The 41,542-nt window shown below is 67.6% G+C and carries 43 protein-coding genes (1 of these 43 running past the window's edge); 17 read left to right on the forward strand and 26 right to left on the reverse strand.

Features of this window, described 5'->3' with window-relative positions:
• The 3 genes in view from AC3WTC_RS05800 to AC3WTC_RS05810 are tightly spaced (at most 6 nt apart) and all read left to right on the forward strand, a layout consistent with a single transcriptional unit that may run on beyond the window.
• Nucleotides 1-109: the final stretch of an ATP-binding cassette domain-containing protein gene (locus AC3WTC_RS05800; protein ID WP_025878348.1), read on the forward strand. Its footprint begins 227 nt before the window's first position; the window shows 109 of its 336 coding nt (coding positions 228-336); its start codon lies beyond the left edge, outside the window; it ends in the stop codon at nucleotides 107-109.
• Between the two features lie 6 nt (nucleotides 110-115).
• Entirely contained in the window at nucleotides 116-1,330 is a 1,215-nt protein-coding gene (locus AC3WTC_RS05805) for a sensor histidine kinase (protein ID WP_223483445.1), read from the forward strand.
• On the forward strand, nucleotides 1,327-1,929 hold the full coding sequence (locus AC3WTC_RS05810) for a response regulator transcription factor (RefSeq protein ID WP_025878350.1): 603 nt from the start codon (nucleotides 1,327-1,329) through the stop codon (nucleotides 1,927-1,929). The genes AC3WTC_RS05805 and AC3WTC_RS05810 overlap by 4 nt, the downstream gene beginning before the upstream one ends.
• Nucleotides 1,930-2,438: 509 nt before the next feature.
• Here AC3WTC_RS05810 and AC3WTC_RS05815 read toward each other — a convergent pair.
• From AC3WTC_RS05815 to AC3WTC_RS05860, 10 genes are all read right to left on the reverse strand, one after another.
• Entirely contained in the window at nucleotides 2,439-2,975 is a 537-nt protein-coding gene (locus AC3WTC_RS05815; RefSeq protein WP_025878352.1) for a cytochrome b, read from the reverse strand.
• Entirely contained in the window at nucleotides 2,972-4,078 is a 1,107-nt protein-coding gene (locus tag AC3WTC_RS05820; RefSeq protein ID WP_492710965.1) for a catalase family peroxidase, read from the reverse strand. Before AC3WTC_RS05820 ends, AC3WTC_RS05815 begins: the two co-directional genes overlap by 4 nt.
• A 168-nt stretch (nucleotides 4,079-4,246) precedes the next feature.
• Entirely contained in the window at nucleotides 4,247-5,614 is a 1,368-nt protein-coding gene (locus tag AC3WTC_RS05825) for a leucyl aminopeptidase family protein (protein WP_492710967.1), read from the reverse strand.
• A gap of 3 nt (nucleotides 5,615-5,617) precedes the next feature.
• Nucleotides 5,618-6,346, reverse strand: coding sequence for an HAD family hydrolase (locus AC3WTC_RS05830; RefSeq protein ID WP_025878355.1), 729 nt, complete (start codon nucleotides 6,344-6,346; stop codon nucleotides 5,618-5,620).
• Nucleotides 6,347-6,408: 62 nt separating this feature from the next.
• Complete coding sequence (locus tag AC3WTC_RS05835; protein WP_492710969.1) at nucleotides 6,409-6,879, reverse strand: hypothetical protein; 471 nt, start codon at nucleotides 6,877-6,879, stop codon at nucleotides 6,409-6,411.
• A 97-nt stretch (nucleotides 6,880-6,976) separates the two neighbouring features.
• Nucleotides 6,977-8,083 carry an AI-2E family transporter gene (locus AC3WTC_RS05840; RefSeq protein WP_492710971.1) on the reverse strand — a complete coding sequence of 369 codons (1,107 nt, stop codon included), beginning with the start codon at nucleotides 8,081-8,083 and terminating at the stop codon, nucleotides 6,977-6,979.
• Nucleotides 8,084-8,150: 67 nt separating this feature from the next.
• Nucleotides 8,151-8,588, reverse strand: coding sequence for a hypothetical protein (locus AC3WTC_RS05845; protein WP_025878357.1), 438 nt, complete (start codon nucleotides 8,586-8,588; stop codon nucleotides 8,151-8,153).
• Nucleotides 8,585-9,055, reverse strand: a complete 471-nt coding sequence (locus AC3WTC_RS05850) for a phage holin family protein (protein ID WP_025878358.1) — start codon at nucleotides 9,053-9,055, stop codon at nucleotides 8,585-8,587. The genes AC3WTC_RS05845 and AC3WTC_RS05850 overlap by 4 nt, the downstream gene beginning before the upstream one ends.
• Before the next feature lie 8 nt (nucleotides 9,056-9,063).
• Nucleotides 9,064-9,426, reverse strand: coding sequence for a hypothetical protein (locus tag AC3WTC_RS05855; protein ID WP_025878359.1), 363 nt, complete (start codon nucleotides 9,424-9,426; stop codon nucleotides 9,064-9,066).
• 104 nt (nucleotides 9,427-9,530) lie between these two features.
• Nucleotides 9,531-10,964, reverse strand: coding sequence for a Do family serine endopeptidase (locus tag AC3WTC_RS05860; RefSeq protein WP_025878360.1), 1,434 nt, complete (start codon nucleotides 10,962-10,964; stop codon nucleotides 9,531-9,533).
• 489 nt (nucleotides 10,965-11,453) lie between these two features.
• Between AC3WTC_RS05860 and AC3WTC_RS05865 the strand changes: the two genes are divergently transcribed.
• Nucleotides 11,454-12,368: a histone gene (locus AC3WTC_RS05865; RefSeq protein ID WP_180831784.1), complete on the forward strand. Its 915-nt coding sequence runs from the start codon at nucleotides 11,454-11,456 to the stop codon at nucleotides 12,366-12,368.
• A gap of 140 nt (nucleotides 12,369-12,508) precedes the next feature.
• Complete coding sequence (locus AC3WTC_RS05870) at nucleotides 12,509-13,213, forward strand: hypothetical protein (RefSeq protein ID WP_492710975.1); 705 nt, start codon at nucleotides 12,509-12,511, stop codon at nucleotides 13,211-13,213.
• A gap of 15 nt (nucleotides 13,214-13,228) precedes the next feature.
• On the opposite strand, the gene AC3WTC_RS05875 is transcribed toward AC3WTC_RS05870, so the two are convergent.
• A complete protein-coding gene (locus AC3WTC_RS05875) occupies nucleotides 13,229-13,588 on the reverse strand; it encodes a DUF1428 domain-containing protein (RefSeq protein ID WP_313283900.1) in 360 nt (119 codons plus the stop codon).
• A 278-nt stretch (nucleotides 13,589-13,866) separates the two neighbouring features.
• Between AC3WTC_RS05875 and AC3WTC_RS05880 the strand changes: the two genes are divergently transcribed.
• The gene (locus AC3WTC_RS05880) at nucleotides 13,867-14,439 is read left to right on the forward strand and encodes an OmpO family porin (RefSeq protein WP_492710978.1); all 573 of its coding nucleotides are present in this window, start codon (nucleotides 13,867-13,869) and stop codon (nucleotides 14,437-14,439) included.
• A 191-nt stretch (nucleotides 14,440-14,630) separates the two neighbouring features.
• Complete coding sequence (locus tag AC3WTC_RS05885; protein ID WP_033832821.1) at nucleotides 14,631-15,308, forward strand: response regulator; 678 nt, start codon at nucleotides 14,631-14,633, stop codon at nucleotides 15,306-15,308.
• 9 nt (nucleotides 15,309-15,317) lie between these two features.
• On the opposite strand, the gene AC3WTC_RS05890 is transcribed toward AC3WTC_RS05885, so the two are convergent.
• On the reverse strand, nucleotides 15,318-15,707 hold the full coding sequence (locus AC3WTC_RS05890; RefSeq protein WP_492710980.1) for a DUF6165 family protein: 390 nt from the start codon (nucleotides 15,705-15,707) through the stop codon (nucleotides 15,318-15,320).
• A 165-nt stretch (nucleotides 15,708-15,872) separates the two neighbouring features.
• Here AC3WTC_RS05890 and AC3WTC_RS05895 point away from each other — a divergent pair, with 165 nt between their 5' ends.
• The gene (locus AC3WTC_RS05895) at nucleotides 15,873-16,571 is read left to right on the forward strand and encodes a TorF family putative porin (RefSeq protein ID WP_080150464.1); all 699 of its coding nucleotides are present in this window, start codon (nucleotides 15,873-15,875) and stop codon (nucleotides 16,569-16,571) included.
• On the opposite strand, the gene AC3WTC_RS05900 is transcribed toward AC3WTC_RS05895, so the two are convergent.
• Nucleotides 16,568-17,716: an MFS transporter gene (locus AC3WTC_RS05900; RefSeq protein ID WP_481446396.1), complete on the reverse strand. Its 1,149-nt coding sequence runs from the start codon at nucleotides 17,714-17,716 to the stop codon at nucleotides 16,568-16,570. The genes AC3WTC_RS05895 and AC3WTC_RS05900 overlap by 4 nt on opposite strands.
• A gap of 144 nt (nucleotides 17,717-17,860) precedes the next feature.
• Here AC3WTC_RS05900 and AC3WTC_RS05905 point away from each other — a divergent pair, with 144 nt between their 5' ends.
• Entirely contained in the window at nucleotides 17,861-18,748 is an 888-nt protein-coding gene (locus AC3WTC_RS05905; RefSeq protein ID WP_492710982.1) for a LysR family transcriptional regulator, read from the forward strand.
• On the opposite strand, the gene AC3WTC_RS05910 is transcribed toward AC3WTC_RS05905, so the two are convergent.
• Nucleotides 18,717-19,184 (reverse strand): YehS family protein, encoded by a 468-nt coding sequence (locus tag AC3WTC_RS05910; protein ID WP_025878370.1) that lies wholly within the window; start codon nucleotides 19,182-19,184, stop codon nucleotides 18,717-18,719. The genes AC3WTC_RS05905 and AC3WTC_RS05910 overlap by 32 nt on opposite strands.
• 85 nt (nucleotides 19,185-19,269) lie before the next feature.
• Between AC3WTC_RS05910 and AC3WTC_RS05915 the strand changes: the two genes are divergently transcribed.
• Nucleotides 19,270-19,764 (forward strand): hypothetical protein, encoded by a 495-nt coding sequence (locus tag AC3WTC_RS05915; protein ID WP_099844680.1) that lies wholly within the window; start codon nucleotides 19,270-19,272, stop codon nucleotides 19,762-19,764.
• 88 nt (nucleotides 19,765-19,852) lie between these two features.
• The gene (locus AC3WTC_RS05920; protein ID WP_025878372.1) at nucleotides 19,853-20,605 is read left to right on the forward strand and encodes an SDR family NAD(P)-dependent oxidoreductase; all 753 of its coding nucleotides are present in this window, start codon (nucleotides 19,853-19,855) and stop codon (nucleotides 20,603-20,605) included.
• Between the two features lie 85 nt (nucleotides 20,606-20,690).
• On the opposite strand, the gene AC3WTC_RS05925 is transcribed toward AC3WTC_RS05920, so the two are convergent.
• From AC3WTC_RS05925 to AC3WTC_RS05940, 4 genes are all read right to left on the reverse strand, one after another.
• Nucleotides 20,691-21,584 (reverse strand): SPOR domain-containing protein, encoded by an 894-nt coding sequence (locus AC3WTC_RS05925; protein WP_492710986.1) that lies wholly within the window; start codon nucleotides 21,582-21,584, stop codon nucleotides 20,691-20,693.
• A 21-nt stretch (nucleotides 21,585-21,605) separates the two neighbouring features.
• A complete protein-coding gene (gene argS, locus AC3WTC_RS05930; RefSeq protein WP_025878374.1) occupies nucleotides 21,606-23,294 on the reverse strand; it encodes an arginine--tRNA ligase in 1,689 nt (562 codons plus the stop codon).
• A gap of 114 nt (nucleotides 23,295-23,408) precedes the next feature.
• Nucleotides 23,409-24,113, reverse strand: coding sequence for a RadC family protein (gene radC, locus AC3WTC_RS05935; RefSeq protein ID WP_025878375.1), 705 nt, complete (start codon nucleotides 24,111-24,113; stop codon nucleotides 23,409-23,411).
• 71 nt (nucleotides 24,114-24,184) lie between these two features.
• Complete coding sequence (locus tag AC3WTC_RS05940; protein ID WP_025878376.1) at nucleotides 24,185-24,811, reverse strand: response regulator; 627 nt, start codon at nucleotides 24,809-24,811, stop codon at nucleotides 24,185-24,187.
• 225 nt (nucleotides 24,812-25,036) lie between these two features.
• Here AC3WTC_RS05940 and coaBC point away from each other — a divergent pair, with 225 nt between their 5' ends.
• The 3 genes from coaBC to AC3WTC_RS05955 are packed head-to-tail and all read left to right on the forward strand — an operon-like array spanning nucleotide 25,037 to nucleotide 29,139.
• On the forward strand, nucleotides 25,037-26,293 hold the full coding sequence (gene coaBC / locus AC3WTC_RS05945) for a bifunctional phosphopantothenoylcysteine decarboxylase/phosphopantothenate--cysteine ligase CoaBC (protein WP_059064131.1): 1,257 nt from the start codon (nucleotides 25,037-25,039) through the stop codon (nucleotides 26,291-26,293).
• Nucleotides 26,290-26,778 (forward strand): dUTP diphosphatase, encoded by a 489-nt coding sequence (gene dut / locus AC3WTC_RS05950; RefSeq protein ID WP_025878378.1) that lies wholly within the window; start codon nucleotides 26,290-26,292, stop codon nucleotides 26,776-26,778. The genes coaBC and dut overlap by 4 nt, the downstream gene beginning before the upstream one ends.
• Before the next feature lie 12 nt (nucleotides 26,779-26,790).
• Nucleotides 26,791-29,139 (forward strand): phosphomannomutase/phosphoglucomutase, encoded by a 2,349-nt coding sequence (locus tag AC3WTC_RS05955; RefSeq protein WP_492710990.1) that lies wholly within the window; start codon nucleotides 26,791-26,793, stop codon nucleotides 29,137-29,139.
• A gap of 335 nt (nucleotides 29,140-29,474) precedes the next feature.
• Here AC3WTC_RS05955 and AC3WTC_RS05960 read toward each other — a convergent pair whose 3' ends face one another.
• From AC3WTC_RS05960 to pyrE, 8 genes are all read right to left on the reverse strand, one after another.
• On the reverse strand, nucleotides 29,475-30,188 hold the full coding sequence (locus AC3WTC_RS05960; protein ID WP_025879418.1) for a response regulator transcription factor: 714 nt from the start codon (nucleotides 30,186-30,188) through the stop codon (nucleotides 29,475-29,477).
• On the reverse strand, nucleotides 30,169-32,829 hold the full coding sequence (locus tag AC3WTC_RS05965) for an ATP-binding protein (RefSeq protein ID WP_492710992.1): 2,661 nt from the start codon (nucleotides 32,827-32,829) through the stop codon (nucleotides 30,169-30,171). Before AC3WTC_RS05965 ends, AC3WTC_RS05960 begins: the two co-directional genes overlap by 20 nt.
• 51 nt (nucleotides 32,830-32,880) lie before the next feature.
• On the reverse strand, nucleotides 32,881-33,525 hold the full coding sequence (kdpC, locus tag AC3WTC_RS05970; protein WP_025879420.1) for a potassium-transporting ATPase subunit KdpC: 645 nt from the start codon (nucleotides 33,523-33,525) through the stop codon (nucleotides 32,881-32,883).
• On the reverse strand, nucleotides 33,522-35,582 hold the full coding sequence (gene kdpB, locus AC3WTC_RS05975) for a potassium-transporting ATPase subunit KdpB (RefSeq protein ID WP_492710994.1): 2,061 nt from the start codon (nucleotides 35,580-35,582) through the stop codon (nucleotides 33,522-33,524). Before kdpB ends, kdpC begins: the two co-directional genes overlap by 4 nt.
• Before the next feature lie 9 nt (nucleotides 35,583-35,591).
• Nucleotides 35,592-37,301 (reverse strand): potassium-transporting ATPase subunit KdpA, encoded by a 1,710-nt coding sequence (gene kdpA, locus AC3WTC_RS05980; protein ID WP_032977028.1) that lies wholly within the window; start codon nucleotides 37,299-37,301, stop codon nucleotides 35,592-35,594.
• A 12-nt stretch (nucleotides 37,302-37,313) separates the two neighbouring features.
• Nucleotides 37,314-37,406 (reverse strand): potassium-transporting ATPase subunit F, encoded by a 93-nt coding sequence (locus AC3WTC_RS05985; protein ID WP_005407770.1) that lies wholly within the window; start codon nucleotides 37,404-37,406, stop codon nucleotides 37,314-37,316.
• A gap of 175 nt (nucleotides 37,407-37,581) precedes the next feature.
• On the reverse strand, nucleotides 37,582-38,256 hold the full coding sequence (locus AC3WTC_RS05990; protein ID WP_140227870.1) for a hypothetical protein: 675 nt from the start codon (nucleotides 38,254-38,256) through the stop codon (nucleotides 37,582-37,584).
• 19 nt (nucleotides 38,257-38,275) lie between these two features.
• Nucleotides 38,276-38,935, reverse strand: a complete 660-nt coding sequence (gene pyrE, locus AC3WTC_RS05995) for an orotate phosphoribosyltransferase (RefSeq protein ID WP_025879424.1) — start codon at nucleotides 38,933-38,935, stop codon at nucleotides 38,276-38,278.
• 163 nt (nucleotides 38,936-39,098) lie between these two features.
• On the opposite strand from pyrE, the gene AC3WTC_RS06000 reads away from it, so the two are divergent.
• The 3 genes from AC3WTC_RS06000 (at nucleotide 39,099) to AC3WTC_RS06010 (ending at nucleotide 41,508) form a co-directional block, all read left to right on the forward strand.
• A complete protein-coding gene (locus AC3WTC_RS06000; protein WP_032977024.1) occupies nucleotides 39,099-39,899 on the forward strand; it encodes an exodeoxyribonuclease III in 801 nt (266 codons plus the stop codon).
• Nucleotides 39,896-41,200, forward strand: coding sequence for an AmpG family muropeptide MFS transporter (locus AC3WTC_RS06005; RefSeq protein WP_059064137.1), 1,305 nt, complete (start codon nucleotides 39,896-39,898; stop codon nucleotides 41,198-41,200). Before AC3WTC_RS06000 ends, AC3WTC_RS06005 begins: the two co-directional genes overlap by 4 nt.
• Nucleotides 41,201-41,277: 77 nt before the next feature.
• On the forward strand, nucleotides 41,278-41,508 hold the full coding sequence (locus AC3WTC_RS06010) for a hypothetical protein (protein ID WP_025879428.1): 231 nt from the start codon (nucleotides 41,278-41,280) through the stop codon (nucleotides 41,506-41,508).
• Nucleotides 41,509-41,542 lie beyond the last annotated feature (34 nt).

Consider the following 41,542-nt stretch of genomic DNA (forward strand, 5'->3'; position numbering starts at 1 on the left):
TCAGCGGCTCGGCCTCGGCGTGATGCTGCAGAGCACCAGCCTGCCGCCGATGCTGCAGGTGGATGAACTGGTGGCGCAGGCGTGTCGGCGCCTGCGCCGGGTCGGCTGAACTGGCATGATCGGCAGCGATCGTCCCCGCCTGGAATCTTCCGTGCCACCGAGCTGGCTTGCGTCCCTGCTGCGCCCTGCCCCGGATTCGGCGGTGGCCGAACTGCTGCGGCGTGGCAAGTCGCCCTGGAGTGGTGCGATCCACCTGCTGTGGTCGGTCTGGATCTTCCTTACCCCGGTGCTCGGGAATGGCTTCACGCTGCGCTGGTTGTTGCTGACGCTGGCCAGCTATCCGTTGTTCCTGCTGTTCTATGCCAGGGTGATGCTGGCGCCACGGCACCACGCCTGGCGCTACGCCCTGGGCATGATTGCGATGGCCCTGGTGCTGCTGCCGTGGTATCCGTCGGGACTGAGCTACTTCGTGTTCGGCTGCGTGATGATCCGCATGAGCAGCCGCGGCGGCTGGTGGGTGTACCTGTTGCAGCTCACTGGCCTGAATCTCCTGTTCTGCAGCACCGCGCTCTACTTCGGTTATCCGTGGCAGGCCATGGTGTGGATGCCGGCGGTGTCGTTCATTGTCGGGCTGGTGGTCAACGTGGAGGCCTTGAGCCATCAGCGCGACGTTGCCCTGCAGCTGTCCCAGGACGAGGTGCGGCGCCTGGCGACCACCGCCGAGCGCGAGCGCATCGGCCGTGATCTGCATGACCTGCTGGGGCATACGCTGTCATTGATCACGCTGAAGCTGGAACTGGCGCGCAAGCTGTACGACCGCGATGACGCGCGTGCCCGGCAGGAAATCGGCGAGGCCGAGGACATTGCCCGCGAGGCGCTGGCGCAGGTACGCAGTGCGGTCACCGGCATCCGCGCCAGCGACCTGGCCGGCGAACTGGCCTCGGCACGCCTGCTGCTGGAATGCCAACAGGTACACCTGCAGTACATGCCGCCGCCACCGATGCCAGTGGAGGTAGAGCGTGGGCTGGCACTGGTGCTGCGCGAGGCGGCGACCAACATCGTGCGCCACGCGCAGGCGACCCGGGTGCAGGTGGATTTCATGCTTGAGGACCGACAGTTGGTGATGCAGATACGTGATGACGGCCGTGGTGGCGTGCAGGCCGAGGGCAACGGACTGTGTGGCATGCGTGAGCGCGCAGCGGCGCTGGGTGGCCAGTTGACGCTGCAGTCGCCGCGCGGGGAAGGCACGCTGCTGACCGTGCGCGTGCCCCTGGTGGCCGCGACTACGCCGCTGTCGCCGGCATCGCTGGCACAGGGAGACGCGGCATGATCCGCATATTGCTGGCCGAGGATCAGGCGATGGTGCGTGGCGCATTGTCGGCGTTGCTGGGCCTGGAACCGGATATCGAGGTACTGGGCAGTGCTGCCGACGGCGAAGCCGCCTGGCGCATGCTGCAGCAGCTGCAGCCGGACATCCTGGTCACCGACATTGAGATGCCGGGGCTGAGCGGGCTGGAACTGGCCCAGCGCATCGCCCGCCATGAACTGCCGATCAAGGTGGTGATCGTGACCACCTTCGCCCGTGCCGGTTTCCTGCGTCGCGCATTGGAAGCGGGCGTACTGGGCTATCTGCTGAAAGATGCACCGGCCGAGAACCTGGCCGAGGCACTGCGCAAGGTGAAGCAGGGCATCCGTGCGATCGATCCGCAGCTGGCGCTGGATGCGTGGTCGCAGGCCGACCCGCTGACCGATCGCGAGCGCCGGGTGCTGCGCCTGGCGGGCGAGGGCCGCACCGCCAGCGAGATCGCCGAGCAGCTGGGGCTGTCGCACGGCACGGTGCGCAATTACCTGTCCGAATGCATCGGCAAGCTGGGCGTGGCCAACCGGATCGAGGCGTACCGGCTGGCGCGGCAGAAGGGGTGGTTGTAGCGGGGCGTCACTTTTCTTTTCGCGTGAAAAGAAAAGTAACCAAAAGAAACACGCCGCCGGCCGCGAGCCGGTGCTGCGCACCGGTACCCTGCGCTTCTCGGTGAATCAGGGGACGGCGCCGAACTCGCTGCGCTCAGACATCGGCGCCTCTACGCCCCTGCTTCCCCTGCGATGCTCGGCTCGCTATAAGGCGGACCCAACGTCAAACGCCACACCTGCACCCAGTAGATCCACGCCATGCGTGGATGCTCTTCGCTTTGCTTTTCCAATCCGCCTTCAAGCGAGCCGAGCACCGCAGGTCCGGCGAGGGCGAAGAGGCGCGGGTGTCTGAGCGCAGCGAGTTCCGCGCCGTCCCCTGATTCACCGAGAAGCGCAGGGTACCGGTGCGCAGCACCGGCTCGCGGCCGGCGGCGTGTTTCTTTTGGTTACTTTTCTTTTCGCGCGAAAAGAAAAGTGACACCCCTCCGCAGTCGCGGAAAAGGGCAGCCGGGAACCCCCGGCGAACCCATTCAATCCTTCCCGCGTGCCATCGCCTGGAACACGCCATCGCGGCGCACCCACAGGTGGAACAGCGCCGCACCCACGTGCATCAGCACCGTGGCGAACAACACGTATGCCAGCAGGCTGTGCGCATTGCGCAGCGCGGCGTACAGCGCTGGCGTGTGCGGCACGATCGGCGGCAGGTGCAGGCCACCGCCCAGCACGATCGGGTAGCCGCCGGCCGACAGCATCGCCCAGCCGATCAGCGGCATCGCCAGCATCAACGCGTACAGCATCCAGTGCGAAGCCTTCGCCGCCAGCACCTGCCAGGCGGGAAGATCCGCTGGCAGCGGCGGTGGGCGATGGCGCAGGCGGTTGTACAGGCGCAGCACCGCCAGCAGCAGGATGGCGATACCCAGCGGCCGGTGCAAGTCGATCAGCATGGGGCGCAGGTGCAGCGAGGCGACCATGGTCACGCCGATGAACAGCATGGCGATGATCATCAGCGCCATGGACCAGTGCAGCACCCGGGCGAGCAGGTTGAAGTGGCCGTTGCCGGTACTCATCGTGCTTCCCCCTTCGTCTGTGCCGCCGCACCGCTGGCGCGCTCGCGCTCGCGGCGGTTGAACGACTGCGAATACACCGCCGAGCGCGCAGCCAGGATCGGGTCGTCGCTGCCGCGCACGCCGCTGGGCACGATCAGCGGATCGAAGTTGAGCTGGCCACAGGCGCCTTCTTCCTGCGACTGCATGCGGTCGAGGCTGAGCACGCCGGCCACCACCTGTTCGCGTGATTCCGGCCACGGCACCGAGGGATCATCAATGGCATCGCCCGGCGCGGCCAGGCTGACCACCAGGTTCCAGCGCACCGGGCCGGTGGCCAGGCGCTGCTGCAGTTCCTGGCTGAGGAAATCGACATTGGCCTGCTTGCGTACCTCTGCATCCATCTCCACCAGCGGCGCCTGCGGCTGCCAGCGCCAGCGCACCGCGCGTTTCTGCCCCTGCGCGTTGGTGAACCAGAAACTGTTGACGCTGTTGAAGGTGGTGTTGGCCCAGCTGCTGGTCCACGGTGCGCTCTTGGCCCACTGCTGGAAGGCCTGTGCGCTGGGGTACCTGGCCAGCACGGCCGCCATCTTCTGCGGGTCGGGCTTGCCGGTGGCCGGATCCGGAATCTGCGCGCGGGTCTGCTCGTAGAACGCCTCGGCGGTGGGCACGGCGAAGAACGGGAAGCTGTTCATCGCCATCCGCCATTCCTGCCCGTCATCGCCCACCAGCTGTACGGCGATGCTGCGCACGCGCGCGCTGCCATCGGCGCCGTGCGGATCGCCGCCGCCGATCGACAGCCGGCCCAGCACCGGAACCTTCGCCTGCGAGAACACCCGTGCGCTGGACAGCGTGGGCGCCTGTGCGCTGGGTTCGAACCAGCCGCTCACGCACACGCCTTTGCTGTGCGCGCGGCGGAAGCCGGGATGCGCAGGGCCGGTGGCCTCGATGGTGTCGGTGAAGCGCTGTGCGGTCAGCCGGTCGCGGCCGATCCAACCGGCCAGCCAGGCGAAGGCGAGGGCAACGATGCCCAGGATCAGTGCGATCAGCGCGATCCAGGGCAAGGGCGAATGCCGGCGCGGCGCGCCCGGCTCCTGGCCGGCGCGGGTGTAGCGGAAGAGCGACATGGTCGGAGTCCTGCCTTCACGGATGTGTGGGTGGGCGACCACACCATCCTCGCAGAACCCGGCCGGGGCCGAAATTCAATTTTTCGTCAGATTTGCAGGGTGATGCAGTGCCGACCAAGGTCGGCACCCACCGGCATGGGTAGCGCCGGGCCATGCCCGGCGGCTCCATCAGCCGTAACGTGCCTTCAGCATCGTCCAGGCCGAACGCAGGGCCAGGGCTTCGCCACCGGCCGGGCGGCCCGGGCGCTCGCCATCGTTCCAGGCATACACGTCCAGATGTGCCCAGCGCTGTCCGTCTTCCAGGAAGCGTTCCAGGTACAGCGCGGCGGTGACCGAGCCGGCCATACGCGAACCGGCGTTGGCCAGGTCGGCGATGCCGCTGCTCAGGTAACGCAGGTACGGGCGCCACAACGGCATGCGCCACACCGGGTCACGGGTGGCGTCGCCAGCCTGCAGCCACTGCTGGGCGAGCGCGTCATCGTTGCTGAACAGCGCCGGCAGGTCCGGGCCCAGCGCGATGCGTGCCGCGCCGGTCAGCGTGGCGAAGTCCAGCACCAGGTCCGGCTTCTGCTCACCGGCGAACGTCAGCGCGTCGCACAGGATCACCCGGCCTTCGGCATCGGTGTTGTCGATCTCCACGCTCAGGCCCTTGCGGGTGGCGATCACTTCGCCCGGACGGAAGGCATCCGGGCCGATCGCATTTTCCACCGCCGGTACCAGCAGGGTCAGGCGCACCGGCAGCTGCTGGGCCATCACCAGCCCGGCCAGGGCCAGCGCGTGTGCGGCGCCGCCCATGTCCTTCTTCATGTTGCGCATGCCATCGGCCGGCTTGATGTCCAGGCCGCCGGTATCGAAGCACACGCCCTTGCCGACCAGTGCCAGCGCCGGGTCGGTCTCCTTGCCCCAGCGCAGCACGATCAGCCGCGGCGCACGGTGCGAGGCACGGCCCACCGCATGGATGGCCGGGAAGTTCTGCGCCAGCAGTTCGTCGCCGGTGATGGCTTCCACCTGCGCGCCATGCGCTTCAGCCAGGGCACGCGCGGCGTCTTCCAGCTGCTGCGGGCCCATGTCTTCGGTCGGCGTGTTGACCCAGTCACGCACGCGCAGGCTGGCGGCGATCAGGTCGGCCACTTCGCCGGTCGGTGCAGCCACCAACTGGGCCGGCGCGCGGTTGCGCTTGCGGTAGCGGTCGAAGCGGTAGCTGCCCAGGCCCCAGCCCAGCTGCAGCAGCGCCTGCTCGGCGGCCGGCAGTTCGCTGGCCAGCTGCCACACGCTGCCTTCCGGCAGTGCATGCGGTGCGTGGGCGTAGCTGTAGGCGTCGGCACGATCACCGACGCCGATCACCGCGCCAGCCAGGCCATCGGCGCCGGGCAGCAGCGCAACCGAATGCGCGCCCGCAGTGAAGCCCTGCGACTTCAACCACGCCTGGGTGGCAGCAGATTGGCTGTTCTTCCACGCCTCGAACTGGCTGCGGTCCAGCACGTGCAGCGGCAGTGCGGCGGTGGTGTCGGCGGTGAAGCCAGTGATCTCGCTCATGCGTCAGGTACTCCGGGATGCGTCAGCGTCGGCGGCGTCGAGGTTGGCATCGAGCCAATCGGCCAGGCCGGTGAGGGTGTCGAACTGCAGGTCAGGCTGCAGCTGCGGATGGTTCCAGGTGGCCGCTTCGCGGTTGATCCAGCAGCCGCGCAGGCCGGCAGCCATCGCGCCGGCCACGTCCATCTCGACGTGGTCGCCCACGTGCAGCACCTGCGCCGGGGCGACGCCCAGGCGGTCGCAGGCAGCGTGGAAAATGCTCGCTTCCGGCTTGGCTGCGCCATGCTCGCGCGCGCCCAGCTGGAAGCTGAAGTGATGGGCCAGGCCGATCCGTTCCAGATCGGCATTGCCGTTGCTCAACGCGGCCACCGGCACCCGCGCGGCGATACGCGCCAGTGCGTCGAGTGCATCGGGGTAGCACTCCACCTGGTTGCGCGCGGCGTAGAACACTTCATACGCCGGCTCCAGAAGATCCAGGCTGGCGCCACTGTTTTCCAGCGCCTCCTGGATCGTCAGCCGGCGCAGCGCGCTCAGGTCGAAATGCAGGTGGGGGTTGTCGCGGAACGAGCGCTCGCGCAGTTCGCGCATGGCCGCCACCGGATACATCGCGGCGGTGGCGGGGCTGTGTTCGCGCATCCAGTCGAACAGGACCTGGTCGATGCGGGCGCCGATCGGAGCGAACGGCCACAGCGTATCGTCGAGGTCGAGGGTGATGGCAAGGACAGGGAATTTCACCCCGCCATTCTACGCCTGCCCGCGCGGGCTTTCATGCGCGCGGCGGGCAGGCGCTGCCGCCATCAGTGGCTGCGCAGGTCGTAGGAGCAGTACAGGACGGTCTGGCCATCGACGCGATCGACGCTCAGGTCATGCCTGCCCACTTCGCGCCGGTAGCCACCGGCCACCGGCGGCGGCATCTTCGCCAAGGCAGCGACCTTGCTGATTTCCGCGCTGCCGAAGTACGCCGTGTAACTGTCCACGCCATCCTCGCCGCTGGAGCCGTCGTAGGAGGTCACATGGGTCACCGGCAGGCCAAGCACCATCAGCGGCGAGGCCAGTGTGTAGCCGTCGTCGTACTCGTCCCTGATCTTGGCCCCGGCGGGCATCAGCACCTTGGCCATGGCATCGAACTGTCCGGGCGTGAGATGGCGCTGGCAGGTGATGGCCTCCACCAGCTGGGTGCGGGCCACTTCCGCACTGGGTGGGGCCGCGGCGAAGGCGGGGGCGGCCAGGCAGGTCAGGGCGAGGCATCGACGCGCGAAAGAGAACATGGGGAGGGTTCCATCCTGGGAAAAAGCGGGCGCATATTCTGCCAGCCTTCGCCGTCCCACCGTTCCTCTCCCCGCACGCCCGTCGATGGAGCGCGCCTCACTCCAGCAGCCGCGCCCAGCCGTGCATGCCGTCCAGCCGCGCCAGCACCAGCTTGATGCAGACCAGCAGCGGCACCGCCAGCAGCAGGCCGATCATGCCCCAGGCCCAGCCGAACACCATCAGCGCCAGGATCAGCACCAGCGGTGACAGTTTCATCTGCCGACCAAGCACGATCGGCGTCACCAGCTGCCCTTCCAGGGTATGCAGGGCCAGGTAGGCGGCCGCAGGCAGCAGTGCCTGCAGCGGGTCGCGGAACTCGACAAAGCCCATCAGCAGCATCAATGCGACGCCGAGCAGCGGGCCGACATAGGGCGCGAAATTCAGCAGCGCCGCCACGGTTCCCCACAGCAGCGCCTCCTGCAGGCCGATGCCCAGCAGCATCAGCACCCCGGCCAACAGCAGGCCGACCACCGTGTTGATCACGCTGATGGTCAATACGTAGCGCGACACCTCATGCTCGATCGAGCGCAGGATGTCACTGGTGAAACGCTGCTGCTGCCGGTTCGGGAACAGGGCGATCGCTGCACGCTGCAGGCTCTGGCCGTAGATCATGAAGAACAGCGTCAGCAGCACGACGGCCAGCACCGAGGCGGCCAGCCGCGGCGCACGGGTGAGCATCCGGTAGGGGTCGTCCAGCTGGGTGCGGATCACCTGCACCTTGCGGTTGCCGTCGCCGCCGGCCACGCGCGCGAAATTCTCTGCGGCCTGGTTGGCCTGCTGCACCGGCTTGGTCAGGTCCTGCACCTGGCGCGCAACCTTGCGCAGCTGCTGCGGTGCTTCCTGTGCCCAGTCCATCGCCGGGCCGATCAGCTGCACAGCCAACGCACCGGTCACGCCCAAGCCGGCGCCCAGCACCAGCAGGGCGCCGAGCGCGCGCGGAATCCACAGCTTCTGCAGCAGGCGCAGGATGGGGTTGCCGACCAGGGCGAAGAACATCGCCAGCAGGACCGGCAGGATGATGTCCTGCGCCGCCCACAGGGTGAACGCCACGGCCAGGGTCGCCAGGATCACCAGCGACATCGGGCCACGTGGGCGCGAGGGCGGCGGCAGGGGTGCGGACTCGTCCGGCGCAGACGACGACGGGGACAACAGGGACTCGCTCATCGACGCACCGACCAGAAAGAGAAGCCCATTATCGGCCCGCCGCGATCAACGCGGCGGGTAAGGTTCGTCAACGTTCGGACATCTCGGTCGCCGCTTCGGCCGGACGGGGCTCACGCAGCTCGGGCTCGGCCACCGGGCGTGCTGCCGGTCGTGCTGCGGCGGCGGGGGGCGGCCCGGCCGCTTCATCCACCTGGTCGGCGGCATCGTCTGCGGTTTCCGCCGCCTGCGCCGCCACCACCGAAGCAAACGCGGCCTGGGCGCTGGCGAACAGGCTGGACACCGAACCGACCATCTGCAGCCAACGCGCTCCGTTGACCTTGCCCGGAACCTCCAGCTTGCCGGCGATGAACCCGCCGGCCAGACCCACCACCACGATGCGCAGTGGCGACCAGCCCTGTCGCCAGACCTGGCTGAGCACGTTCCAGTGGTCCTGGGTCTCGCCGAGGCGCACGGCCATCACCTGTTCGCAACGTTTCACACGCCGCTGCAGTGCACCGAACTTCATGGCTTGCCCTCCGGGATCTGCACGCCTGCATCGGGATCATCATCGGTGGGCTCATCGAACAGGCCCAACCGGGACAACTGACGCCGGGTGGCGTGCATGCCGGTGTGGTGGAAGAAGTAGGAAACGCGCCAGATCGCATAGCCGGTGACGGCCAGGCTCAGCAGCGAGGTGATCAGCAGGGCCTGCAGCCAGCTCAGGCCGAAGCTCTGCAGCAGGGCGATGAGGGTGGCGGCCAGCAACAGCCAGGCCGACGCACCGAACACGATGGCGACGCCGGCCCAGGCCAATGCGCGGCCGAACGCGCTGCGCGCCAGCGCGAAGTCCGCCGACGCCAACCGGCGCAGCGAACGCAGTGAGTGCTTGGCCGAATCGGCAGTCGCCCGGCCGGCTGCGCCGACCTGGCGGATGCTTTCGTCCAACGGCGGCGTGGCCGCCGGATCAGGACGTTGCGTGGTGTCTTCGCTCACGCCGCAGCTTACTTGTCGCTGCCGCGGGCCAGCTTGGCGATGATCCAGCCGGTAGCGAAGGCCACGCCGAACGAGGCCAGCGGACGTTCGCGGATCAGCTCAGCAGCGCTGTCGATCAGGTCCTTGCCCTTGTCCATCAGCGCGTCGACCTGTTCCTTGGCGGCGGCACCACCGAACTCGGCAGCAGCCAGGCCCGACAGCGCGCTGTCGGAAAGTTCAGCCTTGACGTTGGCCTTGCCGATGCGCAGTTCATCGGTCGCGGCGCCGGTAGCGCCCTTGATCGCACCGCCGGCAGCGCTGGCGGCCTGCTTCAGGTGGGAACCGGCTTCACCCAGGTGGTCCTTCAGGTTCTCGGTATTGGTGGGGCTCATCGAATCACTCCTGTTGCGATGGGGGAACGGGTGATCGGCGCTTGGCCGACCTGGACGTACAGCAATAGCATCACGTGGGTATAGGGGGCGTTACGGCCAGGCGATCAGCGCATCACCAACTGGCCCTGCTGCTGGCCATTGTTGCGCAACACGCGCAGCACCAGGGTGGGCGGGCGCTGCTGGAAATTGGCGCGCCAGCTGGCCAGGTCGGCGAACTCGCCCACCGTGGCGTCGGTGATGATGTCGCCCTGCTGCAGGCCATTGGTCGCGGCGCGGCTGCCGCGCTTGACCTCGCTGACCAGCACGCCGCCCACGCCAGACTGACGCAGCGATTCGGGCAGGTCGACGAAGCTGGCACCGGTCAGGCGCGGGTCCAGGCTCTCGCCGCTGACCACGCGCGCCTGTTCCTTCAGCGTTGCCTTGATCTGCAGCGGCTTGCCTTCGCGGCGAACGTCCAGGGTCAGCACGCTGCCCACCGCCGCCAGGCCTTCCACGTTGTGCAGTGCTTCGGCACTGTCCACGCGCTGGCCGTTGGCCGATACCACCACGTCGCCCGGCTTCAGTCCTGCGGCGGCACCGGCCGAACCGGCCAGCACGCGGGTTACCAGGGCGCCGCGGGTTTCGCCCAGGCCCAGGCCCTGCGCGATCTGCGCGCTCAGGTTCTGGCTTTCGATGCCCAGCGTGCCGCGCACCACCACACCATGCTTGACCAGCTGGTCGACCACGCTGCGGGCCAGGTTCGATGGAATCGCCAGGCCCAGGCCGATGTTGCCGGCCATGCTGCCCTGCGGGTTGAAGCTGGCGGTGTTGATGCCCACCAGCTGGCCCTGCAGGTTGACCAGCGCGCCTCCGGAATTACCCGGGTTGATCGATGCATCGGTCTGGATGAAGTTCTGGTAGCCCAGCCCGCGGATGCCACTGCGGCCCACCGCCGAGACGATGCCCGAGGTGACCGTCTGGCTGAAACCGAACGGATTGCCGATGGCGACCACGAAGTCGCCCACCCGCAGCTGGTCGCTGTTGCCCAGCTTGATGTCGGTCAGGTTCTGCGCCGGAATGCGGATCAGCGCGATGTCGGTGTCGCGGTCCGAGCCGAGGAACTCGGCCTTCACCGTGCGCCCGTCGGCCAGTGTCACCTGCACGTCATCAGCGTTGTCGATGACGTGGTGGTTGGTCAGCACCAGGCCTTCGGTGGCATCGATGATGACGCCCGAACCGAGTGACTCGTTGATCCGCTCCTGCGGGATGTCCGGGAACAGGCGGCGGAAGAACGGGTCGTTGAAGAACGGGTTGCGTACCCGCACCACCTGCTTGGTGTTGACGCTGACCACCGCCGGCATCGCCTTTTCCAGCATCGGTGCAAGCGAAGGAACCGCCTGCCCGGCGACTGCGGCCGGCAGCGCTGCGGAGGTGGGCAGTACCGCCGGCAGCGGAGCGGCATCGGCACGGTTGTCCAGGTGCGCATTGAGGCCGGTGGCAACGAAGCCGCCGAAGGCAGCGGCGATTGCGAGCGTAAGCAGGGTGGGAAGCGGTCGCATGGGAGTCGGTTCGCAGGCTGAGGTTGGGGCCGTTGACGCATACGGTAGAACAAGCTGAATGAGTGTGTCGCGATCTGGATAAATGCCCCATGAAAATCCGACCCTCACCGCAGGCGCCGGAAAGCTGACGCGCGCACCACAACGCTGTTCGCGACAGCCGCGAGCGAGTGCCGCAAGGCACGCCGGCAGCGCCCTGATACACCGCGACACTTGCGCAGTTCCGCGCATCCCGACCTTGCGATGACGCTCAGTGCTGCGCGGATGTGTGGCTGCTGCCAGTGCCTGCATCGGCACGCCAGCAGCAGGCAGGCTGCGCAGCACACTGCTTAAAAAAAGGGATTTCCTGACTGCGGGGCACGTCCGCCGCCGCTATCGCTTACTCCAGTTGCGTCGCACCGGATGCGATTGGCCGGCCGTGCCCGTTCCACGATAGCCATTGTCGGTATAGCATCGCCCCGTTTTGACAATCCAGGCCCCCAGGAGGGCAACATGAGCAACGGTAATGGTGTGTCGGTCGTGACCGACGCCGTCGAGAACGTGAAAGAAACCGCCACCAACGTCGGCGAGACCATCGCCCACGCCGCCGAAGACGCAGTGAAGTCGGTCAAGAAGACCGTCAAGCGCGCCCGCAAGGCTGCCACCACCCGCGTCGCCAAGGCCAAGAAGGTCGTGGCCAAGGTCGAGAAGACCGTTGCCAAGAAGGCCGAGAAGGCTGCCAAGTCGGTCGGCAAGACCGTTGCCAACGCCAAGAAGAAGCTGGAAGCGGCCAAGAAGAACGCCAAGGCCGAAGCGGCTGCCCTGAAGAAGGAAGTGGCCAAGAAGAAGGCGGCTGCCGGCAAGACCGTGACCAAGAAGGCTGCTGCTGCCAAGAAGACCACCAAGGCTGCCGGCAAGAAGGTCGCTACCGTGAAGAAGGCCGCCACCAAGAAGGTTGCGACTGCCAAGAAGGCTGTGGCCAAGAAGACCGCTGCTGCCAAGAAGGTTGTCGGCAAGAAGGTCGCTACCGCCAAGAAGGCTGTGGCCAAGAAGACCGTGGCCGCCAAGAAGGTCGTCGGCAAGAAGGTCGCTACCGCCAAGAAGGCTGCGGCCAAGAAGACCGTCGCTGCCAAGAAGGTCGTCGGCAAGAAGACTGTCGCTGCCAAGAAGGTCGTCGGCAAGAAGACCGTCGCTGCCAAGAAGGTCGTCGGCAAGAAGACCGCCGCTGCCAAGAAGGTCGTCGGCAAGAAGACCGCCACTGCCAAGAAGGTTGTCGGCAAGAAGACCGCTGCTGCCAAGAAGGTTGTCGGCAAGAAGGTCGCGGCTACCCGCAAGACGGTCGCCAAGAAGGCTGCACCGCTGAAGAAGGCCGTGGCCAAGAAGGCTCCGGCCAAGAAGGCCGTGCGCAAGGCTGCCAAGCGCAAGTAATCGCGCGTGGTTTGAAGGCCCTTCCGCTCATCGGGCGGGAGGGCCTTCTGCGTTTTCGGGGGGGGGACTGATCATTGCCTGGCGTGGATCTGCGGCAGCAGCCTGGGGCAAGATGAAGGTCTTCCGCAGGAGCCCTGACCATGCGCGGCATCGATTTCAGTTCCTGGCAGGGCGTGCTGTCCACCCTGGCCGGGTTGGTCCTGATCACCCTGCTCGGCGTGGGCATCCGCCTGCTGGTGATGCAGACCCTGCAGCAGCGCCGCGAACGAGAGAACCGGCAGATCAATGAGCGGCTGCGTACCTTGATGGCGGCCTACAAGACGCTGGGCGGCTCCTTCACCGGTGAGCTGGGGGTCGATCCAACCCACCTGCGCGACCTGCGCCAGCGGGCCCACGAAGAAGGCATCGCCGAGCCGGGCTCGGATCGGGCCCGGCGCATCCGCGATGCGGTCGAAGCGGCCTTGTCGGACATCCTGCTGCTGGGCACCGACGAGCAGGTACGGCTGGCCGCGCGCGCTGCCAGTGAACTGGCACAGGGGCGTGCGGTGCACACACACGAACTGGTGATCTCGCTGCGCGACTTCGTCCGCGAGGCGCTGGACCTTGCGCCGGTACCGGCCGACCTGGAGATCCCGCGCCAGGGGCCTACCCGCCCTGCGGGCAGCGGTGGCGGAAGTGGCAAGGGCCGCAACGAGGGCGACGCCAAGAGCGGTCGCACCGGTGGAGGTGGCGGCGGTGGCGGCGGCGGCGGCATGGGTGCCGGAATGGGCGGGCTGGGTGTTGGTGCCGGTGCTGCGCTGGGTGCCGGCCACGCGGCCGGTGAGGATGAAGCGGGCGCCCACTGAGGACGCCCGCCCGGGTCAGCGCTTGAGTTCGAAGATCGGATCGAATCCGCCGTAGATCATCCGTGCACCGTCGAACGGCATGGGATTCTTCGACGGGTCCAACCGCGGGTCTTCCATCATTTTCTGCATGCCTGCATCGCGGGTGGCCTTGTCCGGCCACTCGATCCAGGAAAACACCACGGTCTCCTCCGCCGTGGCTTTCACCGCGCCGAAGAAGTCGGTGGTCTTGCCGTGTGGCACGTCATCGCCCCAGCACTCGACCACGCGCAGCGCGCCGTGTTCGAGGAACACCACGTCGCCGCTGCGCGCGTGGGCGAGGAACTTCTCCTTGTTGGCGGTCGGCACCGCCAGGACGAAACCATCGATGTAGCTCATCGCTTGCCTCCGGAATGGACCGTGCCAGGTGCACGGCCTTCATTGAGTCGACGCTTCAGGGCGCGGCAAATCGACATCGATTGCCGCGCCATTGAATTGAAGCGCGTGCGCGTACCGCGCGCGTATGCCTGAGCCTTGCTGAATCAATGCAAAAAATTCAGCAATGCGAAGACCGCTGTTTTCAGGGAGCGTTGTGGCGAATAACGGAGAATTTACATTCCCGATGCGATGGCGCCCTGGCGCTGCTGCACACCATAAGAAAGTAAAGGTGTACCCCCATGAAGAATTCGCTGATTGCTCTGGCTCTGGCCTCTGCCCTGCCGTTCACCGCTTCGGCCGCCGAGAACCTGTCCTACAACTACGCCGAGGCTGACTACGCCAAGACCGACGTTGACGGCATCAAGGCTGATGGCTGGGGCGTGAAGGGTTCCTACGGCTTCCTGCCGAACTTCCACGCTTTCGGCGAGTACAGCCGCCAGGAAGTCGACCACACCAACATCAAGGTTGACCAGTGGAAGGTCGGTGCCGGCTACAACGTCGAAATCGCTCCGTCGACCGACTTCGTTGCCCGCGTCGCCTACCAGAAGTTCGACCAGAAGCACGGCCTGGATTTCAACGGCTACAGCGCTGAAGCCGGTATCCGTACCGCGTTCGGTGCCCACGCTGAGGTCTACGGCCTGGTCGGTTACGAAGACTATTCGAAGAAGCACGGCGTCGACATCGACAGCCAGTGGTACGGCCGTCTGGGTGGTCAGGTCAAGCTGAACCAGAACTGGGGCCTGAACGGCGAGCTGAAGATGAACCGCCACGGCGACAAGGAATACACCGTCGGCCCGCGCTTCAGCTGGTAATTGCATCTACGGCGCGCCCGCGCGCTGTTCGTGCTGAAACAGGCCCGGCATTGCCGGGCCTGTTGCGTTGTGGGGAATCAGAACGGAGTCTGACTGCGATGCGCGGCGTCATGTTGCATTGCAATGAATTGGATTCCGCCACCGCCAGTGGCGGCCTACGGTGGATATCCCGTGCTGCCGGATACACCGCGATGCCGCCCGTACTCCCACCGCTGCTCCCCGACCGGCCGCGCCGTCTGGCGCTGCTGGATCCGCATCCGGTGCTGCGGCTGGGGGTGGAAGTGCTGCTGCACCAGCACAGCGGCGTGCACGTGCGCGGCAGCTACGCCAACGAAGATGACCTGGTGGAACTGCTGCAACGCGAACCCGGCTGCGTTGACCTGCTGGTGATCGATGCGCTGCCGCTGGGGGATCTTGGCGACGGGTTGCAGCTGCTGCGCGGATTGTCCCGGCGCTGGCCCAGCCTGCCGATACTGGTGCTGTCGGCGCACTGCAATGCCAGCACCGTGGCCACGACGATGCAGGCCGGCGCACGCGGCTTCCTGTCCAAGGCGACCACGCCGGAAATGCTGCTGCGCGCGGTGGACGTGGTGGCCCGCGGTGGGCGGTTCGTGCCCCCGGAGCTGCGCACGCAGCTGAATCGATCGCGCGCGCGGCGGATGTCGGCGCCCAGCCTGACGCCACTGAGCCGGCGTGAACGCGAAGTGCTGCGGCTGGTGCTGCAGGGGTGCAGTACCGGCGAAGTGGCCCGGCGCTTCCAGCGCTCGGCCAGCACGATCAGCACGCAGAAGAAAGCGGCCTACCAGAAGCTCGGCATCCGCAGCGATGTCGAACTGTTCCGCATCCGCCACCTGCTGGAGTGTGGCTGACGGGCGCGCTTACTCGCCCTGGTACTGCTTTTCCTCGACCAGCGCCGAACCGGCAACACGGTTGATCTCGTTCTTCACCTGTACGCGTTCGCCGTTGGTGCCGTACACGCCACGCGCCAGCTGGATGAACGCCTCGTCGAATACCTGCGCCGCTTCCTTGTCGCGCAGCTGGTCCTGGATCTCCCACATGCGCTCGTTGATGGCCTTCAACTGCGTCTTCAGCGCGGCCAGTGCCGGCTGCGCGTCAAGCTGCTGCTGCAGCAGCGGCAGCAGGCCGTCAAGCTCGGTGCGCACGTTGGCCAGCTTGGTCGCATCGTCGATGCGCTCGGCCTTGATCTCGAGAATGGTGATCTTGTCGATCAGCTCGCCGATCGATACCGGGGTCAGGATGGCGTTCACGTGGTTGGTTCCTGGAAATAGGCCCGCATGATACCGCGCCCACCGCAGCGCGGATTTACGCTGAATTTGCGCTGGCACGGCAGCATCGCCATCGAACCGTTACGGCCCTGCCATCGACACTGCCGTCCCGGCGGACAGACCGCCTTCGACGAGGAAGTGAGTGCAGTGAAGAGCAAGGGGATGATCATGGCCAGCGCGGCCGCACTGGCGGGGCTGCTGTGCGCCGGCAGCGTGCAGGCGCAGGTGCAGGTAAGTGGCACGGCGGCATTGACCAGCGACTATGTCTGGCGCGGCAGTTCGCAGAGCGAGGGCGATCCGGCCGCGCAGGTGGGGGCAAAGGTGACGGTGGGTTCGGGCTGGTATGCCAGCGCATGGGGATCGAATGTCTCGTTCACGCCGGACAGCGGGGCACGCAGCGAGTTCGATCTCGTCGCCGGCTGGTCCGGCGCGCTGTCGCCGGACTGGAGCCTGGATGCGAACCTCACCCGGTATGTCTATCCGGGCACTGGCCGCGCACTGGACTGGACCGAACTCAATGTCACCACCACCTGGAAGCAACGCGCCTGGCTGCAGGTTGCCCACTCCAACGATGCCCTGGCCGGCGGCCGTCGCGGCACCTACGCACAGCTGGGCGTGCGGGTGCCGTTGAACGAGCGCGTGCGGTTGGAAGCGGCGGTGGGGCAGTACTGGCTGGCCACCGCGCAGGGGCCGGACTACCTGCATGGCCAGCTCAGTGCCATTGCCACGTTGACGCCGGCCTGGGAACTGCGCGCCACCGTGCATGACACCGACAGCGCCGCCAAGCGTCTGTTCCCGGGCAATGCCGGTGGACGCTGGGAACTGGCGCTGCAGGGCAGCTTCTAGTCGGCCGACGCGGCCTGGCGTGCGCGCCAGGCACTGGGCAGCCACGCCAGCAGGGCCAGTACCGCCACCGCGGTACCGGCCACGCATACGCCGGTCCAGCCGAAACGCTGGTAGACCTGTGCCGACAGCAGCGAGCCCAGCGAACCCCCGATGAAATAGCCGGTCATGTAACCGGCATTGAGGCGGTTGCGTGCCTCCGGCTGCAGTGCGTAGATCAGGTTCTGGTTGCTGACATGCAGCAGCTGCGCGGCCAGGTCCAGCACCACCACGCCGACCAGCAGCGCCAGCAGCGAATGCGCCGAGAGCCCCAGAGGCAGCCAGGACAGCAGCAACAGCACCAGCGCAATGGCCGTGGCCCGGCCGGTCTGGCCACGATCCGACATGCGCCCGGCAAGGCCGGCAGCCAGCGTACCGGCGGCACCGACCAGCCCGAACAGGCCGATGGTGGCGTCGCTGTAGGCATACGGCGGCTGCGCCAGCAGGAAGGCCAGTGGCGTCCAGAAGATCGCGAACATCGCAAAGCTGCACGCGCCGAGCAGCGTGCGCTGGCGCAGCACCGGTTCCTGCACGAACAGCGTGCCGATCGAGCGCAGCAGCGCGAAGTAGCTCAGCCCGGCGCTGTGGTGGAAACGCGGCAGGCCGCGCTGCAGGGCCAGCGCGGTCAGCACCAGCGTACCTGCAGCGATCGCATAGACCAGGCGCCAGTCGCCCAGGCTCGACAGCAGCCCGGCCACGGTGCGTGCCAGCAGGATGCCCAGCAGCAGCCCGCTCATCAGCGTACCGACCACGCGGCCGCGATGCTCCGGTGCGGCCAGGGTGGCGGCGAACGGCACCAGCACCTGCGCCACCACCGAGAACAACCCGGTGATCGCGGTACCGGCCAGCAGCCATGGCAACGACGGCGCGCACGCGCTGATCACCAGCCCGCTGGCCGACAGCAACGTCATCACCACGATCAGCCGGCGGCGCTCGAACAGATCACCCAACGGCACCAGCAGGATCAGGCCAGCGGCGTAGCTCAACTGCGCAGCGGTCACCACCATGCCGACCTGGCCGAAAGGCACGCCGAAGGCATCGGCGATGGTATGCAGCAACGGCTGCGCGTAGTAATTGCTGGCCACCGCGATACCGGTGGCGACCGACATCAACAGGATCTGCCAGCGCTGCAGGGGAGGAAGGGAAGGGGACACGCGATGTTCCGTGAAGCAGGGCAGCACAGTGTCCGCCTGCTGCTCTCATGATGGAAATGAATCATCATCATCGCTGTCATCTGAAATTGAGATACGGGTGTGAACCTCAAGCAGCTCGATTTCGCCGTGGCCCTGGCTGAAGAGGGCAACTTCACCCGTGCGGCCGCGCGCTGCCACGTCGTGCAGTCCGCCCTGAGCCATCAGATTGCCCATCTGGAGCAGGAGCTGGGCACGGTGTTGTTCGAGCGGCTGCCGCGCCAGGTGCGCGCCACCGCGGCGGGAGAGGCGTTGCTGGTGCACGCCCGGCAGGTGCTGGCCAGCCTGCGCCACCTGCGTGCCGACGTCGCTGCCGTCAGTGGTGACGTGCGCGGGCTGCTGGCGATCGGGCAGATCTCGTCGCTGACCGGCGTCGACGTGGTGGCCATGCTGGCTGCCTTCCAGCAGCAGCACCCGCAGGTGGAGTTCCAGTTGCGGGTGGACAAGAGCGAGACCCTGCTGCAGCAGGTGCAGTCGCGCGCACTGGACGTGGCGCTGGTGGGGCTGGCGCCGTCGGCCCATCTCGAGGGCGTCTGCCACCAGATGCTGCAGGAAGAGGATCTGGTGGCCGTGCTGGCGCCGCAGCATCGGTTGGCCACGCGCCAGCGGTTGCCGTTGGCGGCGCTGCAGGATGAGGCCCTGGTCGATTTCCCGCGGGGGACCGGCGCGCGCCGGCAGACCGATGATGCGTTCGCCGCAGCGGGCCTGCCGCATCAGGTGCGTTTCGAGGTCAACCTGATGGAACTGGTCGAGCGCTTCGTCCGCCACGGCCTGGCGGTGGGCATCGTGCCGGTGCGGATCGCCGACGGTTTCGAAGGGGTGGTGCAGGTGCCGCTGCAACCGACCCCGACCCGGCGCGTACATCTGGTCTGGCAGCGCCTGCCGACGCCGGCCGCACGCGCCTTCGTCGACGCCGTGCTCAGCTGCGCAGGCGCAGGCTCAGGCCCTTGAGGAAGTTGCGCAGCATCTGGTCCAGGCAGCGCCGGTAGTTCTTGTGGCCGGGCTGGCGGAACAGCGCGCCGAGTTCGGATTTGGAGACGTTGAAGCCGATGCTGGTGAAGATCTCCATCATGTCGACATCGCGCAGCTGGAAGGCCACGCGCAGCTTCTTCAACACCAGGTTGTTGTCGATGCGGGTTTCCACCGCGCGCGGCGCCTGGCCCTCATCGTGACCGCGCAGGTGCAGGATCAGGCCATCGAGGAAGTGCGCCAGCGCACTGTCGCTCATCGGCTGGAAACCCGGCTCGTCTTCACGCAGCAGCCAGGCCTTGGCCTGGTCGACATCCACTTCGAACGCCGGATCGGCCATCTGGCACAGGGTCACCACGTGGTGGTCGCCGAGGTCCAGGGAATAGCGCACGCTGCGCAGTACATCATTATTGATCATGGCCCATTGTACCGGCCCTGCGGCTGTAACCGGACTGTCACCGGATTGCAGCATCGTGAGCGCTGTTCTGCAGAGACCCTCTCCGATGCGCCGGTACCTCCTTTCCGTTCTGCTGGCCGCCAGCAGCTTCGCCGCCACCGCCCAGGACCGTTTCGTGCCCGTGGAGCAGCGTCTCAGCGCGGCCCAGCTGGCCGAAGTGGGCTTGGACGCGACCCAGCTGCAGACCCTGAACCGCGTGCTGCGCGAGGCCGAGGCATCCACGCCCGTACCCACGCGGGCGGCGGTTGCGGCCAACACCGGCGCGCCGTTGCCGGCCAACGTTCCCGCCCCGGCGGCGATGCACCTGGGCCTGGAAGAGGGGCCAGTCAGCGCCCGCGTGGTCGGCGACGTCGCGGGTTGGCAGCCGGGCTCGGTGTTCACCCTCGACAACGGCCAGCAGTGGCAGGTGATGAAGGGCCAGATGAAGCTGCGCAAGACCCTGCAGGCACCGCAGATCGAGGTGATTCCGGGCATTGCCGGGCGCTGGTTCCTGCAGGTCGACGAAGATCTGCCGAAGGCACGCGTGTTCCGCCTGCGCTGACCGCGCGCACCGCAGCGGGCCGATCAGGCAACGCAGCCGTGGGCCGACGGTGCCAGAATGGCGGTCTGGTTTCCCACGGAGTTGTCTGATGACCCGAACCGTCCTGATTACCGGCGCCACGTCCGGCTTCGGCGCCGCTGCCGTACACCGCTTCGCCCAGGCGGGCTGGAAAGTGATCGCCACCGGCCGTCGCAGCGAACGCCTGCAGCCGCTGGTCGAGCGCTACGGCAAGGAGGTGGTGCACGCGGCCGTGTTCGACGTGCGTGATCCGGTCGCGATGGAAGCGGCACTGCTGGCGCTGCCGCCGGCCTTCGGTGACATCGATCTGCTGGTCAACAATGCCGGTCTGGCCCAGGGCACCGCGCCGGCGCAGAGCGCCAGCCTGAAGGACTGGACGACGATGATCGACACCAACATCACCGCGCTGGTCACCCTGACCCATCGCCTGTTGCCGCAGCTGGTGGAGCGCAAGGGCGCCATCATCAACATTTCGTCGGTGGCCGGTGTCTATCCGTATCCGGGCGGCAACGCCTATGGCGGCACCAAGGCGTTCGTCAGCCAGTTCTCGCTGGGCCTGCGTTCGGACCTGCACGGTACGGGTGTACGCGTGACCACCATCGAACCGGGCATGGCCGAAACCGAGTTCACCGTGGTCCGCACCCATGGCGACCAGGTTGCGTCGGACAAGCTGTACACCGGCGCCAACCCGATGACCGCCGAAGACATCGCCGAGCAGATCTTCTGGGTGGCGAGCCTGCCCCCCCACCTGAACATCAATCGCCTGGAACTGATGCCGGTCAGCCAGTCGTTCGCCGGTTTCCAGGTTGCCCGCGAGAGCTGATCCGCTGTCTGCAGCGTCGAGCCCGGCGCTGCACGGGCAAAAAAAAGCCGGGCAATGCCCGGCTTTTTTCATTATGCCCGCACGCTTACTGCGCCTTGATCGCCATCGCCTGCAGGCCGGTGCCATCCAGCTTCTGCTTGGCTTCGGAAAGCTCACCGGCGGTGCCATAGGGCCCCATGCGTACGCGGTACACGGTCTTGCCGTTGATCTGCGCCGACTCCACGCGTGCGGCCAGGCCCATCATCGCCAGCTTGGCCTTGGTCGCTTCGGCATCGCCGGACGCGCCGAACGCACCGGCCTGCAGGATGTAGCGGGCGTTGTCGGCCGTTGCCGGGGCTGCTGCGGTGCTGGCGGCGGCCGGCGCGGTTTCGCTGCGTGCCGCAGGAGCGGCGGCACCGGTGCTGGTGCTGGCCGGCGCGGTGGTGGCCGCTGGCGCGGCGGTCGTCGGGCGTTCACTCACCGGCGTCGGCAGCGGACGGCTGGTGGCGGTCACCGGCGCGGTGCTGGCAACGCTCGCCGTCGCCGCAGGGGCTGCGGCCGCAACCGCCGCCGGCACGGGCTTGCCTTCCAGTGCGGCCTGCGCGCGCTGCGCTTCGGCCTTGCTCCGGCGCTGTTCCTCGGCGCGCGCGCTGGCGGCCAGTTCGGCGTCGGACATCTCCACTTCCTTGCCAGGCAGCAGGGTGTAGAAGTCGTACTGGGTGGCGGCCGGCTTTTCCGGCTCAGCCGGTTTCGGCGTGACCGGCTGTGCGGTCGGCTGGGTGCCGACATCGCCTTCGCCATCGGCCACCGGCGCCGGCTGCGCGTTCGGGTTCGGCTGCGGACCGGCGCGCAGGAAGCCATCGCCCTCGCCCTTGAACAGGTTCGGCGCCGCCAGGAACACCACGGCGGCGATCGCCACGCCGGCAACCAGCCACACCCATCCGGGCGTGCCTTGGCTGCTGTTGCGCCGAGCCTGTGTCTTGCCGCGTCGTGCTGCCATGTCTACTGCGTCTCCTGAGGCTTACATTTTTTCCGGGGCGGAAACGCCCAGGAGGTCGAGGCCGTTGGCCAGTACCTGGCGCGCCGCGCAGGCCAGGGTCAACTTGGCATTGCGATCGGTCGCGTCGTCCACCAGCACCGGCGTCCCGTGATACCACGTGTGGAAGGCGTGCGCCAATTCGCGCAGGTACTGCGCGACCAGATGCGGTTCCAGCGCCACGCCAGCCGCTTCCACCACTTCCGGATAACGCGAGATCTCGTTCATCAGGGCCAGCGATGCGTCATCGGCCAGGCGGCCCAGATTGGACAGGCCGGTGCCCTGTTCGTAGACCAGACCCTTCTCCTGCGCCTGGCGCAGCAGGCTGCAGACACGGGCATGTGCGTACTGCACGTAGAACACCGGGTTGTCGTTGCTCTGCTGACGGGCCAGGTCGATGTCGAAGGTCAGCTGTGAATCGGGCTTGCGCGCGATCAGGAACCAGCGGGTGGCGTCGCGGCCGGCTTCTTCGATGAGGTCGCGCAGGGTGAAGTAGCTGCCGGCACGCTTGGACAGCTTCACTTCCTCGCCGCCGCGCATGACGGTGACCATCTGGTGCAGCACGTATTCCGGCCAGCCCTGCGGGATGCCCACTTCCATGGCCTGCAGGCCGGCACGCACGCGCGCCAGTGAACCGTGGTGGTCCGCGCCCAGTTCGGTGATCGCGCGCTCGTAGCCGCGCTGCCACTTGGACAGGTGGTAGGCCACGTCCGGCACGAAGTAGGTGAAGGTGCCGTCGGACTTGCGCATCACGCGGTCCTTGTCGTCACCGAAGTCGGTGCTGCGCAGCCACAGCGCGCCGCCTTCCTCATAGGTATGGCCCGACGCCTGCAGCTTGGCCACTGCCTCGGCGACCTTGCCATCGGCGTACAGCGAGCTTTCCAGGAAGTAGATGTCGAAATCCACGCCGAACGCGGCCAGGTCCAGGTTCTGCTCGTTGCGCAGGTAGGCCACGGCGAAGCGGCGGATCGCCTGCAGGTCGTCCGGGTCCTTGGCGCCGACCACCAGGGTGCCTTCCAGGTCGACGCTGGCGCCGGACATGTAGGCACGTGCCACGTCGGCGATGTAGTCGCCGCGGTAGCCGCCTTCCGGCCAGCCTTCCTGGTCCGGGGCAATGCCCTTCACCCGGGCCTGGGTCGACAGCGCCAGGTTCTCGATCTGCACGCCGGCATCGTTGTAGTAGAACTCGCGCTTGGCATTCCAGCCGTTGGCATCGAGCACGCGTGCCACGCAGTCGCCGATGGCCGCGGCGCGGCCGTGGCCGACATGCAGCGGACCGGTTGGGTTGGCCGACACATACTCCACGCCTACCGTGCGGCCATTGCCGGACAGGTTGCGGCCGTAATCGGCGCCTTCCTTGATGACGGTGACGGCTTCGCGCTGGTACGCGGCCGGCGCCAGGTGGAAATTGATGAAGCCGGGGCCGGCGATCTCGACCTTGCTGACGTCTTCGCTGCGCGGCAGTGCCTCGACCAGCGCCTGTGCCAGTGCGCGCGGATTGCTGCGCGCGGCCTTGGCCAGCAGCATCGCGGCGTTGGTGGCGAAGTCGCCATGGTCGCGGGTCTTCGGGCGCTCGACTACGAAGTCCGGCGGCAGGGAGTCGACGGGCAGGGTGCCATTGGCGCGCAAGGCTTCGATGCCTTGGCTGATCAGGGCGCGGAGGAGATTTTTCACGAGGCCTGCTGTGAGAATGAGCGGCGGAATCGCCCATTTTAGCGCAGATGCCGGCCTCAACGCTGACCGGGGCCTGCCTGCCAGGGCACGCGTCGCGGCGTGCTGCTGCGGGGCTCATCCGACCAGGCGGGCCTGGAGCGGTGGCAGAAGACCCCGTTCAGCAAATGAAACCGGACGCCCCTCGCCGACCACGAAGTGGTCCAGCAGGCGGATGTCGACCAGTGCCAGGGCCCGTTGCAGTTCCTCGGTGATCTGCGCGTCGGCGGCCGAGGGTTCCGGGTCGCCAGAGGGATGGTTATGGCTGAGGATGACCGCGGCGGCGTTGTGCAGCAGGGCTCTGCGCACCACTTCACGGGGGTAGACCGGGGCCGCGTTGATGGTGCCGGCGAACAGTTCCTCGCAGGCGATCAGGCGGTGGCGGTTGTCCAGGAACAGGACCACGAACAGTTCCCGTGCCTGCCCACGCAGACGGTGCTGCAGGTAACGGCCGACGGCGGCAGGGTTGTTGCCGACCGCTTCGCCCTGCTGCAGTTCAGCGGCCAGGTAGCGGTGGGCCAGCTCCAGCCCTGCGGCCAGCGTGCAGCTGCGAGCCGGCCCCAACCCGGGGAGTTTCGATAGTTCGCGGGCGGAGCGGTCCAGCAGCACCCGCAACGGGCCGTGGGCGAGCAACAGGTCGCGCGCGGTCTGTACGGCGTCCCGGCCGCCAATGCCGGAACCCAGGAACAGGGCCAGCAGTTCGGCGTCGGACAATGCCGTGGGACCCCGGGCCAGCAGCTTCTCGCGGGGGCGCTCTTCTTCGGGCCATTCATGGATGGGCATGGCACCCATCATGGCGATCATCGCCGACCGCTCCCATAAGCCCTTGCCGCACCTGGGGGTCGGCCAAGCCCTCAGTCGCGCCGGGTCTGCAGGTAGTCGTAGAGTTCCTGGTTGGTCTGCAGGCCCAGCTTGCGCATGGCTTCGGCCTTCTGCCGGCTGATCGTCTTCGGGCTGCGCCCGCTGCGGTCGGCGATAGCATTGATGTTCAGGCCGTCGGTCAGCAGCTGCAGCACTTCCAGTTCGCGTGTCGACAATGCGGCCGGTGGGTGGGGAAACAGCAGATCGCGGGCCTGCAGGTGGCGCCGCAGCTGGTCGGAAACGAACACCTGCCCGGCCATGGCGGCATGCAGGGCCTGCGGTAGTTCGGCGAAGTCGGCGCTCTTGTCGACAAGGCCGTGTACGCCATCGCGCAGCAGGCCATCGAGCAACCCCGGGTGCCTGGCCCCGGTCAGCACTACCACGGGAAGGTCGGGATGGCGTTGGCGCAGCTCGGCCAGCAGTTCAGGGCCGTCCGGGCCGGGGCCGGGCATGGACAGGTCGGTGAGTACGGCATGGCAGGGCTGCTGGACCAGCAGCTGCAGCAGTCCGGCACCGTCGGCAGCGGCACCGGCCACGTCCATCTGGTGACGCTCAAGCACGATTCGGATGCCGTGCAGGACGACCGGATGGTCGTCGGCAATGATGATGCGCGGTTGCACGGGGAACTCCTGGGAAATCGAACGGCACACCTCGGTGGCCAGCAATGATTCTGCAAAGCGGGGACGCGAAGAGGTATAGGAAAGTTCCGAATCGGCGCGCAGCAAACCCGGAAAACTCCATCGGCCCCCGCCCATGTGCTGATAGCCGCCCGCTATGTGCCGCGTGCACCGGGAGGTTGCTGGCCTTCGGGTAAGCTAACGCCCTCGTTTGCACAGGAATTCCAGGTGGCTGATTCTCCCAACGCTTCCCCGACGCGGACCCGCGCGCTGGAAGGCCAGAAACTGCTCTTGTGTGTCGGTGGCGGGATCGCGGCCTACAAGGCCCTGGAACTGGTTCGACGCCTGCGTGATGCCGGTGCGCTGGTGCAGGTGGCGATGACGGCCGGCGCCCAGCAGTTCGTCACCCCACTCAGCTTCCAGGCCCTTTCCGGCCAGCCGACCCGCACTACCTTGTGGGACAGCGCCGCCGAACAGGCCATGGGCCACATTGAACTGGCACGCTGGGCCGATCGCATCGTGATCGCGCCAGGCACCGCCGACCTGCTGGCCCGCCTGGCCCAGGGCCACGCCGACGACCTGGTCAGCACCTTGTGCCTGGCCAGCACCGCACCACTGACCGTGTGCCCGGCGATGAACCATCGGATGTGGCTGCATCCGGCCACCCAGGCCAATATCGCCCTGCTGCGCCAGCGCGGCGCGCAGGTGATCGGTCCGGTCGATGGGCCGCTGGCCGAAGGCGAATCCGGCCCCGGTCGTTTGGCCGAGCCGGCCGACATCGTCGCCGCCCTGGCCGCCAACGGCGCTGCCGCTGCCGCAGCGCCGGAAACGCGCGCCCTGCAGGGCCTGCGCCTGCTGATCAGCGCCGGCCCGACCTATGAAGACATCGATCCGGTGCGTTACGTGGGCAACCGCAGCAGCGGCAAGATGGGCTACGCGCTGGCCGCCGCTGCCGCCGGGCTCGGTGCCCAGGTGGTGCTGGTCAGCGGCCCGGTGCAGCTGCCGACGCCGCCCGGCGTGCAGCGCATCGATGTGCGCTCTGCCGCGCAGATGCGCGAGGCGGTACTGGATGCGCTGCCGGCCGACATCTACATCGGTGCTGCCGCCGTTTCCGACTACACCCCGCGCCAGGTGGCCGCGCAGAAGCTGAAGAAGACCGCCGACAGCCAGTCGCTGGTGATCGAGCTGGTGCGCACTCCGGACATCCTGGCCGAGGTTGCCGCGCAGACGCAGTCGTTGAAGCTGGTGGTCGGCTTTGCCGCCGAGACCCACGATGTGGAGAAATATGCGCGCGGCAAGCTGGTCGACAAGCGCCTGGACCTGGTGATCGCCAACCAGGTGGGCATCAGCGGCGGTGGTTTCGAAAGCGACAACAATGCCGCCACGGCCTTCTGGCAGGATGGCGAACAGGTATTCCCGGCTACTTCCAAGCGTGAGCTGGCCGAACAACTGCTGGCGCTGATCGCGCGGAGGCTTCAGGCATGACCCAGGCAAGCAACACCCACGGACTCTCCCCGCAACCGTTGCAGGTAAAGCTGCTCGACCCGCGCTTCGGCGACAGCTGGCCGCTGCCGGCCTATGCCACCGAAGCCAGCGCCGGCATGGACCTGCGCGCGGCGCTGGAAACCGCGCTGACCCTGCAGCCGGGCGATACCGCACTGGTTCCCAGCGGCCTGGCCATCCATATCGCCGATCCTCATCTGTGCGCAGTGATCCTGCCGCGTTCGGGCCTGGGCCATCGCCATGGCATCGTGCTCGGCAACGGCACGGGCCTGATCGACGCCGACTACCAGGGGCCGTTGCTGATCAGTGTCTGGAACCGTGGCCGCGAGGCCTTCACCATCGAGCCGGGCGATCGCATCGCCCAGTTGGTGATCGTGCCGATTGCCCGCGTGAGCCTGCAGGTGGTGGATACTTTCACCGACAGCGTGCGGGGAACGGGTGGATTCGGCCATACCGGGGTGCGTTGACAGGGGACATCGATGAGCGGCATCGGGGAAGCACAGCGGGGAAAGACGTTGGGACGCAGCGCGCCATTGCTGGGCGTGCTGCTGGTACTGCTGGCCGCCTGGTTCGGCTGGAGCGCGGTACAGCAGTGGCGGCAGGCCGCCAGCGGGGACGCGCTGGAACAGGCCCGCGACCAGGCCGTGCAAGGGCTGCAGCAGGCGGCCTCCGGCCAGTTGCAGCAGCTGCAGCAGCAGTTGAAGGGCGACCGCGTGCAGCAGGCGCTGCAGGCCGGTGATGCCGCCGGCGCCGCGCTGGCGCTGCGGGAAAGCTGGACCGGCGTCGAGCAGGTGGAGGTGCTGGGCGCTGACCTGGCCGCAGGCTATGCCGATGCGGCCACCTTTGGATTCGCCCGCCTGGCCCTGCTGGAATCGGCGCTGGCCGAAGGCAAGGCAACCCTGCGCGTGGTCCGCGATGGCGGCGGCAACCGCCTGGGTCTGGCCGCGCCGGTACAACTGGCCGGTGTCGGGCCGGCGGTGGTGTATGTCCGCCAGCCGCTGCTGCGGTTGACCGCGCCGCTGGATCAGGTGAGCGCCCCCGGCAATGGCTTCCTGGCGCTGCGCCAGGGAGCACACAACATCGTGGTGCAGGGCGATACCGGCCTGTCCGAGAGCGCCGAAGCAATGGCGCGCCCGGTGGCGGGAACGCCGTTGCGGCTGGCCGCCGGGGTGCCCAATGTGGAACCCGGCCCGCTGGGGCTGGGAGCCCTGGCCAGCGCGATTGTCGCCCTGCTGCTGGGCTTCATCGCGGTACTGCTGGTGGTAGGTCGTGGCCGGCTGCCGAAGTCGCTGCCGCTGCCCAGCCGGCGCAGCGCGGTGGCCGACGCCGATCATGGCCCGACCCTGCGTGAAAGCCTGCAGATGGTCCCGCCCGCGGTGCCCGGCGAGACGGTGGCCGAGGCTGCGCCACCTCCGCCGCCACCGGTTCCGGCCGACGAGCTGGCTGCAGGCATCTTCCGCGCCTACGACATCCGCGGCGTCGTGGGCAGCCAGCTGACGGCGCGCACCGCCGCGCTGATCGGCCAGGCCATCGGCACCGTCGCCCTTGAGCAGGGCCTGCGCGAGGTGGTGATCGGTCGCGATGGGCGCTTGTCCGGTCCCGAACTGTCGGCCGGTCTTGCCGAAGGCCTGCGGCGCGCCGGCTGTGCGGTCATCGATATCGGCCTGGCGCCGACCCCGGTGGTGTATTTCGCCGCCTTCCATCTGCGCACCGGTACCTGCGTAGCGGTCACCGGCAGCCACAATCCGCCGGACTACAACGGTTTCAAGATCGTCATCGGTGGTGAGACCCTGTCCGGCGATGCGATCACCGACCTTTACCAGCGCATTGTCGAAGGCCGTCTGGTGCAGGCTGCGGAGCCGGGAGATTACCAGCAGCGCGAGGTCGCCGCCGATTACATCCAGCGTATTGCCGATGACGTGCAGCTGGACCGCCCACTGAAAGTGGTGGCCGACGCGGGCAACGGCGTGGCCGGTGCCTTCGCCCCGCAGCTGCTGGAAGCGATCGGCGCAGAAGTCATCCCGTTGTACTGCGATGTCGACGGCACCTTCCCCAACCATCACCCCGATCCCAGCGAGCCGGCCAACCTGGAAGACCTGGTGCAGACGGTCAAGCGCTTTGGCGCCGACCTCGGCGTGGCGTTCGATGGTGATGGCGATCGCCTTGGCGTGGTCACCAGTGAAGGCAAGATCATCTACGCCGACCGTCTGCTGATGCTGTTCGCCGCCGACGTGCTGATGCGCAACCCGGGCGCGATGGTGATCTACGACGTGAAGTGCACCGGCAGGTTGTCCGATCACGTGCTGCGCAACGGCGGCAGCCCGTTGATGTGGAAGACCGGGCACTCGCTGATGAAAGCGAAGATGCGCGAGACCGACGCCGAACTGGCGGGCGAGATGAGCGGCCACTTCTTCTTCAAGGAACGCTGGTTCGGCTTTGACGATGGCCTGTACGCCGCTGCACGCCTGCTGGAGATCCTCGCCCAGCGCGAGGAAACGCCGGACGAAGTGCTGGCCGAACTGCCGGAAATGGTGGCGACGCCGGAGCTGAAGGTGCCGGTGGCCGAGGGAACCCCGCATGCGTTGGTGGCGATGCTGGTGGCCGCTGCGCAGTCGCCGGACAACCCGTATGTCGGCGGCCGCCTGTCGACCATCGACGGCCTGCGGGTGGACTTCGCCGACGGCTGGGGCCTGGTTCGCGCCTCCAACACCACGCCGGTGCTGGTGCTGCGTTTCGAAGGCAACGACGAAGCAGCACTGGAGCGTATCCAGGCGCTGTTCCGCAGCCAGCTGCAGCCGGTGCTGGGCGACACCCCGCTGGGGTTCTGAGGTGGCGCCGGGCTGCGCCCGGCACCCGCGGTAGTGCCGGCCGCTGGCCGGCAACCTCAACAGCAACCGCGGGCACTCCGTGGGTTGGTGGAGCGGTGTCGGAGTGCGGGGACGCCGCAAGTACGTCCTTGAGGCTTGGCAGCCGCATCCATGCGGCTGACACCCCGCACTCCGACACCGCCCCACCTCTGACAATTTCCCGGTGCTGTTGGTGGGTGTCGACCTTGGTCGACACAGTAGATCCACGCCAAGCGTGGATGCTCTTCGATGGATGTCCATCCACGCATGGCGTGGATCTACTTGGCTGGTGGGTGCCGACCGTGGGTCGGCACGCCTCACCCCTTGAACCGCAGCCCCACGCCCGGTTCGGTGAACAGGTAGCGCGAATCCAGCGCCGAGTCGCCCAGCTTGTGCCGCAGCTTGCCGACCAGGATGCGCAGGTAGTGGGTGTCGTGCTGGTGGGTGGGTCCCCAGATTTCCTGCAGGATCTGTGGCTGGGTGACCACCCGCCCGGCATTGCGCAGCAGCAGCGACAGCAATGCGTACTCCTTGCGGGTCAATGCCACCAGCTCGCCATCGATCGCCACTTCACGGCGCACCAGGTCCACGTGCAGGTGGCCATCGTCGAACACCGGCGGCGTGCCATCGGTCGGCACGCTGCGTGTGCGCAGCAGCGCCCGCACCCGCGCCATCAGTTCCTGGGTGCCGAAGGGCTTGGTCACATAGTCGTTGGCGCCGTTGTCCAGTGCACGCACTTTCTCGGTTTCGCCGGCACGCACGGTCAGCATGATCACCGGCACCTGGCTCCATTGCCGCAGCTGCTCCAGTACCTCGTGGCCTTCCATGTCCGGCAGGCCGATGTCCAGGATCACCAGGTCCATGTCCTCGCTGGCAGCCATCTGCAGGCCTTCCTGGCCGGTCGCGGCCTGGCGCACCTGGTAGCCCTGCGCGCGCAGGCTGATGTCCAGGAACCGGCGGATCTGGGTTTCATCGTCGATCACCAGCACGCGCGGGGCCGGCGCGCTGGCATCAGTCGGGGTCGGACTCATCGTGGGAGGCTGGCTTGAGCAGGGGCAGGCTAATGCGGATCAGGGTACCGCGACCGTCGCGCCCGGGCAGCGCCTGCACGCTGCCGCCGTGTGCGCCGATCATGCCTTGGCAGATGGTCAGGCCCAGGCCGGTGCCGTGGCGGCCGCGGTCGCCGCGTTCGACGCTGTAGAACATGTCGAAGATGCGCGCGCGCTCGTCGTCGGGAATGCCGGGGCCGGCATCGATCACGTCGATGCGCAGCTGACCGTCCAGTTCGCGCGCCAGCACCTGCACGGCGGCATCGGCTGGCGAGAACTTGGCAGCGTTCTCCATCACGTTGAACACCGCCTGTTCCACCAGTGCCGGATGCACCCATATCGGTGCCAGCGTTGCCGGAATATCCAGCTCCAGCCGCACCTTCGGCTGGTAGCGCTGCAGGCGTCGGGCGGCCGAACCGATCAGCTCGTCCACGCCTATCCAGTCGCGGTTGATCTTCAGGCCCTCGTGGCCCAACCGGGTCATGTCCAGCAGGTTCTGGATGTAGCGGTCCAGGCGCTCGCCTTCGACCAGGATGGTGTCCAGCAACGCGCGGCGGTCGGCCAGATCCATCGCCGTACCGTAGCTGGCCAGGCTGTCGGCCGAGCCGATCATCGCTGCCAGCGGCGAACGCAGGTCGTGCGACACCGAAGAAAGCAGGGCAGAGCGCAGCCGCTCGGTCTCGTTGCTCACATGCGCCTGTTCCAGCTCGGCCACCAGGCGCGTGCGCAACGCGGCCTGGGCGATGTCGTCGACCATCGCTTCGGCCAGCTGGCGCTGTTCGGGCAGCAGCCGCGCCTGCGCACCCGGCAGGTACAGGCCAGCGACGCCGATCGCGCGGTCTTCGCCGTCCAGCAGCGGCAGGAACCACCATTGCGCGCCGGCCAGGGTATCGGTGAAGCGGCCACTGGGCTGGCCATGGCGCAGGGCCCAGTCGGCCGCCGCCAGATCGGTATCACCGGGCAGGCTGCGGCCACCGGCGGCGGTATCGGCGCCGATCCGCAGCCAGGCCGGTACGTCCATGGCCTGTTCCAGCGCATGCCGGCCGGCCTGTGCCACTTCACCATTGCCGGCCGCGCTGGCCAGCTGCCGGCCCAGCTGCTGGCGTGCGCGTGCATGGCGGTTGGCCGCGCGCAATGCGATCACCTGCATGCGCAGGCGCGACGCCAGGCGTCCGGCCACCAGCGCCGCCGCCAGGAACAGGAACACGGTGATCACGCCCTGCCGCGCGCCGATGGCGAAGGTGAAGCGCGGCGCGATGAACAGGAAGTTGTAAGCGAGGAAACACAGGATCGCCGCCATCACCGCGACGCTGGCGCGGGTACGTGCAGCCACCAGCACCACCGCCACGATGAACACCATCGACAGATCGGCCATGCCCACCCAGCGTTCGACCAGCCACGCCACCGCGCAGGCAAGGGCGGTGGCGATCAGGGCCTGCAACGGCTCGTGGCTGACCCCGCGCATCGGTGGCAACAGCCCCTCTCGACGGGAACGCGCACGCGCCTGCGGCGTGCTGATGATGGTGATCTCGTAGTGCGCGCCGCGCTGGATCAGCTGCTGGGTCAGGGTGCGGTTGAACATCCGCGCCAGCGGCCGTTCGCGGGTACGCCCCAGCACCAGCGTCGATACGCCGTTGTGCGCGGCGTGGTCGAGCAATGCATCGGCGATGCTTGAACCATGCAGCAGCTCGGCTTCGCCGCCGAGGCGGCGGGCCAGCGCGAACGCAGCATCGATCTCGCGCCGGGTCGCTTCGTCCTGGCGGCGCCCCTGCACCGTCACCACCGTCCACGGTGCATCGCGGCGTTCGGCGATGCGCCGTGCCACCCGCACCAGGTATTCGCTCTGGCCACCGCCGTCGATCGCCACCAGCACGCCACGCCGCAACGGCAGATTGTTCTCGCCGCGCGCGGCGCGGGCTTCGCGCAGGCTGCTGTCGACACGGTCGGCGGCCTCCTGCATCGCCAGCTCGCGCAATGCGGTCAGGTTGGCCGGCGAGAAGAACGCCTGCAGGGCCTGCGCGGCCTGCTCGGGCACGTACACCTTGCCCTGCTGCAGGCGCGCGATCAGTTCGCGCGGCGGCAGGTCGACCAGCACGATGTCATGCAGGCGGTCGAGCACGCCATCGGGCACGGTCTCGCTGACACGCACGCCGGTGATGCGCATCACCACATCGTTGAGGCTTTCCAGATGCTGGATGTTGACCGTGGTCCAGACGTCGATGCCGGCGTCCAGCAGTTCCATCACGTCCTGCCAGCGCCGTTCGTGGCGGCTGCCCGGCGCATTGCGATGGGCCAGCTCGTCCACCAGCACCAGCGCGGGTTTCCTCGCCAGAACGGCGTCCAGGTCCATCTCCTGCAGGTCGTGGCCATGGTAGGCCACGTCCTTCAGCGGCAGCCGCGGCAGGCCTTCCAGCAGGGCCTGGGTATCGGCACGGCCGTGGGTCTCCACCAGCCCGACCACCAGGTCCACGCCACGGCGCAGCTGTTCCTGCGCGCGGGTCAGCATGGCGTAGGTCTTGCCGACGCCGGGCGCAGCGCCCAGGAACACGGTGAGCTTGCCACCGGCTTCGCGTTGCAGTCCTTCCACCAGGGCGTTGGCCTGGCGGGTCCGCAGATCAGTCATGGGAGCCGCTGTCATGGCCGCCATTGTGCGCGCAGCGGGTGCAGCCCTGCATCACGGCGCGCGTGCCGCGTGGTCCAGTGCGAAGTTCAGCGTCACCACGTTCACCCGTGGCTGGCCGAATACGCCCCATTGCCGGCCCTGCGTGTTGGCCTTCACCAGTGCCTGCACCTGCTCGACGGGTAGGCCACGCGCACGCGCCACCCGGGCCACCTGCAGCTGCGCTGCCGCCGGCGACAACTGCGGATCCAGCCCGCCGCCGGACTGGGTGACCAGATCGGCAGGCACCTGCGCGGGCGTTACGCCTTCGCGCGCGGCCACTGCTGCGGTGCTCGCCGCCACACGCTCGGCCAGCGCCGGGTTGCTGCGGGCCAGGTTGGAGCCAGCCGCCGCCATCGGGTCGTAGTTGGCGGCCGACGGTCGCGCCTGGAAGTAGCCATCGCCGGTGAACGGCTGCGACAGCCATGCCGACGCACGCACCTGGCCGCTGCCATCGCGCAGCAGGCTGCCTTCGGCCTGCGCCGGGAAGGACAGGCCGGCAAAACCGGTGGCGATGCCGGCGTAGACCGCACCGGCCAGCAGCAGGGTGGCCACACCCAGGCCGATGGCCGGGCGCCAGCTGGCGCCATCCTGCAGCGTGGCCACGCGCGCCTCGCGCTTCAGCTCGCGGGAAAGGGAAGGGGAGTCAGAACGGTTCATGCGCCGAATACCAGGACAAGAAGGAGGTCGATCAACTTGATCGCCGCGAACGGCAGCAGCACGCCACCCAGGCCGTACACCAGCATGTTCCGGCGCAGCAGCGCCGTTGCGGTGGCCGGGCGGAAGCGCACACCGCGCAATGCCAGCGGGATCAGGGCGGGAATCACCAGGGCATTGAAGATCAGCGCCGCCAGCACCGCGTTGCGCGGGCTCGACAGCTGCATCACGTTCAGCGCGGCCATCGCAGGCACGGTGGCGGCAAACAACGCCGGCAGGATCGCGAAGTACTTGGACACATCGTTGGCCAGCGAGAACGTGGTCAGCGCGCCGCGGGTGATCAGCTGCTGCTTGCCCACCTCCACCACCGCCAGCAGCTTGGCCGGATCCGAATCCAGATCGACCATGTTGCCGGCTTCCTTGGCCGCCTGCGTGCCCGAATTCATCGCCAGGCCGATGTCGGCCTGGGCCAGCGCCGGCGCATCGTTGGTACCGTCGCCGACCATCGCCACCAAGCGGCCACCGGCCTGCTCGGCACGGATGCGGGCCAGCTTGTCCTCGGGCCGTGCCTCGGCGATGTAGTCATCCACGCCGGCTTCGGCGGCGATCGCAGCAGCCGTCAGCGGGTTGTCACCGGTGATCATCACCGTGCGGATGCCCATCGCCCGCAGCTGTGCGAACTTCTCGCGCATGCCGTGCTTGACCACGTCCGACAGCTCGATCACGCCCAGCACATGGCGACCCTCGGCCACTACCAGCGGCGTGGCACCGTTGCGCGCGACCTGGTCCACGCGCCCGGCCAGTTCGGCCGGTACGGTGCCGCCGAGCGCCTGCACATGGGCGCGGATCGCATCGGCAGCGCCCTTGCGGATCTGCCGGCCGTGCATCAGGTCGACACCGGACATGCGGGTCTGCGCACTGAAGGCCAGGTAGTCGGCCTGGTCCGGCTCGGCGGTGGTGCAGCCCTGTTCGCGGGCCAGGCGCACGATCGACTTGCCTTCCGGGGTCGGGTCGGCCAGCGATGACAGCAGCGCCGCATCACGCAGCTGGTCGGCGTCGATTCCGGCCAGTGCGTGGAAGTGGCTGGCCTGGCGGTCGCCGTAGGTGATGGTGCCGGTCTTGTCGAGCAGCAGCACGTCGACGTCACCGGCCACTTCCACCGCCTTGCCCGACTTGGCCAGCACGTTGGCCGCCAGCGCGCGGTTCATGCCGGCGATGCCGATGGCCGGCAGCAGGCCACCGATGGTGGTCGGGATCAGGCACACCAGCAGCGCGATCAGCAGCAGCGGATCCACCTTGACGCCCACCGACGCACCGATCGCCGGCAGCGTCGCCACCACCACCAGGAAGGTCAGCGTCATCGCCGCCAGCAGCAGGGTCAGCGCGATTTCATTCGGGGTCTTCTGACGGTTGGCGCCTTCCACCAGCGCGATCATGCGGTCCAGGAAGCTGTGTCCCGGCTCGGCAGTGATGCGTACGACGATCTGGTCGGACAGCACCTTGGTGCCGCCGATCACGCCGGAGCGATCAGTACCCGCCTCGCGCAGCACCGGTGCCGACTCGCCGGTCACCGCCGCTTCGTTGATGGTGGCCAGGCCCTGCACGATCTCGCCGTCGGCCGGCACCAGCTCGCCGGCACTGACGATCACATGATCACCGGGGCGCAGTTCCGCGGCGGGCACCTGGGTCTCGCTGGCACCGGCCTGCGCCGACGCCAGACGACGCGCCACCAGGTCCTGGCGGGCGCGGCGCAGCGAGGCGGCCTGGCCACGGCCACGTGCTTCGGCCACGGCCTCGGCGAAATTGCCGAACAGCACGGTGACCAGCAGGATCGCGGTCACCGCCAGGCCGAAGCCCAGTGGTGCATTGCCGGTCAGGGTGATGATCGCGGCGACGATCGTGCCGGCCATCACCACCGCCATCACCGGGCTGCGCACCAGATGCATCGGCGACAGCTTGCGTACGGCCTCGATGAGCGCGCGGCGCAGGCCGGCGGCATCGAGCAGGGCCGGGCGGGAAGCCACGGAAGAGGAACGGTTTGCGGTTGCGTGACTACTCATGGGGTGTCCTCAGTGCAGTCCCAGGCTCAGGTGGTCGGCGATCGGGCCGAGTACCAGCGCCGGCATGAACTGCAGCACGGTCAGGATGACGATCACCGAGACCAGGGTCAGGGCGAACGTCGGGGTTTCGATCTGCAGGCTGCCGGCCGATTCAGGGGCCTGCCGCTTGGCGGCCAGCTGCGCGGCCACCACCAGCGGGATGATCAGCAGCGGGAAGCGGCCCAGCAGCAGCACCAGCGAGCAGCTCAGGTTCCACCAGGGCGTGGCGTCACCCAGTCCCTCGAAGCCCGAGCCGTTGTTGGCGTAGGCCGAGACGTACTCGTAGAACACCTGGCTGATGCCATGGAAGCCGGGATTGGAGGTGCCCGCCAGACCCGGCACGGCCAGCGTGATCGCGGTGAACAGCAGCAGGGTGATCGGCTGCAGCAGCACCAGCAGTGCCAGCAGGCGCACCTGCGGCGTTTCCAGCTTGCGGCCGAACAGTTCCGGTGTACGGCCGGTCATCAGCCCGGCCAGGAACACACCCAGCAGCAGGTACACGATGAACTGCTGCAGGCCGCAGCCGATGCCGCCCCAGATCGCGCTGACCAGCATGTTGACCATCGCCAGGCCGCCAGACAGCGGGCTCAGCGAATCGTGCATGCCGTTGACCGAACCGTTGGAGACCTGGGTGGTCACCGCCGCCCACAGCGCGGTGCCATCGGCGCCGAAGCGTACTTCCTTGCCTTCCATCAGCAGCGGCGTGGCCGCGCTGGCGCTATGGCCCTCGCTCCATACCATCGCACCGGTGGACAGCAGCGACATGCCGAGCATGCAGCTGAACACCAGCGCGCCGAAACGACGGCGCCCGGTGAACGCGCCGATCATGAAGATCACCGCCATCGGCACCAGCAGGATGCCGATCACCTCCAGCATGTTCGACACCGGGGTCGGGTTCTCCAGCGGGAAGCTGCTGTTCGGGCCATACCAGCCGCCGCCGTTGGCGCCCAGCTGTTTGGCCGCGACCATCGCCGCAACCGGGCCCAGCGGCAGCTTCTGCTGCGCCATGCCGGCACTGGCATCGATCGGCGTGGCCTGGGGGCCACCGGCCATCGTGGAGGGCACGCCCTGGCTGGTCAGCAGCAGCGTCCATACCAGGCACAGCGGCAGCAGGAAGCGCACGCACAGGCGCACGACGTCGGCGTAGTAATTGCCCACCGCCACCTGGCGGTCATCGCCCGCGGCGGGCGCAGTAACCGATTTCGGCGCGCGCGAGAACAATGCACGCAACGTGGCCACGGCCAGCGCCAGGCCCATCATCGGCGTCACCACCTGCAGGCCGGTGATGCCGGTCATCTGCGAGAAGTAGGACAGCTGGGCCTGGCCGGAATAGTGCTGCTGGTTGGTGTTGGTCAGGAACGAGATCATCGTGTGCAGCGCCGTGTCCCAGCGCATGTTCGGGATCTGGTCCGGATTCAACGGCAACCACGCCTGGGTCATGAACACGGCCTGTGTCAGCACCGCGATCACCACGTTGCTGAGCACGAATGCCAGCACGTAGCCCCGCCAGGACATCGAACGTGAAGGATCAACGCCGAGCACCTTGTACAGCGGCTTTTCGATCCAGTGGAACAGCACGTCGACCTTCATCGGCGTGCCGCGCATCACCCGGGCGAGGTACAGGCCCAGGGGCCAGGCCAGCAGCAGGCTGGCGGCAAGAATGGCAAGAATTTCAGTCATGGCAGGCTCCGCTCAGAACGACTCGGGCCGCAGCACGACATAAAGAAGATAGGCGGCGGCAACCAGCACCAGCACGCCACACAGCAACGACAGCCAGGGGGACATGGAATTTGAGACCTGGTGGAACCCCTCCACCTCAGGCCGTCATCGTCGTCCCCGCCCCCATAAACGCACTACGCGCCGGACAGGGCCGACGCGTAAAGAGTGCATAAATTTCAGGGTCCAGGCCGTAACCCGGCAAGCGGTAGCGCCGGGCCATGCCGGGCGAGCAGCGCGCCGCTCAACCCGCCGGGGTCTGTGCCGGCACGTCCACCGGCGCCAATCCCTTCAGCTGCCGATAGCGCTGCAGGCTGCTTTCGATTTCGACCTTCAATGCCTGCTGCTGCTGTTCGAAACTGGCCAGCAGCCGTTGCTGCGACTGCAGCTGCGCATGGCGCTGGCCGATCGCCTGGGCCTGCTTGTCGGCTACCTTGGCGCCGGCCAGTTCGCGGTCGCCGGCGGCAGCAAGCAGGGCCACCAGCGATTCGCGCAGGCTGGCCACGTTGTACTGGGCGGTCTTGAGGTTGTTATCGAGCACCTCCTGGCGCTCGGCGAACACGCGCCGCAGCGCATTCTCATCACCGTAGGTGGTCAGCATCGCCTGTTCGGTACGCTGCCGGGTCTGCTCGGCCATCTGGTCCAGCTGGACCTGCGCCGCCGCCGTGCTGGCGGCAGCGCGTTCCTCATCGCTCAACGCGCGCTGCACCTGCGCGTTGCGCAGGCCGCTGTTGGCGCTGAACTCATCGCGGGCGTGGTTGACCGCATCGGCCGGCAGCGCGTCGCTGCAGATCCGCTCCTTGCCCTCGTTCCAGCAGTACAGCTTCTTGTCTGCGGCCTTGCCGCTGGACTGTGCCAGCAGCGTCTGCGGCATCACCAGCAGCAGGCTGGCGGCGACGATGGCAGGAACTCGGAACATGCGACCTTCCCCCTGGTGGTCAGCGCGTGGAACGGACGCCGTACTGGGCGCGATAGGCCTCCAGCGGCTGCCGGTAGCCCACAAGTTCCGGATTTCCGGACGCGAAATCAAGCAGGTCGGCCAGCGTCGCCACGGCGATCACCGGGATGCCGGCTTCTTCGGCCACGGCCTGTGCGGCGGAGCGATGGTCGCTGTCCGAGGCGATCTCCTGGCGGTCCAGGGCGACCACGATGCCGGCCGGAATACCGCCCGCAGCGCGGATGATCGCCAGCGCCTCGCGGATGGCGGTGCCGGCGGTGATTACGTCGTCGACGATCAGCACGCGCTTGCCGGTCATGTCGGCGCCGATCAACTGGCCGCCTTCACCATGGTCCTTCACTTCCTTGCGGTTGAACGACAGCGGCAGGTCGCGGCCACGCTGGGCCAGCTCGCAGGCCATTGCGGTGGCCAGCGGAATGCCCTTGTAGGCCGGGCCGAACACCACGTCGTACTTGATCCCGGTGGCGTCGATGGCGTCGGAATAGCACGCACCCAGCTGCGACAGCAGGGAACCGGAGTCGAAACGGCCGGCGTTGAAGAAATAGGGGCTCAGCCGGCCGGACTTGAGGGTGAACTGGCCGAAGCGCAGGGCGTCGGCGGTCAGGGCCAGCTGCAGGAAACGGTGACGGTGGTCGCTCATCAAAACTCGATTCATCTTCATTTGGAGCGCAAATCCTAATCCAGCTGGGCTTTCTGCGCTCGTCCGGCCCCTTCACGCAGGTATCGGCAGCTGCCCCCGCGGGCTGCTCAGCCCGGCAGGCAACCGGTATGCTTGCCCGGTTTCCCGCCGTAGGTTCTTCCGCATGCGCATCATCAGCTTCAACGCCAATGGCATCCGCTCGGCCGCCACCAAGGGCTTCCTCGACTGGTTCCGTGGCCAGGACGCCGACGTCCTCTGCATCCAGGAGACCAAGGCCCAGGAAGACCAGCTGACCGACCCGATGTTCCGCCCGGACGGCCACCATTGCTTCTACCGCGATGCCATCACCAAGAAGGGCTACAGCGGTGTGGCGATCTACAGCAAGCGCGAACCGGACCAGGTCATCACCTCGCTGGGCTGGGCCCCGTTCGACGACGAAGGCCGCTACATCGAGGCCCGCTTCGGCAACCTCAGCGTGGTCTCCTTCTATATCCCGTCCGGCAGTTCGGGCGACCTGCGCCAGGGCTTCAAGTTTGAAGTGATGGAGTGGCTGCGGCCGATCCTCGAGGAATGGGCGCGCAGCGGCCGCGACTACGTGCTGTGTGGCGACTGGAACATCGTCCGCTCGGCGCTGGACATCAAGAACTGGAAGTCCAACCAGAAGAACTCCGGCTGCCTGCCCGAGGAACGCGACTGGCTCAATGCCCTGTGTGCCGACCATGGCCAGGCCACCGATGTGGGCGCAGGTCGCGGCTGGGCCGATGCCTACCGCCTGCTCAACCCGACCGGCGAGGACTACACCTGGTGGAGCAACCGTGGCGCCGCCCGCGCCAACAACGTGGGTTGGCGCATCGACTACCAGTTCATCACCCCGGGCCTGCGTGACCGCCTGCGCAGCTGCTCGATCTACCGCGACCAGCGTTTCTCCGACCACGCGCCGTTCATCGTGGATTACGACCTGTGACCGAGGCTGCCAAGCCGGCCGGCTACAAGGGCTGGGCCGGCATCAAGCGTGCGTTCGGTACGCCCTCGGCGCTGACCATGGCCCTGCTGGGCTTCGGTAGTGGCCTGCCGTTCCTGCTGATCGCCTCGCAGACCCTGTCCACCCGTCTGCGCGATGTCGGCCTCGATCTGGGCAGCATCGGCCTGATCAGCCTGGCCAGCTTCTTCTACCTGCTCAAGTTCGTCTGGGCACCCCTGCTGGATCGCTACGCGTTTCCGTTGCTGGGGTTCCTCGGTCGCCGCCGCTCGTGGCTGCTGGTCTCGCAGATCCTGGTGCTGGTGGGCCTGGTGGCACTGGCGTTCGTGCGGCCAGAGCAGGGCGTGTGGCCGCTGGTGGCCTGGGTACTGGTGGCATCGTTTGCAGGTGCCACCCAGGATTCAGTGGTCGACGCCTACCGCATCGAGATCGCGCCGCAGACCGCGCAGGCCGCGTTGGCCGCCACGTACACGCTGGGCTATCGCATCGGCCTGATCCTGGCAGGTGCCGGCGCCTTGTACCTGGCACAGTTCGAAGGCTGGATCATTGCCTATCTGGCCATGGCCGGATTGATGATCCTGCCGATCATCACCACCCTGTTCTGCCGCGAACCGGAGCGCCCGGCCAACGCCGTGCAGCGCCGCATCGACATTGCCGAAGCGTTCGTACAGCCGATCACCAGCTTCTTCACCCGCAACGGCATGGCACTGGCGCTGGCGCTGCTGGCGTTCGTCGGGTTCTTCAAGTTTCCTGACCAGGTCATCGGCGTGATGGCCGGACCCTTCTATCTCGATTCGGGCTTCGACAAGGCCGACATCGCTACGGTCTCCAAGCTGTTCGGCGTGTGGATGGGTATTGGTGGGGCGTTCCTTGGCGGTATCGCCGTCGCCGCCTTCGGTTTCCGCCGGATGCTGCTTGTCGCGGCGCTGGGTGTGGCCCTGTCGAATCTGGCCTTCCTGCTGATGGCGCACAATCCGGGGCAACTGTGGGCGTTCTACGCCGCGCTCAGCGCCGACAACCTGTTCCAGGGCTTTGCCGGCACGGTGCTGGTGGCTTTCATGTCTTCGCTGACCGATCGCAACTTCACCGCAACCCAGTATGCCCTGCTGGTATCGCTGGCCAACCTGCCGGGCAAGTTCGTCGGCGGCGTTTCCGGTTACATCGTGGAGGCCACCTCGTACAGCACCTTCTTCATGCTCAGCGCCGTCACGGTGGTGCCCACCATGCTGCTGCTGGCCTGGCTGTGGCCACGCATCGTTGATCGTGGGCCGTCCCCCGCCGCCTGATTGCCTGTGTGCGCTTACTGCGGGATGATCGCCCCGACGCGCCGAGGGGGCGGTGCCTTGCGAACGGGGAAGTGAGCATGGCCGACGTAGTGCTGCGGGACCTGGACCCGCTGCTGCTGGAACGCATCAAACGGGTCTCGGTGGCCCGTGGCTGGACCCACGAACAGACCTGCGCGGTCCTGCTGGAGCAGGGCCTGTTCAGCAGTGAACTGGAGGTCCGCTCCGGCTTCGGCGATCCCGAAGTCGACGCGCTTTCCGACGCGATCGCCGCACTGCAGGCGCTGCCGGCCGGCCAGGGCTTCGATTGATCTGATGTCGGGTCGCCGGGGGGGGGGGAGATGG

Source organism: Stenotrophomonas sp. FW305-C-20-S1 (assembly GCF_058783335.1).

Bases quoted from the DNA above. Each gene is read 5' to 3' on its own strand.
- AC3WTC_RS05805 (WP_223483445.1), top strand. From the start codon at position 116: ATGATCGGCAGCGATCGTCCCCGCCTGGAATCTTCCGTGCCACCGAGC.
- AC3WTC_RS05810 (WP_025878350.1), top strand. From the start codon at position 1,327: ATGATCCGCATATTGCTGGCCGAGGATCAGGCGATGGTGCGTGGCGCA.
- AC3WTC_RS05815 (WP_025878352.1), bottom strand. From the start codon at position 2,975: ATGAGTACCGGCAACGGCCACTTCAACCTGCTCGCCCGGGTGCTGCAC.
- AC3WTC_RS05820 (WP_492710965.1), bottom strand. From the start codon at position 4,078: ATGTCGCTCTTCCGCTACACCCGCGCCGGCCAGGAGCCGGGCGCGCCG.
- AC3WTC_RS05825 (WP_492710967.1), bottom strand. From the start codon at position 5,614: ATGAGCGAGATCACTGGCTTCACCGCCGACACCACCGCCGCACTGCCG.
- AC3WTC_RS05835 (WP_492710969.1), bottom strand. From the start codon at position 6,879: ATGTTCTCTTTCGCGCGTCGATGCCTCGCCCTGACCTGCCTGGCCGCC.
- AC3WTC_RS05840 (WP_492710971.1), bottom strand. From the start codon at position 8,083: ATGAGCGAGTCCCTGTTGTCCCCGTCGTCGTCTGCGCCGGACGAGTCC.
- AC3WTC_RS05845 (WP_025878357.1), bottom strand. From the start codon at position 8,588: ATGAAGTTCGGTGCACTGCAGCGGCGTGTGAAACGTTGCGAACAGGTG.
- AC3WTC_RS05855 (WP_025878359.1), bottom strand. From the start codon at position 9,426: ATGAGCCCCACCAATACCGAGAACCTGAAGGACCACCTGGGTGAAGCC.
- AC3WTC_RS05860 (WP_025878360.1), bottom strand. From the start codon at position 10,964: ATGCGACCGCTTCCCACCCTGCTTACGCTCGCAATCGCCGCTGCCTTC.
- AC3WTC_RS05865 (WP_180831784.1), top strand. From the start codon at position 11,454: ATGAGCAACGGTAATGGTGTGTCGGTCGTGACCGACGCCGTCGAGAAC.
- AC3WTC_RS05870 (WP_492710975.1), top strand. From the start codon at position 12,509: ATGCGCGGCATCGATTTCAGTTCCTGGCAGGGCGTGCTGTCCACCCTG.
- AC3WTC_RS05875 (WP_313283900.1), bottom strand. From the start codon at position 13,588: ATGAGCTACATCGATGGTTTCGTCCTGGCGGTGCCGACCGCCAACAAG.
- AC3WTC_RS05880 (WP_492710978.1), top strand. From the start codon at position 13,867: ATGAAGAATTCGCTGATTGCTCTGGCTCTGGCCTCTGCCCTGCCGTTC.
- AC3WTC_RS05885 (WP_033832821.1), top strand. From the start codon at position 14,631: ATGCCGCCCGTACTCCCACCGCTGCTCCCCGACCGGCCGCGCCGTCTG.
- AC3WTC_RS05900 (WP_481446396.1), bottom strand. From the start codon at position 17,716: ATGTCGGTCGCCACCGGTATCGCGGTGGCCAGCAATTACTACGCGCAG.
- AC3WTC_RS05910 (WP_025878370.1), bottom strand. From the start codon at position 19,184: ATGATCAATAATGATGTACTGCGCAGCGTGCGCTATTCCCTGGACCTC.
- AC3WTC_RS05915 (WP_099844680.1), top strand. From the start codon at position 19,270: ATGCGCCGGTACCTCCTTTCCGTTCTGCTGGCCGCCAGCAGCTTCGCC.
- AC3WTC_RS05920 (WP_025878372.1), top strand. From the start codon at position 19,853: ATGACCCGAACCGTCCTGATTACCGGCGCCACGTCCGGCTTCGGCGCC.
- AC3WTC_RS05925 (WP_492710986.1), bottom strand. From the start codon at position 21,584: ATGGCAGCACGACGCGGCAAGACACAGGCTCGGCGCAACAGCAGCCAA.
- radC (WP_025878375.1), bottom strand. From the start codon at position 24,113: ATGCCCATCCATGAATGGCCCGAAGAAGAGCGCCCCCGCGAGAAGCTG.
- dut (WP_025878378.1), top strand. From the start codon at position 26,290: ATGACCCAGGCAAGCAACACCCACGGACTCTCCCCGCAACCGTTGCAG.
- AC3WTC_RS05955 (WP_492710990.1), top strand. From the start codon at position 26,791: ATGAGCGGCATCGGGGAAGCACAGCGGGGAAAGACGTTGGGACGCAGC.
- AC3WTC_RS05960 (WP_025879418.1), bottom strand. From the start codon at position 30,188: ATGAGTCCGACCCCGACTGATGCCAGCGCGCCGGCCCCGCGCGTGCTG.
- AC3WTC_RS05965 (WP_492710992.1), bottom strand. From the start codon at position 32,829: ATGACTGATCTGCGGACCCGCCAGGCCAACGCCCTGGTGGAAGGACTG.
- kdpC (WP_025879420.1), bottom strand. From the start codon at position 33,525: ATGAACCGTTCTGACTCCCCTTCCCTTTCCCGCGAGCTGAAGCGCGAG.
- kdpB (WP_492710994.1), bottom strand. From the start codon at position 35,582: ATGAGTAGTCACGCAACCGCAAACCGTTCCTCTTCCGTGGCTTCCCGC.
- kdpA (WP_032977028.1), bottom strand. From the start codon at position 37,301: ATGACTGAAATTCTTGCCATTCTTGCCGCCAGCCTGCTGCTGGCCTGG.
- AC3WTC_RS05985 (WP_005407770.1), bottom strand. From the start codon at position 37,406: ATGTCCCCCTGGCTGTCGTTGCTGTGTGGCGTGCTGGTGCTGGTTGCC.
- AC3WTC_RS05990 (WP_140227870.1), bottom strand. From the start codon at position 38,256: ATGTTCCGAGTTCCTGCCATCGTCGCCGCCAGCCTGCTGCTGGTGATG.
- pyrE (WP_025879424.1), bottom strand. From the start codon at position 38,935: ATGAGCGACCACCGTCACCGTTTCCTGCAGCTGGCCCTGACCGCCGAC.
- AC3WTC_RS06000 (WP_032977024.1), top strand. From the start codon at position 39,099: ATGCGCATCATCAGCTTCAACGCCAATGGCATCCGCTCGGCCGCCACC.
- AC3WTC_RS06010 (WP_025879428.1), top strand. From the start codon at position 41,278: ATGGCCGACGTAGTGCTGCGGGACCTGGACCCGCTGCTGCTGGAACGC.